The following is a 57,671-nucleotide window of genomic DNA, read 5'->3' on the forward strand; positions in this document are numbered from 1 at the left end:
GGGGCTTTCTTGTATCTGACGCTCCCGAAAGTGCTGTGCACTTTGGTCGCGTCCGGAAGCCCGGCGCGTTGAGTCCCGCTGGTGCGCCAGCCCGACCGCTCAGTATCCCCGCTCAGCTAAGCCATAACTCGAACTTGACTGGCTATCTTGGCAATCATTCGGATAGCCAGGATTGATGACCGTGCCTACAGTTTTCTTACCTGCACAATAATCAAATCGCCCTTTCAGGTAGCCAGCACGGTATTCTTCATACTCAACATCAGAAAAGCCGCCGCGTTTGCCGAGATCTATTTCATTCAACTCACGATAGCCTTGCTCTCCATGATAGGTACCAAGCTCTTCCCACTGCTTGTTTTTCGCCAAGTCGATTTCATGCTGGCTTGAACAAGCACCTAGAAAAGTGAGTGAAATGCCCAGTAAGCAAAGACCAAGTAACCTAGCCATGGTTTTTCCTCAATTAACGAACTGAGTTAATTATGGTTTATCCATTGAGAGTTGCCACTGCCCGGCGGCCGCTTTCGCTCATTGTCCCCAGCATTGCTAATAATAGCCCCATACCAGCTCCTATCACCATCAATCCTCCCAAGTGCCAAGCTTGGCTGATCCCCAGTTTTAACAGGCCATTGCTTAGCAGTGACGCAAACACCATTTGGCAGGCCCCGGAGAGGGCTGAGACCGTACCCGCTTTGTTGCCATAAGGGACGAGCAGCAGCGATTGGGCACAAGGAAAAGCGATACCGTTGGCCATCGCCATCAGGAAGTGACCAGTGACCATCCAGATCGGTGACAGGGGGGCTGCAATTAATACTGAGCCGGCCACTAAGTGTAGCAACGGAGAAAGCATAAGCATTCTCTGTGTTCCTAGGCGAGGGCGAAGCCTTTGGCAGATTAAACCACCACATAGCAAGCCGAATGCAGGCCCCATTGCCCAAAGAGCGTAACGCTCGGAAGTCATCCCGATCTGTATCTGCATGATAAACGGCATCATCGAGATAGACAGGACAACCAGCGAGAAGTTAACCCAGCCGATACCGGCGAAGGAAAGGAAGTGCCGATCTTGGATTAATGACTGATAGGATCTGGCCAATTGGTTGACAGACTGGGGGCGTTGAGTTGTTGATAGGGTTTCAGAAAAGCACAGTAGCAACAGTATCCAGACAATAGCGATATAGCCCAGCAGCACGACAAACACCGTTAGCCAACCAAAATGGTGGTTCACAATTCCGCCAACGACGGGGGCCATGATCGGGGTAAATGCGGCTACAATTGCTAACCAAGTCATGGCTTTGACCAAATCTTGGCGTTGGTAGCTATCTCGAATAGTGGCCCGTGCTAATACTGCCACACTGCCTGCGCCCATCCCCTGGATAATCCGGCCTAGCAGTAACCAATGGAAGGTGTCTGCTTGCAAGACAGCGACCGCCAACCCTAATGCAGCAATTAATAAGCCGCTTAACAATACGGGCCTACGTCCAAGGACATCGGATAATGGGCCATAGACAAGCTGTGAGGCACCGAAGCTGAACAAGTACCCTGAAACTAATAACTGGGCTTGTTCAGTAGAGAGTTGAAGGGAGACAGCAATGGCAGGTAGTGCTGGAAAGACCAGTCCTAAACTTAATTGTCCGATGCTGACAATTAAGCATGCAAGCAATAGTGGTTTCCAGTTAAATCCGGCCATTTTATCTCCTGTTGTGTGGATTATCCCTAAGTAACCTTAAGTTGCTGGATTCAGAACTTAATCAATGTGCTCAGTTCAAGGGAAATAACCGAATGGAATAGTTAGCCTATTGCTAAGTTATTTGACGCTGAAGTAGGGGAATTGATTTGTACCCGAAGGGCGAGGTTGCTCAGGACTATGCTGTGTTAGCGACTTTAGAGACTCGGTTGGTCAATTGCCGCCGACCCTTAACTTCCAGCCAATTCTTGCTGAACCAAGCATACTTAGGTGGCTTGGGTGTAAATATTATGCACGCTTAGAAGGGGAAGGATAAGCAGCGCAGGCTCAATGGATTATTTCCCAGTGGGAACGAGTATTAACTTACTTACTGATCGTGTAGGTAAAGGGGCTTGAGAAGGAAAATTTGCTGCCAGTGGTTTGTACCTTGCCTTGCTTCATCGCAACCAGTACTTCTTTTTGCACTTTGACCAAGGAGAAGAAGCGGATCACCATAAAGATGATGAACATGGGCATGATGATTTGAGTCACCGGCATGCTGTGTAATACCAGTTCGTTTATCAGCCATACTGCCAGCATTAGCAACATCACATACAATGAATGGGGTTTAAGGATGATTTTGATCTCGCTATCAGTTTCTTCCCGTTCACAGAAAAACGTCATTACTTACTCCTTATCTTTGTTTGCTGCTACCTTCTCATCAACGTCAGAAAGAAAAAACGCCTCTGATGAGGCGTTTTGTTACAGGCGATTAATTGTTGCTGTGTAACTCGCTGTTCAGCTCTACCGCTGATTTGTTTGCCAGACACTCGATCTGACCTGTCACTGAGTTGCGACGGAACAGTAGGTCTGAAACACCTGCAAGATCGCGTGCTTTCACCATTTCGACTTCCTGGCCGCTCTTATCTAGCATGCGGACTTTTGAACCCGCCGTCACATATAGACCAGACTCGATAGTACAACGGTCACCCATTGGGAAACCTAGACCGGCATTGGCACCCAGTAAGCTATTTTCACCAATTGATACAACGACTTTACCGCCGCCAGACAATGTACCCATGATAGAAGCACCACCACCGATGTCAGAGCCGTTACCTACAACAACACCTGCAGAGATACGGCCTTCAACCATGCTCACACCGGTTGTACCCGCGTTGAAGTTGATGAAGCCTTCGTGCATAACGGTTGTGCCTTCACCCACGTGGGCACCTAAGCGAACACGTGACGTGTCAGCAATACGCACGCCAGTCGGTACTACGTAGTCGACCATTTTCGGGAACTTGTCGACACAGTCGACAGTGATAGTTTCGCCATTCAGGCGAGCTTCCATTTGGCGATCAGCCAGCTCAGGCAGATCGATAGGACCTTGGTTGGTCCAAGCGATGTTGTGAAGCAGACCGAAAATACCGTCTAGTACCACGCCGTGAGGCTTAACGAGGCGATGAGAGATAAGCTGTAGCTTCAGGAAGCCTTCAGACACTGAAGTTGGCGCTTCGTCAGTAGCAAGGATCACAACAACAAGCGGTTGCTCTGAGGTCGCAGCCTTAGTTGCGAAGCTTGCGCTGGCTTCTTCACCTGCAGCGCTGAAAGCGGCTGCAAGGTCGGCGCTCTGGGCTGCCGTGATTTCGATAGCCTGATTACCTTCCTTGTAATCGACGATAGCGGCAATGGCGTCAACTAGCGCGTCAGCTGGATTTAGGATCGGGGTTGGAAAAAACGCTTCGATGATTTTGTTATCGCGGTTTTTGGTTGCAGTTCCAAGGGCTAGTGAAAAGCTGGCCATTACTGTTGGTTCTCCATGTCAAAGTAATTCATGCCGGACTATAGGTCGGCAAAGTGTGATGAACCCATCATAAAGACACTTGCGCCGATATTGAAGGGGGGAGGGAGGAATCGGTGAAAAATGATGAAATTATGACAATGAGAAACGGCTATCGCTATTGATAATTTTAGCGTCGGAACATACGGCTGCCGAAAACAAAAAAACCTCCCAGAAAAGGAGGTTTATCATGAAGGATATTAGTCGGTTTAGTTATTAAGCCGCATCATCTTGTTGCTCGGCAACAACTTCAGGCTTAACCGCTTTTTTCTTCGGAGCGGCTTTCTTCTTCGCTCCTAGTGCAATTAGCACGTCTTCACGTTTTTGTGCCAAGAATAGCGAAAGCTCTTCTTGTTTGGCTTCATCCTCGAAAAGTTCACTTTCGCTTAGCAAAGTAAACATCTCGTCAGCCATATCTAGCATTTTGTCGTATGCGTCGGCTTCGGACTTAGAGGTGAAAGTCATCTTTTCTTCTCCGTTGCGCTCAACTACATATTTGACGATAACAGCCATGGTCACCCTCTCCCGAAATTGATTTACTGGCTGTTTATACAGTAGCATTAAGGGCTATGTCCAGTGATAAGCGTGTTAATGTGATGGCAAGAGAAAAATTTTCGCAAATATATGCCCGAGCCGCAGAGCGCAAGGGTGGAGTGGGTGTGCTAGAAAGCATGTTGGCGACGCCATTGTCAGCTGAACAGCTAAAACAGATAGGTGATGATCGCTGGTTGGCAGCATTTACCCAGAAAGTTTTTCAATCTGGGATCAGCTGGCAGGTTGTACGTAACAAATGGCCCAATTTCGAAGAGGTATTCTTCGGCTTTGATATTGAAAAGATGTTGTTGATGCCGTCCGAAATGTGGGAGCGAAAAGCGACTGAGCCAGCGATCATCCGTCACTTGGGCAAGGTGATGACTATTCCTGATAATGCTCAGATGATCCACGAAGCTGCGCTTGAACATGGATCTTTTGCCGCTATGGTCGCTGACTGGCCGCAGGACGACATTACAGGCCTCTGGCGCTATTTAAAAAAGCACGGCAAGCGCTTAGGAGGCAATACTGGCCCTTACACATTACGTATTATGGGCAAAGATACCTTTATTCTGAGCCGGGATGTTGAAGCCTATTTGCGTCAGACCGGAATTATTGATGATGGGAGAGATACGCAAAAATCATTGAAGGCTGCGCAAACAGCCTTTAGTGATTGGCAGCAGGAGTCTGGCCGAGCGATGTGTCAAATCAGCCAGATCATTGCGTTCAGTAGTGGTGATAACCGGGTGTGATTTTATAGGCGCCACTGCTGACAAAAGGTGATGAATAGCTTCAGCAATGGGCTTTGGTATTTCTCTTTGTGGTAGAGCAACCAGTACTGACGTTGCATATCGAGCGGTAACGGCAGAATGGTAAGGCGGTTGTCTTTGACTGCATGCTCGACGGCGCGGCGGGAGAGGCAGGTAATACCAAGGCCTGCAGCAGTACAGTTGATAATGGCCTCAGTGTTGTTGAGCTCAAAAGCCTGATGCCAATTTTCCAGTCGCGGGGCCAGACGGCCAAAGAAATATTCGCGGGTCCCGGAGCCCGGTTCGCGCAGTATCCATTCGCTGTGTTCAAGATCGCTCAGGCCAAGCTGCTCAACCTGTGCCAGTGGGTGGGCGGGGTGGCAGGCCACCACCATTTCGTCACCCAGCCAAGGGATCACGGCCAGGTTGTCGGCTTGTACCTTACCTTCGACAAGGCCGATATCTAACTCGAACTCACTGAGCATATGGCAGATTTGGGCGGTATTGGCGATAAACAGGCTCTGATCACAATGGCCAGAGTTTTGGCGGAAGTCCCGCAGCAGGAACGGGGTCACTTGGTTGCCGACAGTATCGCTTGAGCCGATCTTAAGCTTTCCGGTTACTGGGCCTTCTTGGCAAAACAGTTGCTCGATATCCTGGCTGCGCGCCAGTAGCTCATCGGCCAATGGCAGTAAACGTTTCCCCTGTTCGTTGATCAGTAGGCGGTTATTGTTGCGGTCAAACAGCTTGTGCCCAAGTTGTTTTTCTAGCTCGGAGAGTGCCATGCTGACAGCGGGTTTGGAGAGATATAGCTTCTCGGCCGCCGCGGTAATGGTTAGCTCTTGGGCGACAGTGACAAACACTTTTAATTGGCGTAGAGCGATATTCATCAGGTTGTCTCTTGTTTTGTCTATTTATTTTGCCTTTGGTTTCGTTTTTCTTAACGATGCATTAATTTAATTCAAATATCCTAAACGATTAAGTGCCAATAAACTAGCTGGGTATTAAATAGTAGTGACATGCTGTCGTTGGGGAGCAAAGAAATGATTACCGTAACAAAGCAAAAAGTACTCGGTGCTCCGACACCAATGGCTGGCTTGGCTTTAGGCATTGCTAGCCTTGGTTGGTGTTGGGAAAATGCCGCGGATCTTGGAGGTCAAGGACAACGGGTCGGGGCTGGGATAGCGAGTATCTTGTTGGTGGTGTTGCTGGTTAAGTTTCTTATTCACCCCAAAGCCCTGTGGCAAGATCTCAGCCATCCGGTTGTGGGCAGTGTCGTACCGACGTTTGCCATGGGGGCCATGGTCGTGTCTAAGGCCTTGGGGGGCGACTATCCGATTGCAGGCCAGGCTTTGTGGCTAGCAGCCGTTGTACTGCACCTGATCTTTTTGGCACTGTTTACTTACCACCGCGTAAAAGATTTTGAGCTGCACCACATGGTTCCAAGCTGGTTTGTCCCACCTATTGGTATTATCGTCGCTGATGTGGCTTTTCCTGGCGGTGCGTTGCGCCCATTGGCGGAAGGTCTGCAACTGTTTGGTATGGGGATTTATGCTGTGATGCTACCTCTGATGATTTACCGCCTGATGTTCCGTCATGAAATTCCCGATGCCGCCAAACCAACGATTGCGATTATGGCTGCGCCCGCAAGTCTATCTCTGGCTGGTTATCTCACTGTCACCCCGCAACCATCACCGGTCATTATTGCCTTGCTTGGCGGGATTGCAGTACTGATGACATTTGTCATCTACTTGGCATTATTCCGCCTGCTACGTTTAACGTTCAGCCCAGGCTATGCCGCATTCACTTTCCCGTTAGTGATCAGTGCGACAGCGATGTTTAAAGCGACTGCTTGGATGACCACTGAGGGATATGATGTGGAATATATCCAGCAGGTGTCGGCCTTAGCTCACTTTGAACTTTATGCTGCGACGGCGGTAGTGAGTTATGTTGCCCTTCGTTATGCGGCATTCTACCGTCCAGTTTCTCAGTTGCTGCACTGCCTGACACCTCGCCGTGCGTGATATGTGGCATGGAAGCTCGGTGCTTGAGATGTCATCTGACTAATAGCCCAGCAATGCAGGGCTTTTTAATGATTTGAATTTGCAGCTAATCCATTGATGATAGACAATCAAAGGTAATTTCCTCTACCGGTGAGTCACTCGCGTGTTTACTGTTTATCACTCTAATCAACTGGATCTTCTTAAGTCCCTGCTTGTTGAGCTTATCCGTTTGGATCCATTGGCCAATCCGTTCGAGCAAGAACAGATCTTGGTCCAAAGTCCTGGTATGTCACAGTGGCTGAAATTGGAACTGGCGAAGTCTCAGGGGATTGCCGCCAATATCGAATTTCCGCTTCCGGCAACGTTTATTTGGAACATGTTCACCCAAGTGTTGAGTGATGTGCCAGAGCGTAGTGCCTTCAACAAAGAGGCCATGACCTGGAAATTGTTGCAGGTGCTACCAGGGCAGTTATCGCGTCCAGAGTTCGTGCCGCTGGCTAACTACCTGTGTGACGATCCCAATCTCGTCAAAAGTTACCAGCTGGCTGAAAAAATCGCCGATATCTTTGACCAATATTTGGTGTATCGGCCGGAGTGGATCCAGTCTTGGGAGTCTGATGTGATAGATCCTGAGCTGGTGGAAGATCACCCGTGGCAGCCCTTGCTGTGGCAGTCGCTTTATGATCACACCTTGGCTCTGGGCCAGTCGCCGTATCACCGTGCCAATCTGTATGACCATTTTATCGAGACCCTTGAAGGTTATTTGCAAAGTGGCTCGCCATTACCCAAAGGGCTGCCTAAGCGGTTGTTCGTATTTGGTATTTCAGCATTGCCGCCGCGTTATCTCGATGCGCTAGCGGCGCTGGGTAAACATATCGATGTCCACCTGATGTTTACCAACCCTTGCCGGCATTACTGGGGTGATGTACGCGATCGCAAATTCCTTGCCCGATTGGCCGCCAAGCAACGCCAGCAGTTGCAGTGGTGTGCTGATCACAGTGAACACGGTGCGGTGATCTCGCCGCTCAAAGGGGATATTGAAGCCAATGTGGTGGATGAAACCCATGAGGGAGCCGTCGGCAATACTTTGCTGGCGTCACTTGGCAAGCTGGGCCGGGATAACTTGTATCTGCTATCGGATATGGAAGCCCATGAAGTTGAGGCGTTTGTCGATATCGAGCCAGATTCACTGCTCCATGCCGTCCAGGCCGATATCCTCAATTTGGACGATCGAATCAATGATGAAATCACCGAGTCCAGTCACCATAAACTGGCCATTGCCGCCGATGACAACTCGCTGAGTGTCCATGCCTGCCACTCGCCGATGCGCGAGGTCGAAGTACTGCACGATAATCTATTGGCGATGCTGGCGGAGAGTCCTGATTTATCACCCCGTGATATCGTGGTGATGGTGGCCGACATCAACAGCTACAGCCCATACATCCAGGCGGTATTTGGCAATGCGCCGGGTGATCGCTATATACCGTTTTCTATTTCGGATCGCAGTGCCGATCAGGAAAATCCCGCGTTACTCGCTTTCTTGCGTCTGTTGGCATTGCCGGAAAGCCGCTGCCAGGCATCGGAGCTTTTGGAGCTGCTTGAAGTCCCGGCGGTCATGGCGCGGTTTGGCTTTGATAGCGACAAGTTCGAACGGGTCAAGCTGTGGATTGAAGAAGTGGGGATCCGCTGGGGGCTGGATGATGACACCGCCGAGGAGTTCGCCTTACCACGCCAGCAGCAGAATACTTGGCTGTTCGGTTTACAGCGTATGCTGCTAGGTTATGCCATGCCACAAGAGGCCGGGTTGTACCAAGGCGTGCTGGCCTATGAAGAAGTGCAAGGGATGGATGCCGAGATGGCAGGCCAGCTTGGTCTGTTCATCGAAACCTTGATGCATTATCGCCAGCAGTTGGCACAACCGCAGCCGATTGCGAGCTGGATAGCGGTGCTCAACCAGATGCTGGATGACTGCTTTGCGGTGGATATTGATGGCGAGATGGTACTCCGGATGATCCGCGACAAGATCCAGCAGCTTGAGCAGCAGTTGGCGGATGCCGGTTACCAGGCCGATATTACCCCTGCGGTGATGCGCGATTACCTCAATGGCAAGTTATCGGGTGAACGGATCAGCCAGCGCTTTTTGGCTGGCCAGGTGAACTTCTGTACCTTGATGCCGATGCGCTCTATCCCGTTCAAGATCGTGTGTTTGCTGGGAATGAATGATGGTGTCTATCCTCGCTCGATCCCGCCCGAAGGGTTTGATCTCATGGCGGGCCAAACCCGTCACGGTGACCGCTCGCGCCGGGATGATGACCGCTATTTGTTCCTCGAGGCTATTCAGTCTGCCCAGCAAGCCTTGTATATCAGTTATGTGGGGCGTTCTATTCAGGACAACAGCGAGAAAGTCCCGTCGGTACTGGTGAGCGAATTGCTTGAATATTGCCAGCAGGGATATTGTCTTGACGGTGATGAAGCCTTACCCGTTGACGAGTCGGCACATAAGTTGGTGACCAACCTAACCAATATCCATCCATTGGTGCCTTTCAGTCCGCAGTCTTTTAGCGGTGGTAACAATAGTTATGCCGCAGAATGGCTTCCGGTCGCTAATCAGGCTTTCATCGAGCCTGAAATATTCCAGTCTGTGCCGCTAGATCCGGATTTGAGTGACGACAGGGCTGAGGGCGTTTTGGAGCTGGCGGAACTGAGTAGATTCTGGCGTTTGCCGGTGCAGTATTTCTTCAACCGCCGCTTGAAAGTGTTCTTTGATAGTCACCAGGGTGGGCCGGAAGATGATGAGCCCTTTGCCCTCGATGGCCTGGGACGCTACCAATTACGTGAAGCCTTGCTGACGACTTTCCTCGACTGTCAAAGGCAGCCTTCACAAGGCAAGCCAATAAACCGAGACCAAGTGTTCGAGCAGTTTGCTCGTTACCAGCAGGCGGCTGGAGGCTTACCAGTGGCACAATTTGGTGAGCTGGAATTGTTGGAAGAGCGTGTTCAGATAGAGCAATTGGCCGACAGCGTGGCCCAGTTTATGGCTCAACCGTTACCGGATGTTGAAGTGGACTGCGTGGTGATGGTTGCAGGGCGTGGGATCCGCCTGCAGGGATGGCTCAAGCATGTCACTCAGCAAGGTTTGGTCCGTTACCGACCAGGGAAAATCCGGGCGCAGGATATTTTGGCCTGTTGGCTGGATCATTTGTGTTTTGCTGTCATGAAGCCAAGTCAACCGACCTATCTTGTTGGGGTTGATGGCTGCTGGCAGCTCGAACCAGTATCGGCAGAGTATGCGGTGGAACAATTGGCGGTACTTATAGAAGGCTATGACCGCGGGCTAACCCACCCGTTGCCCTATTTCCCCCGAACTGCCCATGCAGGGATCCAGGCTTGTATCGATAAAAAGGGACAATGGTGTGACGATCCTACGACCTTGACGAAAGCCGACGGCAAGAGGGCTGAGGCGTTTAACGGCGGTTATATGTTCGACGGTGAAGGCAATAACAGTTATATCCACCGGGTGTGGCCGCTATGGGATGACGAACTTGCTGCGCAGTTGTTGCAGTGGGAAACCCATATTCTAAGGCCTGCTGTGATGCAGTTGCGAGAGGTTGAGCAGGACTAATTGTACTTGTGGGTAAGGCAGGGAGGTGTAGTGTGGCCGCCAGCAAATCATTTTTGATTGTAGGGTGTTCGCTGTACGGCCACCGGTCCAGAGGTGACCAAGTTTCGTGGTTCAGATACTAGCGGAGCCACTGGGTGGAAACCGTGAAATGTCTCTCATATTAATAGATGAGTTAGCGCTTAATTTCGATATATTTATTTGAATTAGTGCTAGATCACAAAAAATAATTTTGTACGGGCGGGGTTTTCTGATGAAAACGTGGCCCAGTTCACTGATAGGAATCGGCGTATTCTATGACTCAACAATCTCTTCTCATTACTCCTGAGCCGCTGGAGCCGATGTGTTTCCCGCTCCACGGCAATCGCTTGATAGAAGCGTCGGCCGGTACCGGGAAAACCTTCACCATTGCCAGTTTGTATTTGCGCTTGCTGCTTGGTCATGGTGACGATCAAACTCGGTTCCCCCGTGAGTTGACCGTTGATCAGATTTTGGTGGTGACTTTTACTGAAGCGGCGACCGCTGAACTGCGTGATCGTATTCGTCGCCGGATCCATGATGCCCGTTTGGCGTTTAGCCGGGGCAGCAGTAATGATCCGGTGATTAAGCCGCTACTGGCTGATATTTCCGATCACAAGGCGGCTGCCGCGATCTTGCTTCAGGCCGAACGGCAGATGGATGAGGCCGCGATTTTTACTATCCATGGTTTCTGCCAGCGGATGTTGACCCAGAATGCTTTTGAGTCGGGCAGTTTGTTCAACAATGAATTTGTTACCGAAGAAAGCCACCTGCGGGCGCAGGTCGTGGCCGATTTCTGGCGCCGTAATTTTTACCCGCTGCCGCGAAGCCTGGCGGCCGAAGTTCGGAAAATCTGGGCTGCCCCGGGCGCATTGCTAAAAGAGATCAACCGCTTTTTGTCTGGTGCTGAAATCACCGTTCGTGCCCCAGAGCTGAGCGGCAGTCTTGAGCAAGTGCATGAAGATAATTTGCAGCGCATCAATCACGTCAAACGACTGTGGCGAGACAGTGCCGATGATTTGCATGACATTATTGCCAGCTCTGGGGTGAACAAGCGCAGCTATACCAAAACCAGTTTGCCCAAAGCGCTGACTGAAGTCGGCGAATGGGCCGAGCGGGATAATACCGGTTACCGATTGCCAAAATCGCTGGATAAATTTGACCAGCACGTGTTATTTGAGAAAACCAGCAAAGGCCAGCCACCGGAGCATCCAGTGTTTGTGGCTATCGGTGAGCTGTTAGCGGACAAGCCCAATGTGCGTGATCCCTTGCTGGCCCATGCGATAAAAGAGTGTCGCCAGCTGTTGATTGATGCCAAGCAGCGCAAGGGTTGGCTCTCTTTTGATGATCTGCTAACCCAGCTTTCGGCTGCATTGAGCCAAGATGAAAGCGGGTTGCTGGCGAGCCGGATCCGCCACTTGTTCCCGGTGGCGATGATCGATGAATTCCAAGATACCGATCCGCTGCAGTACAGTATTTTCAGCACCATTTATGGTGAGGGCCGCTATGGTGAAGACCACCTTGAAAGTGAGCAGCCAGAAGATACGAGATCCCTTTGCGGCCTGTTTATGATTGGTGATCCCAAGCAGGCGATTTATGCTTTTCGTGGTGCTGATATTTTCACCTATATTCAGGCACGACGTCAGGTTACCGCTCACTATACATTGGGCACCAACTGGCGCTCGACCGCGGAAATGGTGGGTGCCGTCAACCGGATATTCCAGCACCCAGACCGACCGTTTATCTACGATGAAGACATTACCTTCTTGCCGGTTGATCACAGCCCGAGGGCCCAAGGGCGCGGTTGGCAACTTGATGGCGTGAAGCAGCCTGCCATGTGTTTTTGGCACCAACAGGCCGAAGAGCCGGTGAAGAAAGGCGATTACCTGCAGGTAATGGCCGAAGCAACGACCGCCGAAATTCAGAAAATCCTCACCCAATCGCAGCAGAACAAAGCCGTATTGGTAGACGGTGAGCAAACCCGGCCAATTCATGCCAGTGATATTTCGGTGCTGGTGCGTACCGGTAGCGAAGCGGCCTTGATCCGCCGTACCTTGGCCGATCAAGGCATTGCCAGTGTTTATCTTTCTAACCGCGACAGCGTATTTGCCTGTACCGAAGCGGTGGATGTATTGCGTTTCTTACAGGCGGTACTGACCCCGGAAGATGACCGTAATATGCGCGCCGCATTAGCTTCAAGTTTGTTTGCCCTGACAGCACATTCGCTTGATGCGATGAACACCAGTGAAACCGTCTGGGAGCAATATGTCTCGGAATTTCGTGGTTACCGCAAGTTATGGCAAAGCCGCGGGGTGCTGCCGATGCTGCGCCACATGCTGGCCCAGCGTAAGATCCCGGAAACCTTACTGAGCCAAAACGGTGGTGAAAGGCGGGTAACCGATATCCTGCATATTGGTGAGCTGCTACAACAGGCGAGCCAAACCCTCGACAGTGATCATGGCCTGTTGCGCTGGCTGGCCGAGCATATTGAAGAGCCCAACGGCAATGCCGATGAGCAGCAGTTGCGCTTGGAGTCAGACCGTAACTTGGTTCAGATTGTTACGATCCACAAGTCCAAAGGGCTTGAATATGACATCGTCTTCCTGCCATTTGTCTGTAGTTATCGTGAAGCCAATACTGCGCTGTTTCATGATGAGCTGAGCCAGCAGTCGGTGCTGGATATCGCCGCCAGCGAAGAAAGTATGGAGCTGGCCGAGAAAGAGCGGTTAGCGGAAGATCTACGCTTGTTGTATGTGGCACTGACTCGTGCCGTGTATGGTTGTTATATCGGGATGTCACCGATCCGCAACGGTTTGAGCCGCAAGGAGCCAACAGGCTTGCACCGCTCGGCGATTGGCTGGTTGGTACAAAACGCCCAAGAGGGCGGCTTGACCGAGTTGGCAAATGCGCTGGACGCACTGGCTGTGCAATCTGAAGCGGTAACGGTACTGCCACCGCCGCCCTTGCCTGATAGCCCGTGGCTACCGGTTGAGGAAGAGAAGCCGCAGTTGTCGGCATCCGTGTTTGATAAACACATTGACCGTAGCTGGTGGATCACCAGTTATTCGGGGCTGATAAAACAAGGCCATAGCCATCATGATGCCTCTTTCGAGTTACCGGGTTTTGATACCGATTCATCGGGTGATGAAGCCTTGGGTGATGAAGAGATTGAACCGGCCCGCTCGATTTACACCTTCCCGAAAGGGGCAAGGCCGGGGACCTTCCTGCATACCTTGTTTGAGGAAATTGAGTTTACTGCGCCGGTCGACAGTCCGGCAACCACAGAGAAGATCCTGGAGTTGCTACGGCTGGAAAATTATGACGAGGAATGGCTGCCGGTATTGCAGACCATGATCCGCGATGTACTGGCGTGTCCGCTCGATGGTGATGCGATGCGGTTAGGTGAGATGGCGCCAGCCCAACGCCTGACCGAAATGGAGTTTATGCTACCGATCAATTTGTTGTCGGCACCATTACTCAACAAGGTGATTGCCCGTCACGACAAGCTGTCAGCCAAAGCTGGTGAGCTGGGTTTCGCCACCGTCAGTGGCATGCTTAAGGGCTTTATTGACTTGGTGTTCGAGCACGATGGCCGTTATTACGTGTTGGACTGGAAGTCAAACTGGCTGGGTGACGATCCAAACGTGTATCGAGGGGACATGCTGGATCATGCAATGGTCGATCATCGTTACGATCTCCAGTACCAGCTTTATGCGCTGGCCTTGCACCGCTTCCTGAAAAGCCGTAAGGCTGACTATAACTACGATGACCACTTCGGTGGTGTCTATTACTTGTTCTTGCGGGGAGTTAAGGCAGGCAGCGATAGCGGTATATTTCGTGCCAAGCCTTCTTTGGCTTTGCTGACCGAGCTGGAGACTTTGATTGATGGAGAATCACCCGATGCTTAACCACCTTGAGACCCTTGCTAACCTAGAGACTCTTGTCCGCCAGGGAAGTCTGCGTCCGCTGGATCACCAGTTTGCCAAATTTGTTGCACTAAGCAGTAGTCAGCCGGTTGTTGGAAGCCAGGCTGAAGCGGCAGTAACGATTGATCCGCAGGTGAGCCGTTTAGTCACGTTAGTTGCGGCGCTGGCAAGCTATGAGCTGGGGCAGGGACATGTTTGCCTGCTATTGTCGCAGATTGATACCGCACGGCTGTTTGGCCTGCCAAGCAAGCTCAGTCTACCTTTGCTCGATGACTTGCCAGAGCCCCACTTATGGCAAGCCTTGCTGGCACAGTCAGGGGCAGTCTCGGACGGTAGCCGCGCAACACCACTGGTGATGGATGGCGAAAGGGTTTACCTCAACCGCTATTGGCAGTTCGAGCAACTGGTCGCTTCCCAGCTTCGCCTGCGGGCGCAAGGAGGAGGAAATGATCTTCAGCCTGAATTGATGGCCTCCAAACTCGATGAATTGTTTGCCCGTGATTACCGTTACTTGTTTGCCGCCTTGCAACAGCTTGAGCAACAAGGGGGCACCGCGCAGGATCGTCAGCGGGAAGTCTGTGACAAGCTGGATGTTGTCACCTCATCCGCTTTGGATTGGACGGCAATAGACGCCGCTCTTGTCGTTGCCGACAGTGTCGAGGCGCTGTCGGTATTGGATACCTTGGTACCGGCCGAGAGCTGCCTTAACTGGCAGAAAGTCGCGGCAGCTGTTGCCCTGACTCGTCAGTTTGCGGTGATCTCTGGTGGTCCAGGTACCGGCAAAACGACCACGGTCGCCAAATTGCTGGCGGCCTTGGTGACCCAGGCTCTCCAGCGTAATGTGCGGGACGAGCAGGGAGCGTTGTTATTACCTGATATAAAGCTGGTGGCACCTACGGGTAAAGCGGCAGCAAGGTTGACCGAGTCGATTGGTTCGGCGGTGGATTCTCTTGCGGTTGACGACGTTGTGAAAAGCAATATCCCGACCCAGTCCAGTACCATTCACCGTTTGCTGGGTGCTATCCCCAACCGGGTGGCTTTTCGTCATAACCACGAAAACCCGCTGCATTTGGATGTCTTGGTGGTGGATGAAGCCTCGATGGTGGACTTGCCGATGATGGCGCGATTGCTCGATGCATTACCTGCCCATGCCAAGCTGATCTTGCTGGGTGATAGGGATCAGCTGGCTTCGGTAGAAGCCGGTGCGGTACTGGGGGATATTTGTGGCTTTGCCGAACAAGGCTACACGACTGAGCAAAGTCAGTTACTTGGCCAATTGACGGGTTTTCGCTTCCAACAAGCACAGGCTGCTCCGTCTGCGGTGGCCGATAGCTTGTGTATGTTGCAAAAGAGCTATCGCTTTCATGCCCAGTCGGGGATCGGCCAGTTGGCCAAGGCGATAAATAGTGGTAAGCCTTATCTGGTTGAGCTGGTTTGGCAAAAGGGCTTTCGCGACATTCAGTTTTATCCGCTGGGCAGCGAAAGTTACCAGACGATGATCACCAATGTGGTGACCTTCTATAGCGATTATCTCGATGCTATTGCCGAAGGCAAAGTGCCGGGGGATGTACTCAAAGCCTTTGCCCAAGTGCGCCTGCTGTGTGCGGTACGTGAGGGTGACTTTGGCGTTACAGGCTTGAATCAACGAATTGAACGGGCTTTAACCCGCAAGGGCAAGATAGCGCCGGGTGACGAGACTTGGTATGTCGGCCGGCCGGTGATGATCAGTCAAAATGATCATGGACTGGGGCTCTATAACGGTGATATTGGGATTGCGATGTATGACAGCGAGGTTGATCCGCAAACGGGTAATCGCAAACTCAGGGTGTACTTCGAGATGCCGGACGGCACTATTCGTGGTGTGCTACCAAGCCGCTTACCCGAGCACGATACGGTGTATGCCATGACGATCCACAAGTCGCAGGGCTCTGAGTTTGCCGATACCCTGATGGTACTGCCACCTGATTTTAGCCCGATCCTGACCCGTGAGTTGGTGTACACCGGGGTGACGAGGGCGAAATCCAAGCTCTATATGTTTGCCACCCATGAGGTACTCAAGCGCTCGGTGACCATGCGTACCGAGCGGGCGAGTGGTTTGGCTAGCTTGTTATCCTAAGCTGAATTACATTCTGCTAGCAGTTTTGTTCTGTTCTTGAGGTTGGTAGGAAGCGGTTACCATCTATAGATCGAGGATCAATATCTTCGAACGGCGCTGGAAGTTATACAGCGCCTTTTTGGCAACCGGTAGGCTTTCGACGCTGGACTCACTGAAGCCTTGCTCCCGGAACCAGTGCAGGCTGCGGGTGGTGAGGACAAATAAGTGGAGTAAGCCCATCCTCTTGGCTTGCAGTTTGAGTTGGTTGAGTAGCAGGGCACCGCGGTCTCCATCGCGAAAATCACGGTGGACGGCGACGCAGGCCATCTCAGCCATTCCCTCGTCAGGAAATGGATATAGGGCGGCACATCCGATGATCAGCCCGTCACGTTCGATTATGGTGAACTGTTCGACTTCCTGCTCAAGTTGCTCGCGTGAGCGACGGACTAATATGCCGTCTTGCTCCAATGGGCGGATCAGCTCGAGGATCCCCCCGATATCATTGATCGTGGCTTGCCTTACCTTCTCGGCGCTTTCCATCACGATTTGGGTACCGATCCCGTCGAGAGAAAACAGTTCCTGGATCAAAGCGCCATCTTCTTTGTAGCTGATCAAATGGCTACGAGGGACACCTGCCCGACATGCCGTGATCGCGCCGCGCAGGAAGCGACCGGTGCCACGCTCTTCTTGTTGCTGTTCGACCAGCCGCTGCAGAGCGTGCTCAGCCTCGATAGGCAGCATTTCGGAAACCACATCTCCTTCGCTATCTAATACCCCTTGCTCAGAGCAAAAGCCGATCAGTTTGTCGGCTTTGAGCCTGATAGCTAACTGGGTGGCGATTTCTTCCGAAGTCAGGTTGAAACATTCACCGGTGACTGAACTGGCTATCGGGCCAAGCAACACAATGGCACGTTGGTCGAGTTGGCGGTGGATGGCTTCGGTATCTATCCGGCGGATCCGTCCGCTGTGGGCGTAATCGACCCCGTCATCAATTCCTAGCGGTTGGGCGATAACAAAATTGCCGCTGACAATGTTGATTTGCGAACCGGCCATCGGGGTATTGTTGAGCCCCATTGAGAACCTTGCCGTAATGTCTAGCTGGAGGTGTCCTGCTGCCTGTTTGGCGATTTCCAGTGCTCGCTCGTCTGTTACCCGAACCCCTTTGTGGTATGGGGTTGTATAGTGCATTTGTTCGGCGAGGCTGGAAATTTGCGGCCTGGCACCATACACCATCACGATACGCAGACCTAGGCTGTTGAGCAGGGCGATATCATTAACGATGTGAGCAAAGTTTTCATGGGCGATGGCTTCCCCGCCAACCATGATGACAATGGTTTTGCCGATATGGGCATTGAGGTAAGGGGCTGATTGGCGGAACCCTTTGACCAAGGCGGTACTTCTGAACTTCACAGCTGGCTTTCCTTGTAGCAGTGTTGTCGACGTGGGCAATGATCGTGCTTAACGACGAGGTAATAGAGATGTTATTAATGATTATGCGATTTATGTCAATAAAAATTCATTGGGTGTGGCTGTTTGATGGATGTAATACCCCCGGCAAACTTTGGGAGAAGATCTCGTTATTTGTCTTGGTTGGCAGATAACTACTGAAAAGCAGGAGCTTTGGGGTATATTGACAGGGAAGAGCGCTATGTTTTAAGAGTTATGATCACAAAGCAAAATCTCCCTTTATTAACACACCGATTGATCCGCTTTGCCGTGGCTGCTGCCGCGACCGTTGTATTGGCATTGCTATTGGCTATCCTGCTAGATGGCAGTAAAGCGTATTCCAACAATCTACCTGATATCAACGGGATGTGGCTAGAGCAGGACGTCGCCCCCTATGCGGCTGACAGTTTTGAAATTCGCCCGGAGGGGGTGTTTGTCGGTGGCCGCCAAGTCAATACCCAATATCAATGGGATGGCAGCACACTTGAATATCTAAAAGGGGGAACCCTTTATTCTTATTCTTTCTTGTCCGGTCGGTTTATCCGCCAGCGTCCTGCGCATTATATCTCGTCTTTTTCTCGCCAGAATATCGCACAGCACCAACCCCATTAGTTCATCGGTACCACTCGTTTATTGGTGCTTTGGGTAATTCGCGCAGTAGTTGGTTGACTGGGATCTGCTTGAGTGCCACTTTTCTCATAATATCAGCGTGGAATATGAAGTAATTCAGACAAATTGCTGACAATGGAAAGAGGAAGATAGGGAAAAATACCCTTTCATAAGTAACCGTCTGTAGGCGAGCGTGCCGCAGTTGGTTACACTGGTGACAATTGGATTCCAACCAAACGACATAGGATTCACGGTGTTTAGAAAAGCAACGATTGCTCTTTTTATTATGGGATTGGTGGGGTGTGCCAAGCCAACTGATCGTGGTCAGCAATACTTGGATGGTGAGTTTGATCAGGTACTCAATCAGGTTGAGGTTGTCGAGTCAGACAAGCTGAAAGATTTTAGTCACTTTTCGGCACAGATGGAGAAGGTGATTGAGCGCTCTCCATCGATGGCGGCGACTTATCAGGCGCTGTACCGGCAGGTAGATAACTGGGTTGCCCAAGGTGGCGATTTATCAGAGCTCGATAATTTCGGTATCGAGGTCGCCCAGATGGGCGGTGGTGACGGATACGGTAATGTCATGTTCACGGGTTACTTTTCACCGGTGATTGAACTGCGTCATCAACCCGATGATGTATATCGCTACCCGGTTTATGGCATGCCAGAATGTGACGGCCAGTGCCCGAGCCGGGCAGAGATCTATGATGGTGCATTGGAAGGTCAGGGGTTGGAACTGGGCTACAGTGCCTCGATGCTTGATGTGTTTATGATGGAAGTGCAGGGCAGTGGTTTTGTGCATTTCGATGATAATGACGAGCTTCAGTACTTTGCTTATCGTGGCAAGAATGGCCATCGTTATGTCAGTATCGGTCGCATCCTTATCGAGCGAGGCGAAGTCCCGCGTGAGAAAATGTCGCTCAAGGCGATTGATGAGTGGGTCAGCCAGCAAGATGAGGAAACAGCTCGTGAGCTGCTGGAGCAGAACCCGTCTTATGTGTTTTTCAAACCACAGGATAACCTCGATGTGATGGGAACCGCTGGGATCCCGCTGCAGGCTTTTGCCTCGGTCGCTGCTGATCGAGACTATTTGCCGATGGGGAGTGTGTTGTTGGCCGAAGTGCCGCAGCTTGACGAAGCCGGAAACTGGAACGGGCAGCATGTGCTTAAATTATTAATGGCACTCGATACTGGCGGTGCGGTGAAGAAAAATCACCTCGACTTGTACCATGGTATGGGCACCCAAGCTGGCATCGATGCTGGTCATTACAAGCATTTTGGCCGGGTCTGGAAACTAGGGTTGCAGGGCACGAAAACCGAGCAGCCTTGGGTGGCACCGTAGTTTAGCTTGCTGCTGACTGGACAATTTCTAAAAGAGTGCGTATAAATCGCACTCTTTCTTTATGAATGTGTGAATCAGCGCGGAACAGCCATGCGAGAACTAGATACCCCAGCATCAGACAATTATAACCAACGCTTCGGCGGGACCCGCCGTTTGTATGGTAACAGCGAAGTGGAAATTTTCCGTGCCGCGCATGTGTGCGTAATTGGTATTGGCGGTGTCGGCTCGTGGGCGGCAGAAGCGCTGGCGCGTTCAGGGATCGGGGAGTTGACCCTGATTGATATGGATGATGTTTGTGTCACTAATATCAACCGCCAGATCCATGCGATGTCAGGCACGGTGGGGCAAAGCAAAATTGAGGTGATGGCCGAGCGCATCAAGTTGATCAACCCTGAGTGTAAGATCAACCTGATTGATGACTTTATCACCCCAGAGAATCAGTCTGAATACATCGACGGACGCTATGACTATGTCCTGGATGCGATTGATAGCATGAAGCCGAAAGCAGCACTGCTGGCTTACTGCAAGAGTAATAAGTACAAGGTGATCACTACCGGCGGTGCGGGTGGTCAAATTGACCCGACCCAGATCCAAATCGCGGATCTGACCAAAACGATTCAGGATCCGTTGGCGAAAAAGCTACGTGATACCCTGCGTCGCCACCATAATTTCCCGAAGAACCCAAAGCGCAAGTTTGGTATTGATTGTGTCTTCTCTACTGAACAATTGAAGTACCCACAGGCTGATGGTTCGGTATGTGGTGTGAAGTCGACGGCTGAAGGGCCGAAGCGAATGGATTGTGCCAGCGGTTTCGGTGCGGCCACCATGGTGACGGCGACTTTTGGCTTTGTGGCGGTATCTCGTATTTTGCAGAAGCTGGTGGATAAGCATCTGATAAAATAGCGTGTTGGGATACGCGATTGAATAAAAGAAAAGCGAGGATTTATCCTCGCTTTTTTGTTTTGCCCGATGGTTACACCAACCTACATAAATATTTGATCAACTACTTATCCAGATTGGTATTATTGGCGAGCGGCGCTTAGTGACATTAATCTTCAGCCAGCGTCTTGATTTGTTCGACAATCGCCTTGAGACCGTTGCCACGGGAAGGGCTGAGATGAGCGATCAGGTTGAGTTGCTCAAAATAGCCGTCGATATCGAACGCTTGGATTTGATCGGCGCTTTTGCCTTCAAAAGCCGCCAGTACCAGAGTGATCAGGCCGCGCACAATACGTGCATCGGAATCGGCGGCAAAATGAAAAGTTCCGTCTTCCCGTTGCTGGTGGGTGAGCCAAACCTGGCTTTCGCAGCCACTGACCTTGAGTTGATCCTGTTTGAGCTCCTCCGGCATGGCTGGCAATTTCTTTCCCAACTGGATCACGTTGCGATAGCGATCTTCCCAGCCATTGGCCGTCGCCATTTGTGCAATGATTGCCTCGCAGGTAATTTCGGTACCGAAAGGATGGCTTGGCAGTGTCATAAAATCTCCTAAAGCAGGCTGCAGGCTTTGTGCAGAGCCGCAATAAATTGGTCTATATCTTGTTGGGTATTATACAGCGCAATGGACACTCTGAGTGTACCGCTGACCTTGAGTGCATCCATCATCGGGTGGGCACAGTGGTGCCCGGCACGCAGGGCAATGCCTTGCTGATCGAGCAAGGTGGCGATGTCCTGATGGTGGACACCGTCGACCACAAAGGAAAACAGGCTCGCGTCCGGCTGCAGGCCGATGATCCGCAAGTCTTCTATATCTTGGATCCCTTCAATGGCCCGCTGGCGCAATGTTTGGATATGGTGCTCGGCCCCTTGGTGGTCGATGCTTTCCAGCCAGTTGACTGCTGCCGCCATCGCCAAACTGCCGGCGACATTGGGGGTGCCGGCTTCGAATTTGCCTGGAAGGGCTGAGAAGGTGGTACCTTCAAAGCTGACTTTTTCGACCATCTTACCGCCGCCGTGCCATGGTGGCATGGCTTCAAGCAGGGCTTTTTTACCATAAAGTGCGCCGATCCCTGCCGGGGCAAAAATTTTATGGCCGGAGAACACATAGAAATCGGCATCCAGAGCCTGCACATCGACGTGCTCGTGGGCAACGGCTTGGGCGCCGTCAATCACGGTAATCGCGCCGATATCGTGGGCGGCTTGGATGATGGCCTCTATCGGGTTACGGGTGCCCGTCACATTGGTGACATGGGCAACAGCGACTATCTTGGTATTGGCTGTCAAGCGTTGGGTGAAGGCATCCATATTTAGCGTGCAATCACTGTGCATCGGGATCTTCACGACCTTGGCACCGGTTTGTTCGGCGACGATTTGCCACGGCACGATGTTGGCGTGGTGTTCAAGTTCGCTGACCAAAATCTCATCCCCGGCCTTGAGGGTGTTGCGGGCATAGGTCTGGGCGATCAGGTTAAGGGCTTCGGTCGCCCCACGGGTCCAGATAATTTCCTTACTGTCGGCGGCGTTGATGAAGTGCTGCACCGTCTCTCTTGCTTGCTCGAACTGCGCCGTGGCTGTAGCCGTCAGGGTATGGCTACCACGGTGGACATTGGCATTGTGGCCACTATAGTACTGCCGGATGGTTTCAATGACTTCCAGCGGCTTTTGGGTCGTGGCTGCACTGTCGAGGTAGACCAGTGGCTGGCCGTTGCATTCTTGGGCCAGGGCTGGAAATTGCTGGCGAATACGTTGGATATCAAATTGGGCAGTCATGGTGTGTCACATAGCAAAAAAGACAAGAGGGAGATCATGCGGTGAAAAAAACAATAGGGCAAGTTTTTCTCCGGCTGCTTCAATTATACCAAACAGCAAAGGTGAGTGGGTGACAGGCAAAAAAAAAGCACTGCGTTGGGGCGCAGTGCCAAGAATTTTTTTGACAGACAGGTCAAAAATACAGGAAGTAAAATTGGTAGATTGACTACCGAACCGGAATAACCCGGACAATATGCAAACACAACATCGCAACGGCGTGGTCGGTCAAATGCCTGAGGGCTAAAAACTTGGCCTTGCTCACCGTTGCGGGGCAAATCATAGGGTTTATGTCGCACTTGAACAATGGACAATTTATAATGTTTCCCATAAAAAAAACTAATGCAGGAAAAGTATGTCCAGACGTCTCCCTCCACTCAATTCACTAAAAGTCTTTGAAGCGGCAGCCCGTAACCTCAGCTTTACCCGTGCTGCGGAAGAGTTATTTGTCACACAAGCGGCTGTAAGCCACCAAATTAAAGCGCTTGAGGAATTTTTGGGGCTGAAATTATTTCGCCGTCGTAATCGTTCTTTATTGCTAACTGAAGAGGGGCAGAGCTATTTTCTCGATATAAAAGACATATTTTCTGCAATCTCTGATGCCACTGATAAGGTCTTGGAGCGCGGCGCGAAAGGGGCATTAACCATTAGTTTACCTCCTAGTTTTGCCATCCAGTGGTTGGTGCCTCGTTTAGCGGATTTTAATGAGCAGCACCCGGATATCGATGTGCGGATTAAAGCGGTGGACTTGGATGAGGGCTCGTTGACCGAAGATGTCGATGTCGCTATTTACTACGGCCGGGGTAACTGGCCGGGACTGCGGGCCGATAAGCTGTATCAGGAGTTCTTGCTGCCGGTCTGCTCACCGATGCTGCTTGGTGGCGCTAAGCCGCTGCGTACGCTGGATGATCTGAAACTCCACACCTTACTGCATGACACCTCACGCAAGGAGTGGAAAAACTATGTTCGCCATCACGGCATAGAAGGGACTAACGTCAATCAGGGGCCGATTTTCAGTCACTCGACCATGGTACTGCAGGCGGCTGCGCACGGTCAGGGAATAGCTCTTGGCAACAATGTACTGGCTCAGCCAGAGTTGGAGGCGGGCCGCTTAGTATGCCCATTTGATGAAGTATTGATGAGCAAGAATGCATTCTTCCTCGTGTGCCAAGAGCGTCAGGCCGAAACCGGCCGTATTCAGGCCTTCCGTGATTGGGTGCTGGCCAAGGCTGCCCGTGAGCAGGAAGCTATGCCGGATGTCGATAATATGCCAGATGTGGAAGATGGTCTGTAGGGTGAACAGGGATTATGTTGGAGACGAGTGTGACCGAGTGCATGATTGATATGCCGCCAAGTGGCGAATATAGCGCGACCTTCCTGTTTGCCCATGGTGCCGGGGCAGGAATGGAGCATGAATTTATGGCCGATATCGCCAAAGGCCTTGCCCTTAAGGGGATCCGAGTGGTGCGGTTTGAGTTTCCCTATATGGTCAAGCGCCGTGAAGATGGCAAGAAGCGTCCGCCAGACAGACAGCCTAAGCTGTTATTGGATTTCCAGCACCACATAGAGGCGTTTTCCCAAGAAGGCAACTTAGTGATTGGCGGAAAATCAATGGGGGGACGGATGGCCAGCCTGATGGTGACCGATATTGCTAATGAGTCGCCGGATGTGATGAACTGCCAAGATAAAGTCAAAGGCGTTGCTTGCTTGGGCTTTCCGTTCCATCCGCCGGGCAAGCCTGAGAATTTTCGCGGTGATCATTTGCAAGCCATCACACTGCCAACCTTGATCCTGCAAGGGGAGCGCGATACGTTCGGTACCCGCAGCGAAGTAGAAGGCTGGCAATATGCTCCGAGCGTTGAGGTTGGCTTTCTACCCGATGGTGACCACAGTTTCAAGCCGCGCAAGGCATCGGGCCATACCGAGCTGGGCAATCGCCAGTTGACCGTAAAGTTACTGGCGAAGTTCATCACTGAATGTACGGCCTAGGGGGGAGGTATGATGGATAAATCAAGCCGTTGGCTGTTGGTGTTTGCTGCTATGAGCGGCGCAGTTACCGTGGCTCTGGGCGCATTTGCAGCTCATGGCCTAAAGTCACAATTGCCGCCGTATCTGCTCGGAGTCTTTGAAACTGGCGTCCAGTATCAGGCCTGGCATTCCCTGGCGATCTTTGGCTGTGCAATATTGGCACGCATTCTTCCGTCAAAAGGGGTATTATACGCAGCCCTGTTTTTTGTGGCAGGGATCATACTCTTTAGTGGCAGCTTGTATGCGCTGGCATTGACGGGTATCAAGTGGTTTGGCCCCATCACCCCGATGGGAGGCGTCTGTTTTATCATAGGCTGGGTAGCGCTTGCAGTGGCTGCCTGGCGTTCAGCTTGAGGGTTGAGAGTGAATCAAGTTCTGTTGTACTGCCGTCCCGGCTTCGAGAAAGAATGTGCCGGTGAAGTTCAAGACAAAGCAAATGCACTGGAGTTGTATGGCTTTCCTCGCGCAAAAAACAATAGCGGTTATGTGTTGTTTGAGTTCTACCAGGCGGGTGATGCGGATAAGTTTATCCAACAACAACCGTTTTCCGAGCTGATCTTTGCCCGCCAGATGGTCGCAGTGATGCCTATGCTGGAACATCTACCGCAAGAAGACCGTATTTCACCAATCATGGAAACGGTAGCGGATTTCCCTCGCTGTGGCGATCTGCGTGTTGAAACACCAGATACCAACGAAGCCAAAGAGCTGCTGAAGTTCTGCCGCAAGTTTACTGTGCCGCTTCGTCAGGCATTGCGTAAGTCTGGGGCTTTGTACAATAAGGACAACCTGAAAAAGCCGGTTATGCACCTGTGCTTCATTGCGCCGGGCTGCTGTTTTGTGGGTTACTCTTACACATTTAACAATTCCTCGTTCTTTATGGGGATCCCACGCCTTAAGTTCCCGTCGGATTCGCCAAGCCGCTCGACCCTGAAGCTGGAAGAAGCATTTCACGTCTTTATTCCACGTGAAGAGTGGGATGAGCGTCTGGCTCCCGGCATGTGGGGCGTTGATTTGGGTGCCTGCCCGGGTGGCTGGACTTATCAGTTGGTTAAGCGTTCGATGTTTGTCCACGCGATTGATAACGGCCAGATGGCACAGAGCCTGATGGATACCGGTCAGGTTAAGCACCACGCGGTCGATGGTTTCAAGTTTGAGCCACCACGTAAGAACGTGACGTGGATTGTTTGTGACATGATCGAAAAGCCAGCCCGAGTAGCGCACCTGATGGGTGATTGGCTGATCAAGGCCTGGGCGAAAGAAGCCATCTTCAACCTTAAGCTGCCGATGAAAGGTCGTTACGATGAGGTACTGCAGGACATCGAGAACCTGAAAGTGTACCTGATCCAGAATGGGGTGAAGTTCAAGCTACAGGCCAAGCACCTGTACCACGACCGTGAAGAAATCACGGTACATATCCAGCGCCTGGATAACCGTTCGCCGCACTAATCGGTCATATTGAAAAAACGCCACCTTAGGGTGGCGTTCTTGTATCTAGTTTCCCGCTTCGAAACGAATATCCTGCAGGTTGAAGCCGAGTACCAGATCGGTTTTCAATGAGGCAACTTGCTTGGAGGCGACGGCTTCCTCACGGCAGGCGTCGATTTTCTTTTGCCACTTGGCGGGTAGGTCGTCGGCAGCCAGAATCGCCTCGAGGTTAGGGTAGAGGCCTAGCAGTTCGACGGCGGCTTTGGGGCCGATCCCGGTCACGCCTGGGATTTTACTCGAGCTGATCCCAGCCAGTCCCCAGTAGTCCGGCAGTTGTTCGGGTTTGACGCCAAATTCCTTTTCGACAAAGGGACTATCGAGCCAGCGTTGCTGGAAGTAATCACGGATCCGTAATGTCGGCTGGAGCAGTTGGCAGTAGCCCTTGTCGGTTGAGATGATCGTGACCTGTTGGCCACGCGAAGCGACTTTCAGTGCCAGTGTCGCGACCAAATCATCGGCTTCATCACCGTCCGACAGCAATGAGTCGATCCCCATATCCATGAAGGCATCTTGGATCACGTCCATTCCGGTCATCAGCTCTTCGGGCATTGGTTTTCGCCCTTCTTTGTAGTGCGGGAGCAACTCGGCTCGCCAGCCCCTGTCTTCACCATGGTGATCAAAGACCGCGACGATATGGGTCGGCTGGCTGCTTTTAATTATTTTCCCCAGAGCCTGACAGCAGACCTTGGCAGTGTTTGGGATATCGGGCTCACCATGCTGGGCGGCATGGACGCGGCGGATCAGGTTGAGGGCATCAATGATGACAAGGTGGATAGACGACATAGCGTAAACCGTTTAGCTGTAAAGAAAAAAGGGTCAACAGACCCTTCATTGTACGCATTGTTGTATCGAATGTGCACCGCCATCTAGTATGCGGGAGTGATTATTTCGCAATCGGTGGGGCAGCGGTGATGATTTCGTAGCAGGGCTCGTAGTGGCTACCGGGGAGTTTCATCCGTTGTTGAGCGACAAATTGTGTTAGCAGTTTGTCCATCCGCTTCATCAGGGCGATATCACCATTGATTTTAAAACGCCCTTTTCGCTCGATTTCGCGGATCCCTTCCTCCTTGACGTTACCGGCAACAATACCCGAGAAGGCCCGGCGCAAGTTGGCGGCAAGGTGCTCTGGTCGCTGGTTCAAGTGCAAATCCAGGCTGGCCATTGATTCATGGGTGGGTTCGAACGGCAGCTGGAATTCCGGCGGAATTGCCAGTGACCAGTTATAGCTGTATGCGTCACCAGTTGCCAAGCGCTGTTCTTTGATAAGCGGCATGGCTGATTTCATGACCCGTGCCACTTGGGCAGGATCATCAATGATGATCTGGTAATGCTTGGCTGCGGCGTCACCTAAGGTATCGCGAATAAAACTGTCGAGGGTACGGAAATAAGGCTCGGATTCTTTTGGTCCGGTGAGTACGACCGGCATTGGCTGATCGGCATTTTGCGGTTCCATCAAGATACCGAGGATATAAAGCAGCTCCTCGGCGGTACCAGCCCCGCCTGGGAAGATAATGATGCCGTGGCCGACTCGGACAAATGCTTCCAGGCGTTTTTCGATATCCGGCAAGATCACCAGCTCGTTCACGATCGGGTTTGGGGGCTCGGCGGCAATAATTGACGGTTCGGTCAGGCCAATAAAGCGGCTGTTGTGATATCGCTGTTTGGCATGGCCAATAGCTGCGCCTTTCATCGGCCCCTCCATTGCTCCGGGGCCACAGCCGGTACAGATATTAAGTTCGCGCAGTCCCAATTCGTTGCCGACTTCGCGGGTGTATTGGTACTCGACAGGGTTGATGGAGTGACCGCCCCAGCATACGACAATATTGGGGTCTTGCCCTGAACGGACAGTTTTGGCATTGCGCAGCACACTGAAGACAAAATTGGTAATGTGTGGCGCACTGGTCAGGTTGATGTCTTTGCGCTGCTGGACATGCATGTTGACGTAAACAATATCGCGCAGAACGGCAAACATATGCTCCTGGATACCCCGGATGATCCGACCGTCGACAAAGGCGTGCTCAGGGGGGTTCATTAATTCGAGTTTTATCCCGCGTTCACGTCGCATGACGTTCACATCGAAGCTTTTGTGTTTTTCGAGTAGTTCTTTCGAGTTGTCGGTGTGGCTGCCAGAATTGAGTACCGCCAATGAGCAGTTACGGTACAGACGATAGATGTCACTGGAGGCCGTTGCTTTGAGCAAGTCGACTTCGTGCTGAGAAAGTAGGTCCATAGAACCTACCGGACTGATATGAGTGATCATGATTACCTCCCTGATCATGACAAGACGGCGGTATCCACTGGGTGTATTCATTGTAGGAAGAATCGGTGAATACTGTCGGATGAAGCAGAAAGTAAACCGGTTGGGCGTACACTCTGTTTCCTGAAGATCAGCCTATGAGAAAAGTATTAGATACAAGTGGCTGATATATTTACCATACACAGAGATGCCGTTTTTTACCAGCCATTGACAGGGTGATGATTTATGGTGTGGTCAGAAAATCCATAAAATTCGATTGTTGCCAGCGCTGCGTGCGCCAGTAAGGGCTTTGTCGGTTCGCTCAATGATGTCTGGCGGGGTATCGTTGCTCTCGAACAAGGTGGCCCCCATCGATACCGTGATGGTGATGTTATTGTCGCGAAAGCGGAATGGCAGCTGCGCAATGGCTTGGCGAATAGCAGTAAGGCGCAGGTTGCGCTGCTCTTCGCTAACATCCGGTAAGATCAACATGAAAGCATCGTCGCCGAAGCGGCCGATAAAATCGGTAGGCTCTAGCTGCTTGCGAATAGTCCGGGCGATAATTTTTAAAATTTTATCACCGGCCTGGTGGCCATAATGCTGATTCACCGTGCTGAAGTTGTCGATGTCGACCAAGGCCACGCATAGTGGGTGCTGGTAACGCAACCATCGCCGGTACTCGTGTTCGAGACGGTCATTGAGTGCACTGCGGTTGTACACCTTGGTCAGGTTGTCGAGGAAGATACGCTGCTCTTGGTCAGTAAGCCGCTGGCGGTAATTCATCGTTTGATCGTAAAGGTGTTCGATCTTCGATGTGTTGTAGCTTAGCTGTTCCAGTAAGGCTTTTTCCCGTTTTTCGAGTGCTTTATTACGCTCGGCAAGCACCAGTAGTTCTTTGGTCAGGTGCGTGAGTTCGGGCCGCCAGCTATCAAGCTGCTTATGGGTTTGCAGGCCAGATTTAATTGATTGGGCCAGCCCGGCCAGCTCGTCGGTCATCTCACCACGGTGTTCGTATATGGTGTGGCTTTGTTCGGCACTTTGCTGGGTCGTTTTGCACAGCGTACCCAGTTCACCGTTCACATTATCAAGAAACTGTTGTGAGGCTTGGCGTTCTTGGTGGGTGCCCGTAAGCACCAGACGCAAGACTTCGAGAGCGATTGTCAGTAGCTCTGATGGCAGTACGCCTTTGAGTAATTGATTCCTGATGGTGAGCAGTTTGTCTCCGGCTTCCCCATCGAAGTCGAGCTCGGTGATCAAGTTTTGCAACTCGGCGGTCAGCTTCATCAGCAAGTCTTGCTGGATAGCTGCCGGGTTATTCTGCAACCCTTTGGTGGCGACTAGCTTCAAGGCTCGCTCATACAGCGACATTAAACCAAGAACATGCTGAAGTGATCCTGACAGTGTTGTGGTTGGCTGGGAGAGTAACTGGTGAAGGTCGCGTTTGAGCTGGGCAGGGAGGCCGGGAAAACGGCGCAGGATTTCGCTGTTGCGCTGGAATTGCTTATCCAGCAGCTCCCGTTCTTTGGGGTGGGCATCTCCCATCCGGTTGGCCAATCGTTCAACCACCGCAATGCGCGGGATGAGTAGGCTGATATCTTTCTGCTGCTCCAGATCCTGACGCAGCATGCCAATTTTCTCATCCAACTCTGAATCTAATCCGCGACAAGCCACAGAAAGCCGGCTGATAAGACGTTTTAGGATCGCAATTTCCCGCCGAGACTTCAGAGAGGCATCACGGTGGGTAAGTTGAGCTTGGTCCAAACGCAACTTCAGCTGACTCAATTGGGAAGCTACGGCATTTATGTCTGTCACAGGAGTTTAATGCGATCCATGGTGGTAAACTTGTTTCTTATCAGCTGGTTAAAATATTGACAAGGGAATTAATGCTAACAAAAAAGCCCTTTTGATTCATCGTTATCGGCCATGAAGCGGATAAATCCATCAGATTAACTGATATTTTTGTCAGAAACGTGATCGTTGTTCCAGCTAATGTCGCAACTACCTGACGTTTGTATTTTTACCAACCCATTTTGGATGCCTTGGATGCATGAACGGCGGATATTATCGCTGGCAAAACTGGCGGCAGGAGCTGCATCGATTGCACTGAGGTGAACCCATTGGCTGCCGGACTCCTGTTTGCTGACCTCCCGGGCGGCATTGGTCGCCATCAGCAAGATATCGAGCAGCTCGTGGTCATTAATCGCGGTGTAGGCCCGAGGGAGGAAGGGGTATTCTGCCATACCAATCCTGATCCGGTTGTCGATGTGCTTGTTTTCGAGGAAGCGGTCAACCAGCTGCTGGAGGGAGCCCGCCAGTTGATCTGGTGCCGAATCTAGCCGTGAGTTTGGTTCGATATACAAGAACATCGCATCGGAGAAGTGGTACAGCCTAGCCGGTTCACAAATTTGTTCGGTGAGGTATTCACCAAATTGTCGTTCGAGTTCTAACCCTTGCTGGTAGCCATGCTTGAGGTAAATATGCTTTAGGAACGGCACTTCGAACAAGGCGAAACGCAAGCGATCACTCAGTGGCTCGTTGATGATCTCGCCAAGGTGCCATTGCTCGAAGTTGGCGCTGCTCTGCTGCAAGGAACTAGGCAGTTTTGCGGTCAGCATCCGTAGGTTTCGCAGGCCGCTGCGCGGGTGGGTATAGAAGTCATTACGCAGACGTAGCAAGCGTGCTTGCAGTTGCTTGGCGGTCTTGTGGCGGCGCATTAGCAGGATAAAGATGACACCGGTTAGGCAGAAAAGGAAAAGGGTGACATTTTTTTGTTTGTATAAGGCCTTGCTGCTCTCAAATTGCTGGCGCTCCAGATCTTCGAGATGCAACGAGCGCTCAAGCATACGCTGTTGCTGCTTGAAAACTTCGACGTTATTTTTTACCTGAGCTTGCTGTTTGGTACTGAACAGTTGCTCGTAACGGCGCTGGCTCAGCAAGGCATTGTAGAAATCGCTCTGTTGTTCGAATGCTTTTGATAGCAAGCTTTCTCCTGTTAGTTGGAGATCACTGTTGCCGATACGGCTGGCAGCAATCAATCCGGCTTGCAGGTTGGAAATAGCCTCCTCGATATTGCCTTCGGCCAGATCCAGTTTGCCCTGGAGAATTTGAGCATCGGCCAGAATAGCCTCGTTGCCAGTTTGGGTAGCAAGCAAGCGGGTATGATGCAGGTACTGCTCTGATTTCGGGTAATTGTATAGCTGGAGGTAAACTCGGGCAATATTGAGCCTTAACCTCGCCGAGCGAATTTCGCTGTTAAGTTGGTTTTCCTGATCCAGCGCGTTGAAGTAATGGACAAGGGCTAGGTTGTAGCGGCCTTGCTGTTCATAAATGGAAGCGATCAGTTCCAGTGTCTTGGCGAGTGGCCGGCTGCGATCGTAATGTTCGAAAAATTCACCGGCTTGGGTGGCGTGTTCTAGTGCCTTGTCAAAGACCTTACGCTGTTCGAATAGAACCGCGAGTTCGTAATTGGCAATTGCGGTTTGTGCTTGATCATCATGTTCGACGGCCAGCCAGTAACCACTGAGCAAGCGGTCCAGTGCGGTATCGTAGTGACCATGCTTGAAATAATGCCGGCCGACGACCAGTTGGTAATGGATTAATTCACCGGGATCATCGAGGTTTATCAGGTAGCGTTTGGCCTTGAGGAAGCCTTTTTCAGCCAGGCTTTCCTGATCGGTCGCCGACTCGATGATCGAGCGTTGCATCAGTAACTGGTATTGCAGGCGCTTGATCTGGCTGTCGAGCATCAGGTTGGTGCTGGAGGTTATGTCAGCGTCAATATTATCCAGCATTTTCAGCGAACGGGCGTTGTTTTTTAGGTTGCCCCAGTGAATATCAGCACGGATCAGTTGGCTTTCGAGCCGGCTGAATGTGAGGTTTTCCTCTGCGGAGATATCACTTGCTTGTTTGATGGCGGCCAATGCCTTGTCAGGCTGATTGAGCAGATAATGAGCCTTGGCGAGGATCTGTAATGCATTGACGGTGCTCAGCGGGGTTCGGACAGAATGATCCGTTTCGTCATTGATATGAACGCGGGAGGTTTCTTTGGGGGCACTTAGCCGACGCTGGTCGAGATAGCGGGCGGTGATAACCAGAGATTGCTCTGGGTTGGTTTGGAGCAGCTCATTAGCTTCTGCCAGAATAGGCGTGGTAAAAATTTTAGCTTGTGTGCTGAACGAGATCATGCCAATGAACAGCAAACGGAACAGCCAACGGCTAGCAGACATACTTTCAAGAACCCAAAAAAACAGTACCACCAATATTAATGGGTTAGCTTATCAAGTCCAGCAAAGTCTTCGAATTTGCTGGACTTAAGGCAAACTGAGTAACATTTGCCCATTTCTGTGCATTAATCAGCTAGGCATTATCGCAACGTTGTATTACTGCCTTGCCAAACGGAAGTTATCGCTTGGGGTTTTGCCCATGTTGGTGCGGTATGGGTTGATGTCTAAACCCCCACGGCGGGTGTAGCGGGCGTAAACAGTCAATAGCTCCGGCTTGCAGTATTTCATTATGTCGGTGAAAATACGCTCGACACATTGTTCGTGGAACTCATTATGGTTACGGAATGAAATTAAGTAACGTAGGAGCTTTTCACGATCAATTTTCTTACCGGTGTAAGAGATGCGTACGCTTCCCCAGTCTGGCTGGCTGGTGATAAGGCAGTTAGACTTAAGCAGGTGGCTGTGTAAGATCTCAGTGACATCTTCCTCTGATGCTGCCCCTTCAAGGTAGGATGCATCAAATTCATAGTCAGTGATTTCGATATCTTGATCATCAATACACTCGCCAAAGAAGTTAGCGATAGGTTGGTCGTCAAAGTCAGATATCGGCTGAATGGTGACATCAACATCTTCACCAGCACATTGGGTTAGATCTTTCTGCAGAATATCGGCGACTTCCTGCCAGCTCGCAAACTTAGTTTGGTTAAAGCTGTTTAGGTATAGCTTGAATGATTTTGACTCAATCAAGTTCGGGCTTGTCGCCGGTAGGCGAACCTCACCAATAGCAACTTGTGGCAAGCCTTTGCTGTTAAGCCAAGAAAGCTCATAGAGTGTCCAGATATCATAGCCCGTGAATGGCAATGTTTCGCCAAGTGCGAGATCGTCTCGGTTCAGGCTACGAGGCACTGGTTGAAGAAGGGAGGCATCGTATTGATCTTTGTACTCGGTACCCTGACCTAAGGTCAAACCGGCTAATTCTTTCGCGTCTTGATATTTGCTCATACTGTCCTGGACACACTTGGATTAGAATAGGCAAAGTTTACTTAATCTTTTGAGAGGTTGCGAATGAATCATCCCGTTGCAACGGCGTTATCTGAATTTTCTTCCCGTTTTTTGCAAGCATGGTGTGATGCTGGTCAAGGTTTTCCCCGCAGTGATGACTTAATTGGCCTACCATCGCCTTGCGTAAAGGCCGATGACGGTTACGAAGTAAGCTGGCAGCCGGTTGTCCGCTCACCAATGGGGGATCTTGCCGGCGTGGAAAAAGGGATAGAGCTGCGCCTTCATGAAGATATCGTTGCATTCTACGGCGCCCAGTTCAGCGGCGATATGGCCGCGAGGTTCCAGGCGGTGACGGGGACTATCGAGTTTGATTTGCTGCAGGCTTTCAATGAAGCTGATGTACAGCGATTGCAGGAAAATATTCTTGGCCATCTGGTGACCCAGCGTCGCTTGAAGCTCAAGCCAACAGTGTTTATCGGTGCGATGGACTCCGAAAGTGAAGTGGTGTCGGTATGCAACCTGACCGGTGAGGTGATCCTAGAGACATTGGGCAAGGACAAGCGAGAAGTATTATCCTCAAGCCTTGAGCAATTTTTGGCAGCTCTGCAGCCAGTGGTAAAGGCCGAATAAGTTATGTATGTCGTCGAATTGCAATTTGAATGTTTTGATAACACCACCATTGCCGCAGTAGATACCGCCATCAACGGTTTGATGGATGCCCTGCGTTATAATGGCCAGGTACTGGGACGCGAATTTCCTATCGTGATGGATGAGGCCATCTTTAAAGTAAGGGCGGTGTGTCCTGAAGAAGACAGCTTGCACGCCCGCTTCAACAGTCCGCAAGTGAAAGCTTGTATGAACCGCCTGAGCCATGCCAGCTTGCTGAGCCCCAAGGTGAAGCTGTTGGGACGGGATCTTAATTCAGAAGCGGCGGCCGAAGATTTCTCTCCTAGCTGGCAAGTGATGTATACCACGTATGTTCATACCTGCTCGCCGCTGCGTTGCGGGGATACCTTGATGCCTATACCGCTCTACCGCCTGCCGGAGCCGACGTTGAACGGCGATCATAAAGCGGTTGTTAAGTGGCAGACTGAGTGGCAAGCCTGTGATGAGTTACAAATGGCAGGGGCGTGCCAAGCTGAGCATGCGGCACTGCATGAAATTCGTGATGCCGACAGTGATATCTTCCGCCGAGGCTGGGACTTACGTGGACGAATTGAGTTTATTACCAAGATCCCGACTTACTACTACCAGTATCGAGTTGGCGGAGAAAGCCTTGAAAGCGAACGGAACCGCCCTTGTCCTAAATGCGGTGGTCAGTGGCTATTGGATGAACCTTTGCACGGTATTTTCCATTACAAGTGCGACAAGTGCCGCATTGTTTCCAATCTATCTTGGGACTTCCAATAGGCGGTATACCCAATTGGGTGACGAGCGAGGCGCAGGGTTAACCTGCGCCTCGCTCGTTATATTACTACGGTAAACTAAGCCTGTTGGCTTTCCAATTGCTCCAGCCGTGCAGTCAGTGCCGCGACTTGCTGCTCCAGGGCAGCAATGCGGACTTCGGCGCTAGGCTGCGAGTCGACTTTTTCTATTTTGGGCACCCGTGCGCTCGACTTCCAACTCTGCAATGCTTTGATGATCAGCGGCATTGGTAGGGGATCAACTAACCTCGATTTAATTAAGGCCACCGAGGGCTCTTTGCCTTCTGCAACCAAGGCGTCGATAGCGTTGGTAAGGGCTTGGGTGATATCTGAGGACATGCGGTTTCCTTGTTGCTGTCGAATAACGGCTATTTTCTCAGTAACGCATCAAGTTGGTCAATGACCTCGCACCAGTCGGCATCCTGCTCTTGTGATTCTTTGAGGAAACGCTTTTGTGAAGGTTGCCAAAAATTGGCTTCAGATAACAGTTCATGCTGGGCGAGGCGGTGCTCAGCCAGAAAGGTTTCGATAAACTCTTTGGAATTGTTCAGTCCTAACTGGCTGAATAGAGAGGCAAGGTTGTGGTTGAAGGTTTCCATGGGCACTCCTTGGCTAGCGCAATTGATAAGGGTAATTATAGAGAAATATTTCAGGCAGCTAGCTTTGAATCATTAATCATAAACATCCATTCATCTTGTTGCTGTGTGAGAGATCTCTTACAAGGATGTGGGATATTTAGGAGAGGGGTTTGGTGGATAAGCTGCTTTTTAGCGCCTATCCTGTTGTTTATTATGGTTTTTGTTTTGGTTGTTTGTTTGGCGCTTATCTCTAAACTAAAAAGACTATCTTCAAGGAGGCTGTTTTGTCAGGGAGGAAATCCGTAATATTAACCCTGTCGGAAGGAACTGACGGAACGGAACAGGAAATAAACCAAGGATTTGGTTAGTCTCAGGATGAGACCGGTGTACTAGGATGGTATGTCGAACAAGGACTGTGAAGGGATAGCCGAGGAACGGCAAAATGGTAAGCAGGACGTTTACCAGTCAGGATGACAAAAGGACCACTTCAGGACGAAGTTAGGGACACCTCCAGGATGGATGTTGAGAGTCAGGACAGGATGGACTGGCGGGTCAGGAAGGCCACAGGATCACTTCAGGACGAAGTAAAAAGGACAATGCTGAAGGAATACAGCTGTCAACGGAATGATGCAGGGAGCACCATAGTAGCGGGATTGCTGCAAGTAAGACCTAAGGGCGCAACGCAAGTTGCGCCCGCTCTTTTTTCTGCTTCCCACGATCGTTCCAGATACCCGATCGTTTACTCTTCGTTTATTCACTTTTCTTTGAAAATACCTCATCGACTGTTGATGTTCGGCGCCAGGTGAGTGAAATACTTTGTCTAGCCTCTATATCACTAAACAACCCATGACCTGCCGATCATATTGCTAAACTCGTAATAATTTTTACTATTCTCTGTAATGAAATTGAAATACGGTATTTTACGCTTGCGCAACTTGGTGCAGATATGGCCTTGCCTTCTTGTAAGAGATCGCTTACAAAGCTGTAAGAATTGCAAAGATCATCTTTAGATAAAAGAGAAGGGTTTCCTTATTTTATCTATCTTAATTAAAGACTTAATTGTTTCATTTTTATGGTGAATGATCTATCAAGAGGCATGCTGGAAGATAGTCAATTGTATGAGTGAGCGAAAGGCGTAATATGGCCCTTGTCGACAGGATAGCGGCGCAGGAACGGGAACGCAGAAGGATTCTGCAAGCCTAGGAAGGGCTGTGCTAACAGGGTTGTTAGCTGACAAGATGTCACGGACACGGAATGGATACCGTCGGGGATCAGGAAGATTACCGTCAGGATGAGTAGGACAGCTTTTGGAAAAGCCGGAACACCTCAGGGATTGGGGCTTTAAGGATAGTGCTCTAGGACAGGGCAAGAGGACAACTTAAGGATAAGTGTCAGGACCCCTTCAGGATGAAGGCATGGACACCGCCAGGAAGGATGAGAGAGTCGCACAAGGACAACGCGACAGGTAAAGGAGCTACCAAGGACAACCCGGGGATGGGGTTTAGGGATTACCGCTAAGGATTTAGACCAACAAGGATAGTGCAGGGAGCACCATAGTAGCGGGACTGCTGCATGTAAGACCTAAGGGCGCAACGAAAGTTGCGCCCATTTTTTTCTACTCCCCTGGCATCCTGTGGGGGGGGATATGGATAGTCAGAAGGTGGAATCCTTTCATTACAATATGCCCTTGGTAGGCATCTTGCCCACTGGCGGAAAATTCAAACAGATAAGTGGTATGCCACCCCCAACGACCGTTGCGATCACGCAGGCGGTGCTCTCCCCGTGCAGTATTAAGCAGTTGTAGCCCTAAATGCTCACAGCGTTGGTTGATAAAATAATTGGCACGCTCAGTCTGCCGCCGCTGCTGCCAAAACAGATAGCCAATAATTGCCAGCAGTAAAATACCTAATAGGTTACCCATTTCTTATCATGACTCCATTACATCCTTGTGTCCCCGGTTTTTCGGCCGAGATACTATTGTTGTGGGCTTCGGGCATGCTGCTGAAGCTTGGTAATCGCCTCAACCAGTGCTGGATCAGCTTGTCCGTGTAGTACCTGCAGCATAATGCCACGCAGCATTGGCAGCATCACCAAATCGGCAAATAGCTGGTTGAATAAGGCTTGCTCACCCGTTTCAGCGAGGCGTAATAGGAAGATACTCGCTATTTTGGGATCGGCCAGACCATTCCAGCAACGTCCGGCAATCGCAACCAGGACCTCAGGGTGGCAAAGCTTTGGTTGAGCTAGCAAGCGCTCAAGCTGCTGGCGAAGCTGGGCGGTTTCAGCGCCGGAGAGGGCGCGGATCAAAGCAGCGACGAGGAACAAATCAGGTGTGTCGACTGCTGTTTCTTCATCAATTTTCTCGGCAAGACGAGTAGCCAGTGGTTCCGGTAGCTGGCAATGTTCCAAGCAGCCGAGCAAAGCATAAAGCGGGGTCAGAGGTAGGTTGCTGGCGGCTTTGCGTAGCAACGTGGCATTGTTTTCCTGCTTGATACGGGCGCAGACATCGGCTAAGCCTTGCAGGCCAACACCCTGCCATTTATCCCAGCCTTGTTCACCGGTGAGGTAATGTTGGGCATGCTCGTAGTACTGGCTGGCAGACAAAGAAAGTTGGCTGCGCAACTGAGCATGGAAGATCGCCATTTTGTCATCGCTTGGTTTGAAGGTATACGGATTGGCCGCTAGCTTTGCCTGCTCTTCTTCCGTCGGGGTGCTATTGAGCGTTGCTCCCATGGCTTCGATAACGTATTTGATGAAATCACCGACGGCTGCTTGTTTTAACAGGCCGCGTTCATCGAGCGGTAAGCGCAGAAACCAGATCCACGGTGGGTTGCCAGCTTGCCAGAATGAGATAGACAGGTGGGCATGCTGCTGCAAGGGCCATGGATATGGCTGGCGGTTGTCCTCTACGGCCTTGAATTGCGCTACGTCGATCTCACTGACCCGACGGCCAAGGTCGAAAATCTTGTATTGGCATCCGGCATTGTCTAAGAGTTGGGTAAGGGTATGAAAATTATCCATGGGCAGTCTCAGCGCTCCTCAATCAAGGAGAACGAGTATATACCCAAACTTCATGGAGGTGGTATCCTTCGCCCCTTATCAAAATAACATTCATCATTTAGAGGTTCCGTGATGGATAAACCCCGTCATTGCCAGCTGTTGCTGGATAGGCTAACCACGGTATTGCAAACGCATGAACACTGGGACGTTGAACGGCCACCGGTTGAGGCGCTGAACAGTAATCAGCCGTTTGCCATTGACACCCTGCGCTGCGAGCAATGGTTGCAGTGGATATTTATCCCCAAGTTGAATCACATGCTTGCCATGAAGATGGCGTTGCCAGCGGCATTTGAAATTTCCCCTTATGTTGAGGAAGCGATGAAGGAAGCCAAGGGCTACCGGGCTATCTTGGCTGTGACTCGTGAGCTTGACCAATTATTTAAGAGTGAATAACGATGGAACTCGAAATCCTTTACCGCGATGAATACCTGGTCGCCGTGAATAAACCAGCCGGTATGCTGGTACATCGTTCTTGGCTTGACCGCCATGAAACGGTATTTGTCATGCAGACCCTGCGCGACCAAATCGGCCAGCATGTGTTCCCGTTGCATCGTTTGGATAGACCAACATCCGGCGTATTGCTGTTTGCCCTTTCGAGTGAAACCGCATCATTGATGATGCCACTGTTCGCCGGACGGGATGTGAAGAAGACCTACCATGCTGTGGTGCGTGGCTGGGTGAAGGAAGCGGCGGTATTGGATTACCCACTCAAGGAAGAGCTGGATAAGATTGCCGATAAAAATGCCGATAAAGACAAAGAAGCCCAGTCGGCGATCACCGCGTATGCGCCTCTAGCAAATGTGGAAACCCAGATCCCGGTTGGCCGCTATGCGACCAGTCGTTACTGTTTGGTCGAAATGAAACCTGAGACAGGCCGTAAGCATCAGCTGCGTCGTCATATGCACCACCTGAGCCACCATATTATTGGCGATGTTAACCACGGTGACGGCCGCCATAACCGGATGTTCCGTGAAAACTATGACTGTCGCCGATTGATGCTTCATGCCTCACGGTTGCAGCTTCAGCATCCCCTAACGGGCGAACAGCTGGATATCCGCGCAGGCGTCGATGAGTCATGGATGCGGGTCATGGATGCCTTCGGCTGGCAGGCTGCTTTGATGGCGCCAGCCTCTAGTAACTTCAAATAGTCAATAAACTTGCATCTAACCGCTTAAAAGACCACATTTAATGGGTAACTAGAACACAAAGGATGGTGTTGGATGATGGCTAAAATAGGTGTATTTGTCGGCTCGGTATTCGGCGGAGCGGAAGAGGTTGCAGAAGAGGTGGTGCGCTACCTGGTTAAGGCTGGCCACAAGGTTGAATTGTTTTTGGAGCCGACACTGGATGAGTTCCTCGGTTACCAACAAGAGCTGGCATTAGTGGTGTCTTCGACCACGGGGCAAGGGGAGATCCCCGATAATTTGCTACCGCTCTACCAATCGCTCAATGACTCCTTTCCGCTGATGCCCCAGCTTCGCTACGGCGTAATTGCACTGGGTGATTCGAGCTACGGTGAAGATCGTTTTTGTGGGGGCGGGCGCCAGTTTGATGAGCTGTTGGTTCAGTTGCAGGCCAAGCCATTGACGGAGCGGTTGGATGTAGATGCTTGTGTTAACTTTGACGCGCTGGAAGTTGCTATGCCTTGGCTTGAGGGCTGGGCCAAGCAAGTTGATGCGACTTAATTTACATTCGAGTTAACATGCTTGTCGAGATTGGAGCCCTTAATTGGACTCCATGTATATCAGTAGAAAGGGATCACTTAAGCTTTTCTAGATCAGCCTCGATCTCGGCGATCTTGTGACTGACCACTTGCTCTAGGTGGCGCAGGTCACCAAGGATCTTCTTCTTAATATCAACTTCACTGTGCTTTTTGTTGGTGATGCGATCAAGCTCATCGATGATAAACGTCAGAGTGCGGTTGATCTCCGTTACTTCTTTGTACTCCCGGCTTCCGCTGTTTACCATGACGGTTTTACGTTGACGGGGAAATTTGAACTTCACGCTTTTGGCAAATAGCCCGCCTTTTTGCTTAGCAAAGTAGATTTTTAATATGTCATTGGCGGCTTCCTGCCGCAGGCTGTAGCGTTCAATCGTTTCCGGCTTTTCAATGCCGATGGCTGTGAGGTTGGGGTACATACTGGCCTCGTGCTTCTGTTGTTATTGGTGTTGTTGCTGCTCTTGTTGTTGGCTTGGCAACGGGAGTAACTGCAGCTAGTTCTCCCGTTGTCTTTTGCTATTGTTTTTCTAGCCGCTCTATCAGCGCATCCCTCAGCTGTACTTGTTGCTCTTCGCTAAGTTGTTCGCCGTCTTTATTGGTGACGATGAAAAAATCTTCTGCTCGTTCACCGATGGTGGTGATTTTGGCGGCTTGCAAGCTGATATGCTGACGGGCAAACACCGAGCCGACTCGGGCCAATAACCCCGGCATATCCAGTGCGACTAGCTCTATCATGGTTTTCTTGCCTGATTTTGTTGGCAGGAAGTCGACCTTGGTTTTGACGTTGAAGTGCTGCAATTTGTAGGGCGGACGTTTCTTCTTACGATCTGATTTCATGTGCGTGAGGGCGTTGATCAGTGCCCGACGCACCGTTTGGTGGCGGCTTTCACTCAGGGCCTTACCGGTAGGATCAAGTACCATGAAGGTATCGAGGGCAAAGCCATCCTTGCTGGTCATGACCTGGGCATCGTGAACACTGAGATTTTTCTTGTCCAGCTCGGAGACAACGATAGCAAATAGTTTTGTTTTGTCGCGACAGTAAACAAAGACTTCAGTACCGCCACGGGTCGGCTTTTGGCTGATCAAGATCAGAGGCTTGCTGTGATCCTCATGCTTGAGAATAGCCTCGGCATGCCAGGCGATTTGCTTGTGGGTATGACGCAGAAAATAGTCAGCCTTGAAGCGCTGCCATAACACTTCGATATCGCGAGGCGCAAACCCCTCGCTCCGCAGCAGGGCTGAAGCCATCTGTTGGTTGTGGCGGATCCGCTCACGAATATCGGGCGGGTTTTCCAGCCCGCGGCGCAGGGCTTTCTGGGTCGAGTAATACAGTTCGGCCAGTAGGGTGCGCTTCCAGCTGTTCCACAATTCCTGATTGGTAGCGCAGATATCTGCCACAGTGAGGCAGACCAGGTGATCGAGCCGTTCTTCGTCACGGACTTCCTTGGCAAACTCGGTGATCACTTCCGGGTCGTAGATATCACGACGCTGGGCGGTGACCGACATCAGCAAGTGCTGGTTGACCAGCCATTTGACCAGATTGGCCTCGGGTTTGGACAAGCCGTGCTGAAGGCAGAAATCGTAGGCATCAACGCCACCGAGCTCAGAGTGATCGCCGCCGCGTCCTTTGGCTATGTCATGGAATATGGCTGCGAGTAGGAGGATCTCTTTCTTGGCAACCCGAGGATACACTTCGCAGCATATCGGGTGTCGATCCTGGTTAATCGGATCGTTGAATTTGTTGAGGTTCTTGAGCAGCCTGACGGTATGCTCATCGACGGTATAGACATGGAACAGGTCAAACTGCATTTGACCGACAATCTGGCTCCACTGTGGCAGGTAGGCTGATAGCACACCATGGCGATGCATCAGGCGGAAGGCCTTTTGCAGGCAGTTTGGTTGACGAACCAGCTCCATGAATTTATCCCGCGCAGCTGGGATTTCAATCAGAAAACGGTTAAGTCGGCGGCGGGCGGTACGCAGTTGTCGCAGGGTCGGGGCGGCAATCCCTTCAATCTGTGAGTTACGGGCAACATGCAGGAACATATCGAGGATGGTTTCCGGCCTCGCTTGGAATAGCGCCGGTTTTGTTGCCTCGATAAGGTGGCCACGTAGCTGGAAATCGTCATCAAGTGCGATTGCATCGGGGGCTGTGCCCTTATTCAGAATTGCCTGATCAAACAGCTGCAGTAACATCTTGTTGAGCTCGGCAACACGGCGCAGGGTACGGTAGAAATCTTTCATCATCATTTCGACCCCGCGGTTGCCCTCACCTTGGTAGCCCAGCAACTCTGCCACCGAGGCTTGGTGGCCGAAGGTCAGGCGGTTGTCATAGCGACGTAATTCGCTGTGGAGGGCAAAGCGGATCCGCCACAACGAGTCTTGGCATTCGACCAGCTCACGGTATTCGGCATCGGTCAGAAAGCCAAAGCGACTCATTTCGAGCAGGCTAGTGGCCCCGAAATGGCGGCGTGCTACCCAGCTCAAGGTATGGATGTCGCGCAGGCCTCCCGGACTCGATTTGATGTCAGGTTCAAGGTTATAGGTGGTGTCGTGATAGCGGGCATGGCGGGTTTTCTGTTCGTCCAGCTTGGCTTGGTAGAATTGCTCGCTGGGCCAGAAATTACCATCATTAAGCCGCTCTTCCAGCTGCTGGTAGGTATCTTGATTGCCACAAAGCCAGCGTGACTCTTGCAGATTGGTTGCCACTGTCAGATCATCAAGGCCAATCGTTATGCACTCATCAATTGTACGAACGCTGTGGCCGACATCGAGCTTGAGATCCCACAGCAGGGTGAGGAAAGCGCTGACCGTGCTACCGGTGTCATCGTCAATTGGTGCTTGGCTGAGGATAAGGATGTCGACATCCGACAGGGGATGTAATTCGCCACGCCCATAACCACCGACGGCAATTAGGGATAGCGTCGGGTGATCGGCTAGGCCAAAGTGCTGCCATAATCGGTCGAGTAGGTGGTCGGTATAGCGTGATCGGGCTTCGACCAAATTCGTTACCGGGGTATGGGCCAGAAACTGGGCCTTTTGGCTGGCGGTAAACTGCTCCAGCTCTTGGCGGAGCTGCTCTGGCGCCATTGGGTCAACCTGCTCGGTTGTTGGGTGAGAAATAGGATCTGTCATTGCCGTCCATGCATAGTCAATACTCTTGATATAACCCTATCACGGTCGGGACTGATAGCAATAAAAAAGCCGACCCAAAGGCCGGCTCAGAGGATCTTCAGTCATGCTAAAGCGTGACTTAGTTATTCATCAGACGCGGAATAGTGTCATCGCTACGCAGAGTCAGCACTTCACAGCCCGTTTCGGTCACTACGATAGTGTGTTCGTATTGTGCTGATTTTTTGCCATCGCCAGTGTAGACCGTCCAGTCATCGGCGGCATCAACCGTACAACCGAATTTACCGGCATTGATCATCGGCTCGATAGTGAAACACATACCAGCCTTGAGCACCGAGCGGTCGCTATTGCGGTAGTGTACAACCTGAGGCTCTTCGTGGAATTCACTGCCAATACCGTGGCCGCAGAAATCTTTAACAATTGAATATTTGTTTAAAGGATTCTTTTTGTTGTTGTCTTTGATGAACTTCTCGATCGCGGTACCGATATCACCTACGCGGGCGCCTGGCTTGACCTTGCGCATACCCACGTACAATGCTTCCTGAGTGACGCGACATAGACGCTTGTCCGCAGGCGTTACATCGCCGACGAGGAACATTTTTGACGTATCGCCATGGTAGCCCGCTGGACGTACGCTTAAATCGGCACTTTCGTCATTCGGTACAATGACCGTGATATCGACATTGATGATATCGCCGCTCTTGAGCACGGCTGGCTTCATCTGACCGTTGCTACCCATCTCATCCTGGCTGGCAGGAATGCCGTGGCAAACGATGTGGTTAATTGACGTACAGATAGATTTTGGAAAACCATGGTAATCAAGCGGAGCCGAGTAGGCGCCTTTTTCCAACGCATAATCATGACAGATTTGGTTTAGCTCGTCTGTCGTCACACCTTCTTTGATGTGAGGTTCGATCATTTCCAGCACTTCAGCGGCCAAACGGCCAGCGGCGCGCATTTTTTCGATCTCTTCAGCCGTTTTGATCTTGATGCTCATTCAATCTTCTCTGCTTGTTTATTTGTTTGTTACCTCTTCATTACATGGTAACAGTGAGGGGGCAGGATGAAAACCAAGTTTAGACACAATCACTGAATTGAAAACATTGGGACTGGATTTTAGTTAGAGAAATATGGTATAAAGCGCGCCGTAATTGGATGATTGCGTTTCGACTCAATCATGCCGATTGCACTAAACTTTAATTAATCATTCACACATATCGGCACGTCTTCCGGGGTGCCCAGCAGCTTTTCGCGAAGCTGTAACGCCTTTGGCGTTGTCTGGGTCGGTAAGATGGGGTATGTGGACGCCTAACCCCATAGAGGATTATTCAATGGCAACTGTATCAATGCGCGACATGCTTAAGGCTGGTGTACACTTCGGTCACCAAACTCGTTACTGGAACCCAAAGATGAAGCCATTCATCTTCGGTGCTCGTAACAAGGTACATATCATCAACCTTGAGAAAACTGTACCAATGTTCAACGACGCTCTAGCAGAAATCAACAAGATTGCTGCTCGCAAGGGTAAAGTTCTTTTTGTTGGTACTAAGCGTGCAGCCAGCGAATCTATCAAAGAAGCTGCAGTTAACTGTGACCAGTACTACGTAAACAACCGCTGGTTGGGTGGTATGCTGACTAACTGGAAAACTGTTCGTCAGTCAATCAAGCGTCTTAAAGATCTTGAATCTCAGTCTACAGACGGTACTTTCGACAAGCTAACCAAGAAAGAAGCGCTTATGCGTACTCGTGAAATGGAAAAGCTTGAGAAGTCTCTAGGCGGTATCAAGAACATGGGCGGCCTACCAGACGCAATGTTCGTAATCGATGCTGATCACGAACACATCGCTATCAAAGAAGCGAACAACCTGGGTATCCCAGTATTTGCTGTTGTAGATACTAACTCTAACCCAGATGGCGTTGACTTCGTTGTTCCTGGTAACGATGATGCAATCCGTTCTATCCAGCTTTACACTGGTGCTGTTGCTCAAACTGTTACTGAAGCTCGCAACCAAGATATCGTTGTTCAAGCTGAACAAGACGGTTTCGTAGAAGCTGAATAATAACCAGCTCTTTGAGCATCTTAAGTTACCTTGTGTAAACTAAGTATGGTTACCAGGGGCCTATATTCGGCCCCTGATTTTTATATCAAGTATTTAAACTGAGGATATAACGATGGCAACAGTTACAGCTGCCCTAGTTAAAGAACTGCGCGAACGTACTGGCGCAGGCATGATGGAATGTAAAAAAGCGCTTGTTGAAGCGAACGCTGACATTGAACTAGCGATCGAAAACATGCGTAAGAGCGGTGCTGCTAAGGCTGCTAAAAAAGCAGGTAACGTTGCTGCTGAAGGTGCAATCCTAATCAAAGACGCTAACGGCGTTGCAGCACTTCTTGAAGTTAACTGCCAAACTGACTTCGTTGCTAAAGATGCAAACTTCCTAGCATTCGCTAACGAAGTTCTAGAAGTCGCTCTAACTGAGCGTCTAGACATCGCTGCACTTCAAGCTAAATTCGAAGACGCACGTATTGCTCTAGTAGCAAAAATCGGTGAGAACATCTCTATCCGTCGTGTTGAGTTCATCGAAGGTGCTAAAGTTGGTTCTTACCGTCACGGCGACCGTATCGGCGTTGTTGTTGCTGGTGAAGCTGACGAAGAAACTATCAAGCACGTTGCAATGCACATTGCTGCATCTAAGCCTGAGTTTGTTAACCCAGAAGACGTACCTGCAGACGTAGTTGAGAAAGAGAAAGCAATCCAGGTTGCTATCGCTGTTGAATCTGGCAAGCCTCAAGAGATTGCAGAGAAAATGGTTGTTGGCCGTATGAAGAAATTCACCGGTGAAGTTTCTCTAACTGGTCAAGCATTCATCATGGACCCATCTCAAACTGTTGGTCAAATGCTGAAAGCTAAAGGCGCTACAGTAACTAACTTCATCCGCCTAGAAGTTGGTGAAGGTATCGAAAAAGCTCAAGAAATGAGCTTCGCTGAAGAAGTAGCAGCAGTACAGAAGGGTTAATCCTTCTTGCTAAGAACTCCAAAGACCGTAGCCTAGGCTGCGGTCTTTTTACAACTCCGTTTCTATATTTGTAAGCCTGGAAGGTAAACTAATGACCACGAATCCTAAACCGACTTATCAACGTATTCTACTCAAACTCAGTGGGGAAGCACTGCAGGGCGAGGAAGGTTTTGGTATTGATGCACAAGTTCTTGACCGTATGGCTCAGGAAATCAAAGAACTGATTGAACTAGGTGTACAGGTTGGCCTTGTTATTGGTGGTGGTAACCTGTTCCGTGGTGCAGGCCTAGCTGAAGCAGGTATGAACCGAGTTGTGGGCGATCACATGGGTATGCTAGCAACCGTGATGAACGGCTTGGCAATGCGTGATGCGCTACACCGTGCCTATGTGAACGCTCGAGTAATGTCAGCGATTCCTCTAAACGGCGTTTGTGATAACTATAACTGGGCTGATGCGATTAGCCAGTTGCGCCAGGGCCGTGTGGTCATCTTCTCTGCTGGAACGGGTAACCCGTTCTTTACCACCGATTCTGCTGCGTGTTTGCGCGGTATCGAAATCGAAGCCGATGTTGTTTTGAAGGCAACAAAAGTTGATGGCGTGTTCACAGATGACCCAGTTAAGAACCCAGATGCTGTTCTTTGTGATAAGCTAAGCTTTCAAGATGTTCTTGAGAAAGAACTGAAAGTAATGGATTTGGCCGCATTTACGCTTGCTCGCGATCACGGCATGCCAATTCGCGTGTTCAACATGAACAAACCTGGTTCCCTACGCCGCGTGGTAATGGGCGAGCAGGAAGGTACGTTGATCTCTAACGACTAAGTCTTGCGAGTAAGTGACGCCACTTATTCTTATCGGGAGCGTCTAGGCTCCCGTCTTTACCGAATCATTAAGGGTATTAATCGTGATTGATGCAATCAAACAAGATGCGCAAGAGCGCATGGGTAAAAGCGTTGAAGCGCTGAAAAACCAGCTGGCTAAAGTACGTACAGGTCGTGCACACCCAAGCCTGCTAGACACTATCTATGTTGAGTACTACGGTGCAAACACGCCGCTTAAGCAGCTTGCAAACGTTGTTGCTGAAGACTCTCGTACTTTGGCTATCACAGTATTCGACAAAGAGCTGACGCAAAAAGTTGAAAAAGCGATCATGATGTCTGATCTGGGTCTTAACCCAATGTCTGCCGGCACCGTGATCCGCGTTCCATTGCCACCGCTAACAGAAGAGCGTCGTCGTGACCTAGTTAAGGTCGTTCGCGCTGAAGCGGAGCAGGGCCGTGTTGCTATTCGTAACATTCGCCGTGACGCTAACGCAGACGTCAAATCGCTTCTGAAAGACAAAGAAATCTCTGAAGATGACGATCGTCGTACTCAGGACGATATCCAGAAGCTGACTGATGCAGCCGTTAAGGAAATCGAAGTAATTCTTGAAGCCAAAGAAAAAGAGCTAATGGAAGTTTAAGGCCCAGCCTTAATTCGATTGCTTGATATAGTTTAGGGCGCTGTGCGTGCAGCACAGCGCTTTTTTTTTGAGGGATATGTATGGCAGAGCATACAATCGATACTGCGCTTGGCACTGATAATTTGCCAAAGCACGTTGCCGTGATCATGGACGGTAACGGGCGCTGGGCAAAAGCCAAGGGCAAACCTCGAGTGTTTGGCCACAAGGCCGGCGTTGAAGCCGTACGTAAGACTGTCTCGACCGCGAGTCGCTTGGGGATTCAGGTTGTCACCCTGTTTGCATTTAGCAGTGAGAACTGGCGACGCCCCGAGGACGAAGTCTCCTTGCTGATGGAACTGTTCATGACTGTACTTGGTCGTGAAGTGAAGCGCCTGCACAAGAATAATATTCGCTTGCGTATTGTCGGTGATACCGACCGATTCAGCGAGCGCCTGCAGAAGAAAATCGCTGATGCAGAAGCCTTGACCGCCGACAATACCGGCTTGGTGCTGAACGTGGCAGCCAATTATGGTGGCCAATGGGACATTTTACAGGCGGCCAAGCGCCTTGTTCTGCAAGCTTCTGAGCAGGGATTAACAGAATCAGATATTACTGAAGAGATGTTGGCTTCAGGACTATCCACAGCTGGTTTACCCGATGTCGATCTCCTGATCCGTACTAGCGGGGAATGCCGAATTAGTAATTTTATGCTGTGGCAGGCGGCGTATGCCGAACTTTATTTCACCGATCAGCACTGGCCGGACTTTGATGAGCAAAGCTTTGTCGAGGCCGTTGCTTGGTTTGTTAACCGGGAGCGCCGCTTTGGTTGCACTGGCGAGCAAATTCACGCATTGATGGATAAGTAATTCTTCGCTCGTCAGCGCTGACAGGATTATGTATTTTATAGGGCATCTGGCTATGGTCTTGATGCCTTTTTTACTGGTAACCGGATTGCCAAAACACCGTAGCCTAAGGGCACGGCCACAATAGAAAAATTGAGAGGACGCAGTTTGCTTAAGCAACGTATTATCACCGCAGTCATTCTCGCTCCCCTAGTTATAGCAGGAATTTTCCTTTTACCTTTTCCTGCCTTTGTTGCAGCCCTTGCGGCAATTACCCTACTGGGTTTCTGGGAGTGGACACAATTTGTAGACACAAAATCGCGCTTTGTTGCGATGATCTTACCGGCAGCAGCCATGCTGATTTCGCTGGTTGTTATGCCAACCGATGTTGAAGCCTTGTCTGCACTGACATCATCCCATCAGGCTATGTTGTTGGTGGGCGGACTATGGTGGATTGTCGCCTCGGCATTGGCTATCAGCTACCCGGGTAGTGCCAAGTCTTGGTCAACCACCCCTCCTCTAAAGCACCTTTTTGGTTTGTTGACCCTGTTACCCTTCTTCTGGAGCGTGTTGATGCTCCGAGCCGTCAATTACCTTGACAACCCATATCATGGCGCCAAGCTGGTAATGTTGGTCTGTTTCTTGGTCTGGGCTGCTGATACCGGTGCATACTTTTCTGGTAAACGCTTTGGTAAGCACAAGATGGCTCCGGCTGTGAGCCCAAACAAGACGATTGAAGGCTTGATCGGTGGTGCGGTATTGGCCGTTGCAGTCATCTGGGCAGGTGCGGCGCTGATGGATATTCCGTTTGCTAGCCTATACAGTTTGTTGTTGATTGCGATAGTAACGGTGATTGCCTCGGTGTTAGGTGATTTGGTCGAGAGCATGTTCAAGCGTGTTTCAGGCATTAAAGACAGTGGTAATATCTTGCCTGGTCATGGTGGCATTCTCGATAGAATTGATAGCTTGACCGCAGCCCTTCCTGTTTTTGCCCTACTGTATTTATGGTTGGTGTAGGCTAACCTCCATTTCTGGCCGGCAGTGTGAGTGATTACTGACTTGTTTGCTGCCGGCTTGAGTGCCATGCTCAATTGGCCTGTCAATGATTGTTTGTTGTTAAGTGATAGTATGCGTAAGTTAACGATTCTTGGTGCGACGGGATCTATAGGTAGCAGCACATTGGCTGTTGCTGCACAGAATCCCGAGTTGTTTGACGTTGTTGCATTGGCTGCGGGAAGCAATAGCCAGAAAATGTTTGAGTTGTGCCGACAGTGGCAGCCGAAGTTCGCGGCGATGGCCTCGGAGAGTGCGGCTGCAGAACTGCGTATGCTACTTGAGCAGCAGGGACTGGCCACCGAGGTATTGGCAGGCGAGGTTGGTATGTGCCAGGTTGCCTCGCTTGATGAGATTGACACCGTGATGGCGGCGATTGTTGGGGCTGCGGGACTTCTGCCAACAATGGCTGGGGTCAAGGCTGGCAAGCGTATTTTGCTGGCCAACAAAGAAGCCCTGGTGATGTCTGGCCAAATGTTTATCGACGCCTGCCGCGAGTACGGTGCCGAGCTACTGCCAGTAGACAGCGAACATAATGCGATTTTCCAAAGTCTGCCAGAGCAGGTGCAGCGCAACATGGGCCATTGTGATCTTGAAGCGGCAGGGGTAAGCAAAATTCTCCTGACCGGTTCTGGTGGCCCGTTCCGTTATACCGATATCAGCGAACTGGCTGATGTGACGCCTGCAATGGCAATTGCCCACCCCAATTGGTCTATGGGGCCGAAAATATCGGTTGACTCGGCCACCATGATGAACAAAGGGTTGGAGTTTATCGAGGCTCGCTGGCTGTTCAATGCTTCGCGTGAGCAGATGGACGTGATCATCCACCCGCAGTCCGTGATCCACTCTATGGTGCAGTACAAGGACGGTTCAGTGCTGGCCCAGATGGGGTTACCGGATATGAGGACCCCCATTGCCTGTGCGATGTCCTATCCTGAAAGAGTAGATGCGGGTGTTGCCCCTCTTGATTTCAGTAAAGTCGGCGAATTTACCTTCCTTAAGCCGGACTTTTCCCGCTATCCTTGCCTGAAGTTGGCGATGGATGCTTGTTTTAGCGGGCAGGCTGCGACAACGACTCTTAATGCTGCCAATGAAGAAGCGGTGGCAGCATTCTTGGGGAACCGTTTGGGCTTTACCGATATCGCTAGGGTCAATTGTCAAGTCATGGAGTCTGCGTCACTGATTGAACCCACCGATTTGGAAAGCGTAATTGAGCTCGATAGAATGGCCCGAATTTTGGCACAGGAAGTAATACGTAAGGTATCGTTATGACAGGAATATTATGGAACCTAGGCGCATTTCTGCTTGCTCTTGGTATACTCATTGCGGTTCATGAATATGGACACTTCTGGGTGGCACGCCGTTGCGGGGTCTATGTTGAGAAATTCTCTATTGGCTTTGGTAAGGCGTTGTGGCGTAAGGTTGGTAAAGACGGTACCGAATACACGTTGGCGATGATCCCGCTGGGTGGCTATGTCAAGATGCTCGATGAACGTGTCGAGCCGGTTGAATCTGATCGCCGTCATATGGCCTTCAACAACAAGACATTGTGGCAGCGTAGCGCTATTGTTGCGGCAGGACCGCTGGCAAACTTTGTGTTTGCCATTTTTGCTTACTGGGTTGTGTATTTGATCGGCGTTCCAGCGGTGAAGCCGGTCATTGGTGAAATTGCTCCACAATCGATTGCTGCTGAAGCAGGAATTGAAAGTGGAATGGAACTAAAAACCATTTCAGGAATCAAAACCGCAGAATGGGAATCCGTTAATATGGCGATGATTTCCCATATCGGCGACGATGAAATGGTGGTAACCGTAGCTGAGTCGGGAACCAGTTATGAAGTGGAGAAATACCTCGACTTGTCGAACTGGTCGTTTGATCCGGAAAGTGAGCGGGTGTTGACGACATTGGGGATCACCCCATATTCGCCGAAAATAACTCTGGTCATTTCACAACTTGTGGAAGACGGAGCAGCAATCTCCGCTGGTTTGCGCTTAAATGACGAAATTATTGCAATCGACGGAGAAAGCGTAACCGAGTGGCAGCAGGTCGTGGATGCGGTGCGTTCTCATCCTCAGCAAGTGCTGGCGATGGATGTGTTACGCGACGGTGAGTCTGTTACCTTGTCCCTGACCCCTGAGGCGAAGCCTGAGGGTGAGGAACTTGTTGGCTACGCTGGATTTGCACCAAAAGTTGACCCATGGCCTGAATCGTACCGCATAAACTTGCAGTATGGACCGATTGAGGCGGTGGGTAAGGCTGCAGAGAAAACATGGCAGCTGGTCACATTAACCTTTGATATGGTGACCAAGTTGGTGACCGGTGATGTGGCGATGAAAAACTTGAGTGGCCCGATTTCGATTGCCAAAGGGGCTGGGATGACCGCCGATTACGGTGTGGTATATTTCCTCGGCTTTTTGGCTTTGATCAGTGTCAACCTGGGGATTGTCAATCTGTTGCCGCTGCCGGTATTAGATGGTGGACACTTGATGTTTTTTGCCATCGAAGCGGTAACACGTCGTCCTGTTTCTGAACGTGTTCAGGATATAGGCTATAGAGTGGGCTCAGCCATTTTGGTTGCATTAATGGCTGTTGCGCTATTCAATGATTTTACCCGCCTTTAATAAGAGCGTTTTAGCAAGGAATAATCAGAACAGTAATGGCGATGAAAAAACTGTTGGTCGCAACGCTACTTCTAAGCAGTAGTGTTGCGCAAAGTGCGGAACAATTTGTAGTAGACGATATCCGCTTTGAGGGCCTCCAGCGTGTTACGCTTGGTGCCGCATTGCTCCAAATGCCTGTCCGGGTTGGAGATAATGTTGATGACGGAGATATTTCCGAAATGATCCAAGCGCTGTTTGCGTCGGGGAATTTCGAGGATATTCAAGTCTTCCGAGATGGTAATACCTTGTTGGTTCAGGTGCAGGAACGCCCGACGATTGCGAGTATTACCTTTTCCGGTAATAAGGCTATCAAGGAAGAGCAGCTGACAGAGAACCTGGATGCGTCTCGTGTCCGTATCGGTGAATCTCTCGATCGGACCACCCTGAGCAAAATTGAAAAAGGACTGGAAGACTTTTACTACAGCGTGGGTAAATACAACGCGACAGTGCAAGCTGTGGTCACCCCGCTGCCGCGAAACCGTGCAGACTTGAAGTTTGTTTTCACCGAAGGCGTGTCGGCTGAAATCCAGCAGATCAACTTTGTTGGTAACGAAGTCTTCAGCGATGAAGATTTGCGCGACAAATTCAAGTTGCAGTCGGAAGTGTCGTGGTGGAACTTCTTTGCCGACAAAAAATACCAAAAGCAGGTCCTGGCTGGGGATCTTGAAACCCTACGCTCGATGTACCTCAACAACGGTTACCTAAAATACCGACTCGATTCGACCCAAGTCGCGATTTCACCTGACAAGAAAGGGGTGTATATCACCCTGAAAATCGATGAAGGTGAGCAGTATAAGGTCGATAACGTGCAGTTGCGTGGCGACTTACTAGGTAAGAGTGCCGAGCTGGAAGCCTTGGTCGCGATCAATAGTGGCGATGTCTACAGCGGTGCGGAAGTCACGGCTCTGGAAGAGGCGCTTAAGCGTAAGCTGGGTGAACTCGGTTATGCCTACCCGCAGGTCAATACCATCCCTGATTTCGATGATGATAACCAGCAAGTGACCTTGGTTATTAATGTCGAGCCGGGCAAACGTATCTATGTGCGTAATATAGCCTTTTCAGGCAACACCTCAACCAAAGATGAGGTATTGCGTCGTGAAATGCGTCAAATGGAAGGTAGCTGGCTGAATTCTCGCTCTGTAGAGCGTGGTAAGGAACGTTTGAGCCGTACTGGGTTCTTTGAAACGGTAGATGTCCAAACGGTCCGTGTTCCGGGGACCGATGATCAGGTCGACCTGCAATATGCTGTCAAGGAAGCCAACGCCGGTAACATCAACTTTGGTGTCGGTTACGGTACAGAATCAGGTATTAGTTTCCAGGCGGGTATCCAGCAGGATAACTTCTTAGGTACCGGTAACCGTTTCGGCATCAATGCGATGATGAACGATTACCAGAAGAACGTGAGCTTGGAGTACCGTGATCCATACTTCACCCTTGATGGGATCAGCCTCGGTGGTAAGGTGTATTACAACGAGTTTGAAGCGTCAGACGCCAACATCTCTGATTATACCAACCAGAGCTACGGCGCTAGCTTGACTTGGGGTTTCCCGTTTGATGAACTCAACTTCTTCGAATTCGGTGTGGGTTACGATCACAACAAGATATCCAATACCCAGGAATACTACCAGATCGAGAAGTTCAAGCAGATCCACGGCTTTGACCAAGGCGATAATGTTATTGATCTTGATGACTTCAACTGGTCGGTTTCTTGGACCAGAAATAATCTCAACCGAGGTTACTTCCCTACGGCTGGTAACCACCAGCGTGCCTCTTTCCGAATGACGATCCCGGGTTCTGATGCCCAGTACTTCAAGGCACAGTATGACGTGCGACAGTACTTCCCGTTGACCGAAGATCATGACTATAGCTTGTTATTACGTGGCCGGGTCGGTTACGGTAATGGTTATGGTACGACAGATAATGGCAGTGACCAGTTGTTGCCATTCTATGAAAACTACTACGCGGGTGGCTTCTCGACCCTACGAGGCTTCCGTTCGAATACCGTTGGTCCGAAGGCTGTTTATTTGGATTACAGCGGCGGCGGTAACAACCCGGATCTGATTGGCTCGGATGATGCTGCCGGTGGTAATGCCGTGGCATTGGCCAGTATGGAGCTGATTGTCCCGACGCCGTTCGCGTCCGTGGAGGTCCGCAACCAGATTCGTACCAGTGTGTTTGTTGATGCCGGTACCGTGTGGGATACGGAATATGACCTACGTGATTCGGATGGCTTGTACATCCATGATTATTCCGATCCTTCGTTGATTCGTGCATCTTATGGTGCAGCTCTACAGTGGATGTCGCCAATGGGACCGCTCGTGTTCTCGGTTGCTAAGCCAATCAAGAAATACGAGGGTGATGATGAAGAGTTCTTCACCTTCACAATTGGTCGAACATTCTAAATATTTGAGGAGATACCCTTTGAAACAGTGGATGAAAGCGGCTGGCCTTAGCCTTGTTATTCTGTCGTCATCATTTTATGCCCAAGCCGCAGAAGCCGCACAGAAAGTGGGTTATGTAGCAACTAGTCAAGCGATGGCCCAATTGGCCCAGCGTTACAATGTGCCTGAGAAATTGCGTAATGAATTCAAGGACCGCATTGATGAGTTGCGTGGCATTGAAGGTCGCATGAAGACCAAAGTCGAGAAGATGAAGCGCGATGGTGAGCTGATGAGCTCAAGCGATAAAACTAAACTACAGCGTGAAATGCAAACTCTGGAATCGAACTATAAGTTGAAGGCTCAGGCCCTGCAGGAAGATCAGCGCCGTCGCGGTGCTGAGGAAGAGCAGAAACTGGTTCAGAAAATCCGTCAAGCTATTCAAGATGTTGCCAAGCGCGAAGGCTACGATATCGTGGTTGATGCCAATGCGGTGCTTTACGCTAGCCCGAAAGACGATCTGTCGTCGAAAGTGATTTCTGCCGTTAAGTAAGCTTGCCTTAACGTCTCAGAAAATCTACGTATAAGTCGAAAGGATGGGGGATACTTTGGTAAACTTCATGCTTTCGGCTTGTTTTATTTTGGGCGGATAGCCCTATTGCATACTGGTCTTACCAAGTGGAATGATATTCTGCGTCAACATAGACACTTTGATTTAAGGTGTTCTGTTGTTGCGACGAGATAGAATTACCGGTTGGTAGGCAATACCAAGCAGAAACTGTTCTGTTTATTATCAGGTATGCCAACAAAGAATGAGAAAATATAAGGTATCGAATGGCTGGAATGACTCTTGCTGATATAGCAGCTAAGCTGGGTGCGGAACTTCGCGGTGATGGCACTGTAGTTATCGAATCTATTGCGGGAATGGCAACGGCCGCCAAAGGCCAGATCACTTTCCTGTCGAGCAGTAAATATCGTAAGCAGCTGGTAGAGTGCCAAGCGGCGGCGGTGATGCTCAAAGAGGCTGATGCCGAAGGGTTCGAAGGTAATGCACTGCTAATGGCTGATCCTTACCTGGGGTATGCCCAAGTAGCCCAACTGTTGGATACCACACCGGCGAGTGCGTCAGACATTGCGCCGTCAGCCTATGTCGATCCAACTGCACAGCTGGGTGAGAACGTCGCGATTGGTCACAATGTTGTGATCGAAGCTGGAGCTCGTATTGGCGACAATGCCCAAATAGGTGCTGGTTGCTTCATTGGTAAGAATGCCCAGATCGGCGCTGGCACCAAGCTATGGGCTAACGTAACGATTTACCACAATGTGGTATTGGGTGAGCAGTGTCTGGTGCAGTCGGGCACTGTTATTGGTGCGGATGGTTTTGGCTACGCGAATGATAAAGGCGAGTGGGTCAAAATCCCGCAGCTAGGCAGCGTACGTATTGGCAACCGTGTAGAAATCGGTGCATGTACTACCATTGACCGTGGTGCGCTTGACGATACGGTTATCGAAGATAACGTGATCATCGATAACCAGATGCAAATCGCCCACAATGTGCAGATCGGATATGGTACGGCAATGGCTGGTGGTACTATTGTTGCTGGCAGTACCAAAATCGGCAAATACTGTATTATTGGCGGTGCATCAGTGCTTAACGGCCATATTGAAATCGCCGACGGCGTCACCATTACCGGTATGGGTATGGTTATGCGCAGCATTGAAGAGAAGGGCATGTACTCTTCTGGTATTCCGCTTCAACCAAACAAAGAATGGCGTAAGACCGCAGCTCGTACGATGAAAATTGACGAGATGAACAAGCGTCTCAAAGCCGTTGAAAAGCAGCTGGCAGCAAAAGGCGAGTAAACGCCGGGACTGTGACACACTCAGCGGCCAAAGTTGGCCGCTTTGCTTTTCAATCCAACCGCATTTTTACTACTTTTTAAACAGGAATTCAGTTTTGACTAGCGAAAATAAAACGCTGAATATCACGGAAATTCAAGAGCTTTTACCACATCGTTACCCGTTTTTGATGATTGACCGCGTAACACATTACGAAGAAGGTAAAACCCTAACAGGCATCAAAAATGTGTCGGTTAACGAACCTCAGTTTACCGGCCACTTTCCGAAAATGCCGGTATTTCCGGGTGTGATGATCCTAGAGGCGATGGCACAAGCTACAGGCCTGTTGGCATTCAAAACCTTCGGTGCGCCGGCGGAAAATGAACTGTATTACTTTGCCAGCGTCGATAACGGTAAATTCCGTAAACCGGTTGTGCCTGGCGATCAGCTGGTTATCGAGGTTGAATTCCTGAAGGAGCGCCGCGGTATTGCTATGTTTAATGGTGTAGCGAAAGTTGATGGCGAAGTGGTATGTTCTGCTGAGCTTAAATGTGCAAGACGAGAGTTTTAATGATCCACGAAACTGCGCAGATTCACCCTTCAGCGGTGATCGAAGAAGGCGTTAAGATTGGCGCCAATGTTACGGTCGGTCCGTTTACCTATATCGGCAAAGATGTCGAAATAGGGGATGGCAACGAGATCATGTCGCATGTCGTGATCAAGGGCCCAACCACGATCGGTAACGATAACCGTATCTTCCCGTATGCAATTGTCGGCGAAGAGTGCCAAGACAAGAAGTATAACGGTGAACCGACCCGCCTTGAGATTGGTGACCGCAATGTGATCCGCGAAAGCGTTCAGATCCACCGTGGTACCATTCAGGATAAAGGCGTGACCATCGTAGGTAATGACAACCTGCTGTGTGTTAATGCCCATATTGCCCATGATGTTGTGGTTGGTAATCATACCCACAT

51 protein-coding genes (1 of these 51 running past the window's edge) are annotated in these 57,671 nt (G+C 50.6%); 30 read left to right on the forward strand and 21 right to left on the reverse strand.

Features of this window, described 5'->3' with window-relative positions:
* Positions 1 to 99: 99 nt before the first annotated feature.
* The 5 genes from NHN17_RS10540 to NHN17_RS10560 all read right to left on the reverse strand — a co-directional run bounded on the left by NHN17_RS10540 (position 100) and on the right by NHN17_RS10560 (position 4,010).
* Positions 100 to 444 carry a hypothetical protein gene (locus NHN17_RS10540; protein ID WP_255042395.1) on the reverse strand — a complete coding sequence of 115 codons (345 nt, stop codon included), beginning with the start codon at positions 442 to 444 and terminating at the stop codon, positions 100 to 102.
* A gap of 37 nt (positions 445 to 481) precedes the next feature.
* Positions 482 to 1,681, reverse strand: a complete 1,200-nt coding sequence (locus NHN17_RS10545; protein WP_255042396.1) for a multidrug effflux MFS transporter — start codon at positions 1,679 to 1,681, stop codon at positions 482 to 484.
* 360 nt (positions 1,682 to 2,041) lie between these two features.
* Positions 2,042 to 2,341 carry a hypothetical protein gene (locus NHN17_RS10550; RefSeq protein WP_255042397.1) on the reverse strand — a complete coding sequence of 100 codons (300 nt, stop codon included), beginning with the start codon at positions 2,339 to 2,341 and terminating at the stop codon, positions 2,042 to 2,044.
* A gap of 88 nt (positions 2,342 to 2,429) precedes the next feature.
* Positions 2,430 to 3,461, reverse strand: a complete 1,032-nt coding sequence (gene dapD / locus NHN17_RS10555) for a 2,3,4,5-tetrahydropyridine-2,6-dicarboxylate N-succinyltransferase (RefSeq protein WP_255042398.1) — start codon at positions 3,459 to 3,461, stop codon at positions 2,430 to 2,432.
* A 252-nt stretch (positions 3,462 to 3,713) separates the two neighbouring features.
* Positions 3,714 to 4,010 carry a YebG family protein gene (locus tag NHN17_RS10560; protein WP_255042399.1) on the reverse strand — a complete coding sequence of 99 codons (297 nt, stop codon included), beginning with the start codon at positions 4,008 to 4,010 and terminating at the stop codon, positions 3,714 to 3,716.
* Between the two features lie 83 nt (positions 4,011 to 4,093).
* Between NHN17_RS10560 and NHN17_RS10565 the strand changes: the two genes are divergently transcribed.
* A complete protein-coding gene (locus NHN17_RS10565) occupies positions 4,094 to 4,780 on the forward strand; it encodes a DNA-3-methyladenine glycosylase I (protein WP_255042491.1) in 687 nt (228 codons plus the stop codon).
* A 2-nt stretch (positions 4,781 to 4,782) separates the two neighbouring features.
* On the opposite strand, the gene NHN17_RS10570 is transcribed toward NHN17_RS10565, so the two are convergent.
* The gene (locus tag NHN17_RS10570) at positions 4,783 to 5,667 is read right to left on the reverse strand and encodes a LysR substrate-binding domain-containing protein (RefSeq protein WP_255042400.1); all 885 of its coding nucleotides are present in this window, start codon (positions 5,665 to 5,667) and stop codon (positions 4,783 to 4,785) included.
* A gap of 153 nt (positions 5,668 to 5,820) precedes the next feature.
* Here NHN17_RS10570 and NHN17_RS10575 point away from each other — a divergent pair, with 153 nt between their 5' ends.
* The 4 genes from NHN17_RS10575 to recD all read left to right on the forward strand — a co-directional run bounded on the left by NHN17_RS10575 (position 5,821) and on the right by recD (position 16,459).
* Positions 5,821 to 6,801 (forward strand): TDT family transporter, encoded by a 981-nt coding sequence (locus NHN17_RS10575; protein WP_255042401.1) that lies wholly within the window; start codon positions 5,821 to 5,823, stop codon positions 6,799 to 6,801.
* A 142-nt stretch (positions 6,802 to 6,943) separates the two neighbouring features.
* The gene (gene recC, locus NHN17_RS10580; protein ID WP_255042402.1) at positions 6,944 to 10,402 is read left to right on the forward strand and encodes an exodeoxyribonuclease V subunit gamma; all 3,459 of its coding nucleotides are present in this window, start codon (positions 6,944 to 6,946) and stop codon (positions 10,400 to 10,402) included.
* Positions 10,403 to 10,695: 293 nt separating this feature from the next.
* The gene (gene recB / locus NHN17_RS10585; RefSeq protein ID WP_255042403.1) at positions 10,696 to 14,325 is read left to right on the forward strand and encodes an exodeoxyribonuclease V subunit beta; all 3,630 of its coding nucleotides are present in this window, start codon (positions 10,696 to 10,698) and stop codon (positions 14,323 to 14,325) included.
* Complete coding sequence (gene recD, locus NHN17_RS10590) at positions 14,303 to 16,459, forward strand: exodeoxyribonuclease V subunit alpha (RefSeq protein WP_255042495.1); 2,157 nt, start codon at positions 14,303 to 14,305, stop codon at positions 16,457 to 16,459. The genes recB and recD overlap by 23 nt, the downstream gene beginning before the upstream one ends.
* A 63-nt stretch (positions 16,460 to 16,522) precedes the next feature.
* On the opposite strand, the gene argA is transcribed toward recD, so the two are convergent.
* On the reverse strand, positions 16,523 to 17,848 hold the full coding sequence (gene argA / locus NHN17_RS10595) for an amino-acid N-acetyltransferase (RefSeq protein ID WP_255042404.1): 1,326 nt from the start codon (positions 17,846 to 17,848) through the stop codon (positions 16,523 to 16,525).
* A 252-nt stretch (positions 17,849 to 18,100) separates the two neighbouring features.
* On the opposite strand from argA, the gene NHN17_RS10600 reads away from it, so the two are divergent.
* From NHN17_RS10600 to tcdA, 3 genes are all read left to right on the forward strand, one after another.
* Positions 18,101 to 18,496 carry a DUF2850 domain-containing protein gene (locus tag NHN17_RS10600; protein WP_255042406.1) on the forward strand — a complete coding sequence of 132 codons (396 nt, stop codon included), beginning with the start codon at positions 18,101 to 18,103 and terminating at the stop codon, positions 18,494 to 18,496.
* A gap of 250 nt (positions 18,497 to 18,746) precedes the next feature.
* The gene (gene mltA, locus NHN17_RS10605) at positions 18,747 to 19,835 is read left to right on the forward strand and encodes a murein transglycosylase A (protein ID WP_255042408.1); all 1,089 of its coding nucleotides are present in this window, start codon (positions 18,747 to 18,749) and stop codon (positions 19,833 to 19,835) included.
* 90 nt (positions 19,836 to 19,925) lie between these two features.
* Positions 19,926 to 20,738, forward strand: coding sequence for a tRNA cyclic N6-threonylcarbamoyladenosine(37) synthase TcdA (gene tcdA / locus NHN17_RS10610; RefSeq protein WP_255042409.1), 813 nt, complete (start codon positions 19,926 to 19,928; stop codon positions 20,736 to 20,738).
* Positions 20,739 to 20,883: 145 nt separating this feature from the next.
* Here the strand turns inward: tcdA and csdE are convergent, their stop codons facing one another.
* Positions 20,884 to 21,315: a cysteine desulfurase sulfur acceptor subunit CsdE gene (gene csdE / locus NHN17_RS10615; protein WP_255042411.1), complete on the reverse strand. Its 432-nt coding sequence runs from the start codon at positions 21,313 to 21,315 to the stop codon at positions 20,884 to 20,886.
* An 8-nt stretch (positions 21,316 to 21,323) separates the two neighbouring features.
* Complete coding sequence (locus tag NHN17_RS10620) at positions 21,324 to 22,544, reverse strand: aminotransferase class V-fold PLP-dependent enzyme (protein WP_255042412.1); 1,221 nt, start codon at positions 22,542 to 22,544, stop codon at positions 21,324 to 21,326.
* Positions 22,545 to 22,935: 391 nt separating this feature from the next.
* On the opposite strand from NHN17_RS10620, the gene NHN17_RS10625 reads away from it, so the two are divergent.
* Genes NHN17_RS10625 through rlmM form a run of 4 tightly spaced genes read left to right on the forward strand, consistent with a single transcriptional unit; the run spans position 22,936 to position 26,054 of the window.
* On the forward strand, positions 22,936 to 23,874 hold the full coding sequence (locus NHN17_RS10625) for a transcriptional regulator GcvA (RefSeq protein ID WP_255042413.1): 939 nt from the start codon (positions 22,936 to 22,938) through the stop codon (positions 23,872 to 23,874).
* Between the two features lie 14 nt (positions 23,875 to 23,888).
* Complete coding sequence (locus NHN17_RS10630) at positions 23,889 to 24,569, forward strand: alpha/beta family hydrolase (protein ID WP_255042414.1); 681 nt, start codon at positions 23,889 to 23,891, stop codon at positions 24,567 to 24,569.
* Positions 24,570 to 24,578: 9 nt separating this feature from the next.
* On the forward strand, positions 24,579 to 24,962 hold the full coding sequence (locus tag NHN17_RS10635) for a DUF423 domain-containing protein (protein ID WP_255042415.1): 384 nt from the start codon (positions 24,579 to 24,581) through the stop codon (positions 24,960 to 24,962).
* Positions 24,963 to 24,971: 9 nt separating this feature from the next.
* The gene (gene rlmM, locus NHN17_RS10640) at positions 24,972 to 26,054 is read left to right on the forward strand and encodes a 23S rRNA (cytidine(2498)-2'-O)-methyltransferase RlmM (RefSeq protein WP_255042417.1); all 1,083 of its coding nucleotides are present in this window, start codon (positions 24,972 to 24,974) and stop codon (positions 26,052 to 26,054) included.
* Positions 26,055 to 26,099: 45 nt separating this feature from the next.
* Here rlmM and xni read toward each other — a convergent pair whose 3' ends face one another.
* The 5 genes from xni to queF all read right to left on the reverse strand — a co-directional run bounded on the left by xni (position 26,100) and on the right by queF (position 33,554).
* Positions 26,100 to 26,876: a flap endonuclease Xni gene (gene xni, locus NHN17_RS10645; protein WP_255042419.1), complete on the reverse strand. Its 777-nt coding sequence runs from the start codon at positions 26,874 to 26,876 to the stop codon at positions 26,100 to 26,102.
* 100 nt (positions 26,877 to 26,976) lie between these two features.
* A complete protein-coding gene (gene ppnN / locus NHN17_RS10650) occupies positions 26,977 to 28,353 on the reverse strand; it encodes a nucleotide 5'-monophosphate nucleosidase PpnN (protein WP_255042421.1) in 1,377 nt (458 codons plus the stop codon).
* 231 nt (positions 28,354 to 28,584) lie between these two features.
* Positions 28,585 to 30,141 (reverse strand): sensor domain-containing diguanylate cyclase, encoded by a 1,557-nt coding sequence (locus NHN17_RS10655; RefSeq protein WP_255042423.1) that lies wholly within the window; start codon positions 30,139 to 30,141, stop codon positions 28,585 to 28,587.
* Positions 30,142 to 30,275: 134 nt separating this feature from the next.
* On the reverse strand, positions 30,276 to 32,555 hold the full coding sequence (locus NHN17_RS10660; RefSeq protein ID WP_255042425.1) for a tetratricopeptide repeat-containing diguanylate cyclase: 2,280 nt from the start codon (positions 32,553 to 32,555) through the stop codon (positions 30,276 to 30,278).
* A gap of 153 nt (positions 32,556 to 32,708) precedes the next feature.
* Complete coding sequence (queF, locus tag NHN17_RS10665; protein ID WP_255042426.1) at positions 32,709 to 33,554, reverse strand: NADPH-dependent 7-cyano-7-deazaguanine reductase QueF; 846 nt, start codon at positions 33,552 to 33,554, stop codon at positions 32,709 to 32,711.
* Positions 33,555 to 33,617: 63 nt separating this feature from the next.
* Between queF and syd the strand changes: the two genes are divergently transcribed.
* Positions 33,618 to 34,184: a SecY-interacting protein gene (gene syd, locus NHN17_RS10670; RefSeq protein WP_255042427.1), complete on the forward strand. Its 567-nt coding sequence runs from the start codon at positions 33,618 to 33,620 to the stop codon at positions 34,182 to 34,184.
* A 3-nt stretch (positions 34,185 to 34,187) separates the two neighbouring features.
* A complete protein-coding gene (locus NHN17_RS10675; RefSeq protein ID WP_255042429.1) occupies positions 34,188 to 34,964 on the forward strand; it encodes a Zn-ribbon-containing protein in 777 nt (258 codons plus the stop codon).
* A 74-nt stretch (positions 34,965 to 35,038) separates the two neighbouring features.
* On the opposite strand, the gene NHN17_RS10680 is transcribed toward NHN17_RS10675, so the two are convergent.
* From NHN17_RS10680 to NHN17_RS10695, 4 genes are all read right to left on the reverse strand, one after another.
* Positions 35,039 to 35,317, reverse strand: coding sequence for a hypothetical protein (locus tag NHN17_RS10680; RefSeq protein WP_255042431.1), 279 nt, complete (start codon positions 35,315 to 35,317; stop codon positions 35,039 to 35,041).
* Between the two features lie 29 nt (positions 35,318 to 35,346).
* Positions 35,347 to 35,577, reverse strand: coding sequence for a DUF2789 domain-containing protein (locus tag NHN17_RS10685; protein WP_255042432.1), 231 nt, complete (start codon positions 35,575 to 35,577; stop codon positions 35,347 to 35,349).
* A gap of 1,594 nt (positions 35,578 to 37,171) precedes the next feature.
* Positions 37,172 to 37,477 carry a DUF3301 domain-containing protein gene (locus tag NHN17_RS10690; RefSeq protein ID WP_255042433.1) on the reverse strand — a complete coding sequence of 102 codons (306 nt, stop codon included), beginning with the start codon at positions 37,475 to 37,477 and terminating at the stop codon, positions 37,172 to 37,174.
* Positions 37,478 to 37,530: 53 nt separating this feature from the next.
* Complete coding sequence (locus NHN17_RS10695; RefSeq protein ID WP_255042435.1) at positions 37,531 to 38,577, reverse strand: DUF3549 family protein; 1,047 nt, start codon at positions 38,575 to 38,577, stop codon at positions 37,531 to 37,533.
* 111 nt (positions 38,578 to 38,688) lie between these two features.
* Here NHN17_RS10695 and NHN17_RS10700 point away from each other — a divergent pair, with 111 nt between their 5' ends.
* The 3 genes from NHN17_RS10700 to NHN17_RS10710 all read left to right on the forward strand — a co-directional run bounded on the left by NHN17_RS10700 (position 38,689) and on the right by NHN17_RS10710 (position 40,301).
* Entirely contained in the window at positions 38,689 to 39,009 is a 321-nt protein-coding gene (locus NHN17_RS10700; RefSeq protein WP_255042436.1) for a YqcC family protein, read from the forward strand.
* 2 nt (positions 39,010 to 39,011) lie between these two features.
* Complete coding sequence (truC, locus tag NHN17_RS10705) at positions 39,012 to 39,764, forward strand: tRNA pseudouridine(65) synthase TruC (RefSeq protein ID WP_255042437.1); 753 nt, start codon at positions 39,012 to 39,014, stop codon at positions 39,762 to 39,764.
* Positions 39,765 to 39,836: 72 nt separating this feature from the next.
* Positions 39,837 to 40,301 carry a flavodoxin gene (locus tag NHN17_RS10710; protein WP_255042438.1) on the forward strand — a complete coding sequence of 155 codons (465 nt, stop codon included), beginning with the start codon at positions 39,837 to 39,839 and terminating at the stop codon, positions 40,299 to 40,301.
* Between the two features lie 73 nt (positions 40,302 to 40,374).
* Here the strand turns inward: NHN17_RS10710 and NHN17_RS10715 are convergent, their stop codons facing one another.
* The 3 genes from NHN17_RS10715 to map form a co-directional block, all read right to left on the reverse strand.
* A complete protein-coding gene (locus NHN17_RS10715; RefSeq protein WP_255042439.1) occupies positions 40,375 to 40,755 on the reverse strand; it encodes a DUF3461 family protein in 381 nt (126 codons plus the stop codon).
* Between the two features lie 97 nt (positions 40,756 to 40,852).
* Positions 40,853 to 43,426, reverse strand: coding sequence for a bifunctional uridylyltransferase/uridylyl-removing protein GlnD (gene glnD, locus NHN17_RS10720; protein WP_373689557.1), 2,574 nt, complete (start codon positions 43,424 to 43,426; stop codon positions 40,853 to 40,855).
* 163 nt (positions 43,427 to 43,589) lie between these two features.
* Positions 43,590 to 44,465: a type I methionyl aminopeptidase gene (gene map, locus NHN17_RS10725; RefSeq protein WP_255042442.1), complete on the reverse strand. Its 876-nt coding sequence runs from the start codon at positions 44,463 to 44,465 to the stop codon at positions 43,590 to 43,592.
* Between the two features lie 334 nt (positions 44,466 to 44,799).
* Here map and rpsB point away from each other — a divergent pair, with 334 nt between their 5' ends.
* The 13 genes from rpsB to lpxA form a co-directional block, all read left to right on the forward strand.
* Positions 44,800 to 45,528, forward strand: coding sequence for a 30S ribosomal protein S2 (rpsB, locus tag NHN17_RS10730; protein WP_255042443.1), 729 nt, complete (start codon positions 44,800 to 44,802; stop codon positions 45,526 to 45,528).
* Positions 45,529 to 45,640: 112 nt separating this feature from the next.
* Entirely contained in the window at positions 45,641 to 46,486 is an 846-nt protein-coding gene (tsf, locus tag NHN17_RS10735; RefSeq protein WP_255042444.1) for a translation elongation factor Ts, read from the forward strand.
* A gap of 91 nt (positions 46,487 to 46,577) precedes the next feature.
* Positions 46,578 to 47,306 (forward strand): UMP kinase, encoded by a 729-nt coding sequence (pyrH, locus tag NHN17_RS10740; protein ID WP_255042445.1) that lies wholly within the window; start codon positions 46,578 to 46,580, stop codon positions 47,304 to 47,306.
* An 82-nt stretch (positions 47,307 to 47,388) separates the two neighbouring features.
* On the forward strand, positions 47,389 to 47,946 hold the full coding sequence (gene frr, locus NHN17_RS10745) for a ribosome recycling factor (RefSeq protein ID WP_255042446.1): 558 nt from the start codon (positions 47,389 to 47,391) through the stop codon (positions 47,944 to 47,946).
* Between the two features lie 80 nt (positions 47,947 to 48,026).
* A complete protein-coding gene (uppS, locus tag NHN17_RS10750) occupies positions 48,027 to 48,791 on the forward strand; it encodes an undecaprenyl pyrophosphate synthase (RefSeq protein WP_255042448.1) in 765 nt (254 codons plus the stop codon).
* Between the two features lie 144 nt (positions 48,792 to 48,935).
* The gene (locus NHN17_RS10755) at positions 48,936 to 49,784 is read left to right on the forward strand and encodes a phosphatidate cytidylyltransferase (RefSeq protein WP_255042449.1); all 849 of its coding nucleotides are present in this window, start codon (positions 48,936 to 48,938) and stop codon (positions 49,782 to 49,784) included.
* A 111-nt stretch (positions 49,785 to 49,895) separates the two neighbouring features.
* Entirely contained in the window at positions 49,896 to 51,092 is a 1,197-nt protein-coding gene (gene ispC, locus NHN17_RS10760; protein ID WP_255042451.1) for a 1-deoxy-D-xylulose-5-phosphate reductoisomerase, read from the forward strand.
* On the forward strand, positions 51,089 to 52,441 hold the full coding sequence (rseP, locus tag NHN17_RS10765) for a sigma E protease regulator RseP (protein WP_255042453.1): 1,353 nt from the start codon (positions 51,089 to 51,091) through the stop codon (positions 52,439 to 52,441). Before ispC ends, rseP begins: the two co-directional genes overlap by 4 nt.
* A gap of 35 nt (positions 52,442 to 52,476) precedes the next feature.
* A complete protein-coding gene (bamA, locus tag NHN17_RS10770) occupies positions 52,477 to 54,882 on the forward strand; it encodes an outer membrane protein assembly factor BamA (protein WP_255042454.1) in 2,406 nt (801 codons plus the stop codon).
* Between the two features lie 19 nt (positions 54,883 to 54,901).
* Positions 54,902 to 55,411 carry an OmpH family outer membrane protein gene (locus NHN17_RS10775; protein WP_255042455.1) on the forward strand — a complete coding sequence of 170 codons (510 nt, stop codon included), beginning with the start codon at positions 54,902 to 54,904 and terminating at the stop codon, positions 55,409 to 55,411.
* Between the two features lie 281 nt (positions 55,412 to 55,692).
* On the forward strand, positions 55,693 to 56,721 hold the full coding sequence (lpxD, locus tag NHN17_RS10780) for a UDP-3-O-(3-hydroxymyristoyl)glucosamine N-acyltransferase (RefSeq protein WP_255042456.1): 1,029 nt from the start codon (positions 55,693 to 55,695) through the stop codon (positions 56,719 to 56,721).
* Positions 56,722 to 56,815: 94 nt separating this feature from the next.
* Positions 56,816 to 57,268: a 3-hydroxyacyl-ACP dehydratase FabZ gene (fabZ, locus tag NHN17_RS10785; protein ID WP_039458239.1), complete on the forward strand. Its 453-nt coding sequence runs from the start codon at positions 56,816 to 56,818 to the stop codon at positions 57,266 to 57,268.
* Positions 57,268 to 57,671, forward strand: partial view of an acyl-ACP--UDP-N-acetylglucosamine O-acyltransferase gene (gene lpxA / locus NHN17_RS10790; protein ID WP_255042458.1) — the 5' portion only. Its footprint extends 385 nt past the window's final position; the window shows 404 of its 789 coding nt (coding positions 1–404); the start codon lies at positions 57,268 to 57,270; its stop codon lies off the right edge, out of view. The genes fabZ and lpxA overlap by 1 nt, the downstream gene beginning before the upstream one ends.

The organism is Photobacterium pectinilyticum (assembly GCF_024357955.1).
Taxonomy (GTDB): domain Bacteria; phylum Pseudomonadota; class Gammaproteobacteria; order Enterobacterales; family Vibrionaceae; genus Photobacterium; species Photobacterium pectinilyticum.

Bases quoted from the DNA above. Each gene is read 5' to 3' on its own strand.
- NHN17_RS10540 (WP_255042395.1), bottom strand. From the start codon at position 444: ATGGCTAGGTTACTTGGTCTTTGCTTACTGGGCATTTCACTCACTTTT.
- NHN17_RS10545 (WP_255042396.1), bottom strand. From the start codon at position 1,681: ATGGCCGGATTTAACTGGAAACCACTATTGCTTGCATGCTTAATTGTC.
- NHN17_RS10550 (WP_255042397.1), bottom strand. From the start codon at position 2,341: ATGACGTTTTTCTGTGAACGGGAAGAAACTGATAGCGAGATCAAAATC.
- dapD (WP_255042398.1), bottom strand. From the start codon at position 3,461: ATGGCCAGCTTTTCACTAGCCCTTGGAACTGCAACCAAAAACCGCGAT.
- NHN17_RS10560 (WP_255042399.1), bottom strand. From the start codon at position 4,010: ATGGCTGTTATCGTCAAATATGTAGTTGAGCGCAACGGAGAAGAAAAG.
- NHN17_RS10565 (WP_255042491.1), top strand. From the start codon at position 4,094: ATGGCAAGAGAAAAATTTTCGCAAATATATGCCCGAGCCGCAGAGCGC.
- NHN17_RS10570 (WP_255042400.1), bottom strand. From the start codon at position 5,667: ATGAATATCGCTCTACGCCAATTAAAAGTGTTTGTCACTGTCGCCCAA.
- NHN17_RS10575 (WP_255042401.1), top strand. From the start codon at position 5,821: ATGATTACCGTAACAAAGCAAAAAGTACTCGGTGCTCCGACACCAATG.
- recB (WP_255042403.1), top strand. From the start codon at position 10,696: ATGACTCAACAATCTCTTCTCATTACTCCTGAGCCGCTGGAGCCGATG.
- recD (WP_255042495.1), top strand. From the start codon at position 14,303: ATGGAGAATCACCCGATGCTTAACCACCTTGAGACCCTTGCTAACCTA.
- NHN17_RS10600 (WP_255042406.1), top strand. From the start codon at position 18,101: ATGATCACAAAGCAAAATCTCCCTTTATTAACACACCGATTGATCCGC.
- tcdA (WP_255042409.1), top strand. From the start codon at position 19,926: ATGCGAGAACTAGATACCCCAGCATCAGACAATTATAACCAACGCTTC.
- csdE (WP_255042411.1), bottom strand. From the start codon at position 21,315: ATGACACTGCCAAGCCATCCTTTCGGTACCGAAATTACCTGCGAGGCA.
- NHN17_RS10620 (WP_255042412.1), bottom strand. From the start codon at position 22,544: ATGACTGCCCAATTTGATATCCAACGTATTCGCCAGCAATTTCCAGCC.
- NHN17_RS10625 (WP_255042413.1), top strand. From the start codon at position 22,936: ATGTCCAGACGTCTCCCTCCACTCAATTCACTAAAAGTCTTTGAAGCG.
- NHN17_RS10630 (WP_255042414.1), top strand. From the start codon at position 23,889: ATGTTGGAGACGAGTGTGACCGAGTGCATGATTGATATGCCGCCAAGT.
- NHN17_RS10635 (WP_255042415.1), top strand. From the start codon at position 24,579: ATGATGGATAAATCAAGCCGTTGGCTGTTGGTGTTTGCTGCTATGAGC.
- xni (WP_255042419.1), bottom strand. From the start codon at position 26,876: ATGTCGTCTATCCACCTTGTCATCATTGATGCCCTCAACCTGATCCGC.
- ppnN (WP_255042421.1), bottom strand. From the start codon at position 28,353: ATGATCACTCATATCAGTCCGGTAGGTTCTATGGACCTACTTTCTCAG.
- NHN17_RS10660 (WP_255042425.1), bottom strand. From the start codon at position 32,555: ATGTCTGCTAGCCGTTGGCTGTTCCGTTTGCTGTTCATTGGCATGATC.
- queF (WP_255042426.1), bottom strand. From the start codon at position 33,554: ATGAGCAAATATCAAGACGCGAAAGAATTAGCCGGTTTGACCTTAGGT.
- syd (WP_255042427.1), top strand. From the start codon at position 33,618: ATGAATCATCCCGTTGCAACGGCGTTATCTGAATTTTCTTCCCGTTTT.
- NHN17_RS10675 (WP_255042429.1), top strand. From the start codon at position 34,188: ATGTATGTCGTCGAATTGCAATTTGAATGTTTTGATAACACCACCATT.
- NHN17_RS10680 (WP_255042431.1), bottom strand. From the start codon at position 35,317: ATGTCCTCAGATATCACCCAAGCCCTTACCAACGCTATCGACGCCTTG.
- NHN17_RS10685 (WP_255042432.1), bottom strand. From the start codon at position 35,577: ATGGAAACCTTCAACCACAACCTTGCCTCTCTATTCAGCCAGTTAGGA.
- NHN17_RS10690 (WP_255042433.1), bottom strand. From the start codon at position 37,477: ATGGGTAACCTATTAGGTATTTTACTGCTGGCAATTATTGGCTATCTG.
- NHN17_RS10695 (WP_255042435.1), bottom strand. From the start codon at position 38,577: ATGGATAATTTTCATACCCTTACCCAACTCTTAGACAATGCCGGATGC.
- NHN17_RS10700 (WP_255042436.1), top strand. From the start codon at position 38,689: ATGGATAAACCCCGTCATTGCCAGCTGTTGCTGGATAGGCTAACCACG.
- truC (WP_255042437.1), top strand. From the start codon at position 39,012: ATGGAACTCGAAATCCTTTACCGCGATGAATACCTGGTCGCCGTGAAT.
- NHN17_RS10710 (WP_255042438.1), top strand. From the start codon at position 39,837: ATGATGGCTAAAATAGGTGTATTTGTCGGCTCGGTATTCGGCGGAGCG.
- NHN17_RS10715 (WP_255042439.1), bottom strand. From the start codon at position 40,755: ATGTACCCCAACCTCACAGCCATCGGCATTGAAAAGCCGGAAACGATT.
- glnD (WP_373689557.1), bottom strand. From the start codon at position 43,426: ATGGCGCCAGAGCAGCTCCGCCAAGAGCTGGAGCAGTTTACCGCCAGC.
- map (WP_255042442.1), bottom strand. From the start codon at position 44,465: ATGAGCATCAAGATCAAAACGGCTGAAGAGATCGAAAAAATGCGCGCC.
- rpsB (WP_255042443.1), top strand. From the start codon at position 44,800: ATGGCAACTGTATCAATGCGCGACATGCTTAAGGCTGGTGTACACTTC.
- tsf (WP_255042444.1), top strand. From the start codon at position 45,641: ATGGCAACAGTTACAGCTGCCCTAGTTAAAGAACTGCGCGAACGTACT.
- pyrH (WP_255042445.1), top strand. From the start codon at position 46,578: ATGACCACGAATCCTAAACCGACTTATCAACGTATTCTACTCAAACTC.
- uppS (WP_255042448.1), top strand. From the start codon at position 48,027: ATGGCAGAGCATACAATCGATACTGCGCTTGGCACTGATAATTTGCCA.
- ispC (WP_255042451.1), top strand. From the start codon at position 49,896: ATGCGTAAGTTAACGATTCTTGGTGCGACGGGATCTATAGGTAGCAGC.
- rseP (WP_255042453.1), top strand. From the start codon at position 51,089: ATGACAGGAATATTATGGAACCTAGGCGCATTTCTGCTTGCTCTTGGT.
- bamA (WP_255042454.1), top strand. From the start codon at position 52,477: ATGGCGATGAAAAAACTGTTGGTCGCAACGCTACTTCTAAGCAGTAGT.
- lpxD (WP_255042456.1), top strand. From the start codon at position 55,693: ATGGCTGGAATGACTCTTGCTGATATAGCAGCTAAGCTGGGTGCGGAA.